Source organism: Shewanella sp. 8A (assembly GCF_023475945.1).
GTDB lineage: Bacteria > Pseudomonadota > Gammaproteobacteria > Enterobacterales > Shewanellaceae > Shewanella > Shewanella xiamenensis.
In genome coordinates, this window is record NZ_JAMDJP010000022.1 from 1 (window position 1) to 57,671 (window position 57,671).

Annotated in this window: 49 protein-coding genes (1 of these 49 running past the window's edge); 19 read left to right on the top strand and 30 right to left on the bottom strand. The window is 45.1% G+C overall.

Annotation, left to right across the window (positions count from 1 at the left end; all coding sequences use genetic code 11):
- Positions 1 to 157 precede the first annotated feature (157 nt).
- Both M0413_RS15985 and M0413_RS15990 read right to left on the bottom strand, forming a co-directional pair.
- The gene (locus M0413_RS15985) at positions 158 to 1,882 is read right to left on the bottom strand and encodes an AMP-binding protein (RefSeq protein ID WP_099457940.1); all 1,725 of its coding nucleotides are present in this window, start codon (positions 1,880 to 1,882) and stop codon (positions 158 to 160) included.
- A 126-nt stretch (positions 1,883 to 2,008) separates the two neighbouring features.
- A complete protein-coding gene (locus tag M0413_RS15990) occupies positions 2,009 to 2,389 on the bottom strand; it encodes a DUF6508 domain-containing protein (RefSeq protein ID WP_055647550.1) in 381 nt (126 codons plus the stop codon).
- 301 nt (positions 2,390 to 2,690) lie between these two features.
- Here M0413_RS15990 and M0413_RS15995 point away from each other — a divergent pair, with 301 nt between their 5' ends.
- The 3 genes from M0413_RS15995 to M0413_RS16005 all read left to right on the top strand — a co-directional run bounded on the left by M0413_RS15995 (position 2,691) and on the right by M0413_RS16005 (position 5,262).
- Positions 2,691 to 3,152: an EVE domain-containing protein gene (locus tag M0413_RS15995; RefSeq protein WP_099457939.1), complete on the top strand. Its 462-nt coding sequence runs from the start codon at positions 2,691 to 2,693 to the stop codon at positions 3,150 to 3,152.
- A 75-nt stretch (positions 3,153 to 3,227) separates the two neighbouring features.
- Positions 3,228 to 3,560, top strand: a complete 333-nt coding sequence (locus M0413_RS16000) for a hypothetical protein (RefSeq protein ID WP_249554875.1) — start codon at positions 3,228 to 3,230, stop codon at positions 3,558 to 3,560.
- Positions 3,561 to 4,002: 442 nt separating this feature from the next.
- Entirely contained in the window at positions 4,003 to 5,262 is a 1,260-nt protein-coding gene (locus M0413_RS16005; RefSeq protein ID WP_249554877.1) for a lipopolysaccharide biosynthesis protein, read from the top strand.
- A 121-nt stretch (positions 5,263 to 5,383) separates the two neighbouring features.
- Here M0413_RS16005 and M0413_RS16010 read toward each other — a convergent pair whose 3' ends face one another.
- Both M0413_RS16010 and M0413_RS16015 read right to left on the bottom strand, forming a co-directional pair.
- A complete protein-coding gene (locus tag M0413_RS16010; protein ID WP_144346315.1) occupies positions 5,384 to 6,178 on the bottom strand; it encodes a TIGR00266 family protein in 795 nt (264 codons plus the stop codon).
- Positions 6,179 to 6,326: 148 nt separating this feature from the next.
- On the bottom strand, positions 6,327 to 7,241 hold the full coding sequence (locus M0413_RS16015) for a LysR family transcriptional regulator (RefSeq protein WP_037417642.1): 915 nt from the start codon (positions 7,239 to 7,241) through the stop codon (positions 6,327 to 6,329).
- A gap of 216 nt (positions 7,242 to 7,457) precedes the next feature.
- On the opposite strand from M0413_RS16015, the gene M0413_RS16020 reads away from it, so the two are divergent.
- Together M0413_RS16020 and hppD are read left to right on the top strand one after the other, a co-directional pair.
- The gene (locus M0413_RS16020; protein ID WP_037417639.1) at positions 7,458 to 8,618 is read left to right on the top strand and encodes a homogentisate 1,2-dioxygenase; all 1,161 of its coding nucleotides are present in this window, start codon (positions 7,458 to 7,460) and stop codon (positions 8,616 to 8,618) included.
- Positions 8,619 to 8,733: 115 nt separating this feature from the next.
- Positions 8,734 to 9,774, top strand: a complete 1,041-nt coding sequence (gene hppD, locus M0413_RS16025; protein ID WP_037417636.1) for a 4-hydroxyphenylpyruvate dioxygenase — start codon at positions 8,734 to 8,736, stop codon at positions 9,772 to 9,774.
- A 94-nt stretch (positions 9,775 to 9,868) separates the two neighbouring features.
- Here the strand turns inward: hppD and M0413_RS16030 are convergent, their stop codons facing one another.
- The 5 genes from M0413_RS16030 to M0413_RS16050 form a co-directional block, all read right to left on the bottom strand.
- Complete coding sequence (locus M0413_RS16030; protein ID WP_037417633.1) at positions 9,869 to 10,363, bottom strand: Atu1372/SO_1960 family protein; 495 nt, start codon at positions 10,361 to 10,363, stop codon at positions 9,869 to 9,871.
- Complete coding sequence (locus tag M0413_RS16035) at positions 10,360 to 11,271, bottom strand: glycine betaine ABC transporter substrate-binding protein (protein WP_099457936.1); 912 nt, start codon at positions 11,269 to 11,271, stop codon at positions 10,360 to 10,362. Before M0413_RS16035 ends, M0413_RS16030 begins: the two co-directional genes overlap by 4 nt.
- 88 nt (positions 11,272 to 11,359) lie before the next feature.
- Complete coding sequence (locus M0413_RS16040; protein WP_037417625.1) at positions 11,360 to 11,821, bottom strand: VOC family protein; 462 nt, start codon at positions 11,819 to 11,821, stop codon at positions 11,360 to 11,362.
- A gap of 24 nt (positions 11,822 to 11,845) precedes the next feature.
- Positions 11,846 to 13,006, bottom strand: coding sequence for an L-dopachrome tautomerase-related protein (locus M0413_RS16045; RefSeq protein WP_051714111.1), 1,161 nt, complete (start codon positions 13,004 to 13,006; stop codon positions 11,846 to 11,848).
- Positions 13,007 to 13,016: 10 nt separating this feature from the next.
- Entirely contained in the window at positions 13,017 to 13,565 is a 549-nt protein-coding gene (locus M0413_RS16050) for a YbhB/YbcL family Raf kinase inhibitor-like protein (RefSeq protein WP_037417716.1), read from the bottom strand.
- A 335-nt stretch (positions 13,566 to 13,900) separates the two neighbouring features.
- Here M0413_RS16050 and M0413_RS16055 point away from each other — a divergent pair, with 335 nt between their 5' ends.
- Both M0413_RS16055 and M0413_RS16060 read left to right on the top strand, forming a co-directional pair.
- Positions 13,901 to 14,341, top strand: coding sequence for a hypothetical protein (locus M0413_RS16055; protein ID WP_069454780.1), 441 nt, complete (start codon positions 13,901 to 13,903; stop codon positions 14,339 to 14,341).
- Between the two features lie 367 nt (positions 14,342 to 14,708).
- Positions 14,709 to 15,332 (top strand): LysE family translocator, encoded by a 624-nt coding sequence (locus tag M0413_RS16060; RefSeq protein ID WP_249554879.1) that lies wholly within the window; start codon positions 14,709 to 14,711, stop codon positions 15,330 to 15,332.
- A gap of 108 nt (positions 15,333 to 15,440) precedes the next feature.
- Here the strand turns inward: M0413_RS16060 and M0413_RS16065 are convergent, their stop codons facing one another.
- Entirely contained in the window at positions 15,441 to 16,715 is a 1,275-nt protein-coding gene (locus M0413_RS16065) for a GNAT family N-acetyltransferase (protein WP_249554881.1), read from the bottom strand.
- 109 nt (positions 16,716 to 16,824) lie between these two features.
- Here M0413_RS16065 and ggt point away from each other — a divergent pair, with 109 nt between their 5' ends.
- On the top strand, positions 16,825 to 18,564 hold the full coding sequence (gene ggt, locus M0413_RS16070) for a gamma-glutamyltransferase (RefSeq protein WP_047536744.1): 1,740 nt from the start codon (positions 16,825 to 16,827) through the stop codon (positions 18,562 to 18,564).
- 253 nt (positions 18,565 to 18,817) lie between these two features.
- On the opposite strand, the gene M0413_RS16075 is transcribed toward ggt, so the two are convergent.
- The gene (locus tag M0413_RS16075) at positions 18,818 to 20,911 is read right to left on the bottom strand and encodes a TonB-dependent siderophore receptor (protein WP_349628467.1); all 2,094 of its coding nucleotides are present in this window, start codon (positions 20,909 to 20,911) and stop codon (positions 18,818 to 18,820) included.
- 355 nt (positions 20,912 to 21,266) lie between these two features.
- Between M0413_RS16075 and M0413_RS16080 the strand changes: the two genes are divergently transcribed.
- Positions 21,267 to 21,482, top strand: a complete 216-nt coding sequence (locus tag M0413_RS16080) for a hypothetical protein (RefSeq protein ID WP_249554885.1) — start codon at positions 21,267 to 21,269, stop codon at positions 21,480 to 21,482.
- A 293-nt stretch (positions 21,483 to 21,775) separates the two neighbouring features.
- Here the strand turns inward: M0413_RS16080 and M0413_RS16085 are convergent, their stop codons facing one another.
- The 3 genes from M0413_RS16085 to M0413_RS16095 all read right to left on the bottom strand — a co-directional run bounded on the left by M0413_RS16085 (position 21,776) and on the right by M0413_RS16095 (position 25,877).
- A complete protein-coding gene (locus M0413_RS16085) occupies positions 21,776 to 22,519 on the bottom strand; it encodes an HNH endonuclease family protein (RefSeq protein ID WP_249554888.1) in 744 nt (247 codons plus the stop codon).
- Complete coding sequence (locus M0413_RS16090) at positions 22,516 to 23,688, bottom strand: AAA family ATPase (RefSeq protein ID WP_249554890.1); 1,173 nt, start codon at positions 23,686 to 23,688, stop codon at positions 22,516 to 22,518. Before M0413_RS16090 ends, M0413_RS16085 begins: the two co-directional genes overlap by 4 nt.
- A 593-nt stretch (positions 23,689 to 24,281) precedes the next feature.
- Positions 24,282 to 25,877, bottom strand: a complete 1,596-nt coding sequence (locus M0413_RS16095) for a dipeptidase (protein WP_249554892.1) — start codon at positions 25,875 to 25,877, stop codon at positions 24,282 to 24,284.
- Between the two features lie 273 nt (positions 25,878 to 26,150).
- Here M0413_RS16095 and M0413_RS16100 point away from each other — a divergent pair, with 273 nt between their 5' ends.
- Complete coding sequence (locus tag M0413_RS16100) at positions 26,151 to 28,379, top strand: M3 family metallopeptidase (protein ID WP_249554894.1); 2,229 nt, start codon at positions 26,151 to 26,153, stop codon at positions 28,377 to 28,379.
- A gap of 104 nt (positions 28,380 to 28,483) precedes the next feature.
- On the opposite strand, the gene M0413_RS16105 is transcribed toward M0413_RS16100, so the two are convergent.
- Positions 28,484 to 30,925 carry an Ig-like domain-containing protein gene (locus M0413_RS16105; RefSeq protein WP_047536594.1) on the bottom strand — a complete coding sequence of 814 codons (2,442 nt, stop codon included), beginning with the start codon at positions 30,923 to 30,925 and terminating at the stop codon, positions 28,484 to 28,486.
- Positions 30,926 to 31,145: 220 nt separating this feature from the next.
- Here M0413_RS16105 and M0413_RS16110 point away from each other — a divergent pair, with 220 nt between their 5' ends.
- The 4 genes from M0413_RS16110 to M0413_RS16125 all read left to right on the top strand — a co-directional run bounded on the left by M0413_RS16110 (position 31,146) and on the right by M0413_RS16125 (position 35,144).
- Complete coding sequence (locus tag M0413_RS16110) at positions 31,146 to 32,459, top strand: dicarboxylate/amino acid:cation symporter (protein WP_249554896.1); 1,314 nt, start codon at positions 31,146 to 31,148, stop codon at positions 32,457 to 32,459.
- Between the two features lie 157 nt (positions 32,460 to 32,616).
- On the top strand, positions 32,617 to 32,943 hold the full coding sequence (locus M0413_RS23040) for a hypothetical protein (protein ID WP_249558936.1): 327 nt from the start codon (positions 32,617 to 32,619) through the stop codon (positions 32,941 to 32,943).
- A gap of 186 nt (positions 32,944 to 33,129) precedes the next feature.
- Entirely contained in the window at positions 33,130 to 33,804 is a 675-nt protein-coding gene (locus M0413_RS16120; protein ID WP_011072043.1) for a response regulator, read from the top strand.
- Positions 33,795 to 35,144, top strand: a complete 1,350-nt coding sequence (locus M0413_RS16125; protein ID WP_240292146.1) for an ATP-binding protein — start codon at positions 33,795 to 33,797, stop codon at positions 35,142 to 35,144. The genes M0413_RS16120 and M0413_RS16125 overlap by 10 nt, the downstream gene beginning before the upstream one ends.
- 5 nt (positions 35,145 to 35,149) lie before the next feature.
- Here M0413_RS16125 and M0413_RS16130 read toward each other — a convergent pair whose 3' ends face one another.
- Positions 35,150 to 35,845, bottom strand: a complete 696-nt coding sequence (locus M0413_RS16130) for a 2OG-Fe(II) oxygenase (RefSeq protein WP_169546774.1) — start codon at positions 35,843 to 35,845, stop codon at positions 35,150 to 35,152.
- Positions 35,846 to 35,961: 116 nt separating this feature from the next.
- On the opposite strand from M0413_RS16130, the gene M0413_RS16135 reads away from it, so the two are divergent.
- On the top strand, positions 35,962 to 37,224 hold the full coding sequence (locus M0413_RS16135) for an HD-GYP domain-containing protein (protein WP_037417439.1): 1,263 nt from the start codon (positions 35,962 to 35,964) through the stop codon (positions 37,222 to 37,224).
- Between the two features lie 68 nt (positions 37,225 to 37,292).
- On the opposite strand, the gene corA is transcribed toward M0413_RS16135, so the two are convergent.
- From corA to cobB, 4 genes are all read right to left on the bottom strand, one after another.
- A complete protein-coding gene (corA, locus tag M0413_RS16140; protein WP_037417441.1) occupies positions 37,293 to 38,240 on the bottom strand; it encodes a magnesium/cobalt transporter CorA in 948 nt (315 codons plus the stop codon).
- Between the two features lie 126 nt (positions 38,241 to 38,366).
- Complete coding sequence (locus M0413_RS16145) at positions 38,367 to 38,729, bottom strand: hypothetical protein (protein ID WP_055648120.1); 363 nt, start codon at positions 38,727 to 38,729, stop codon at positions 38,367 to 38,369.
- Between the two features lie 151 nt (positions 38,730 to 38,880).
- On the bottom strand, positions 38,881 to 39,330 hold the full coding sequence (locus M0413_RS16150) for an ATP-binding protein (RefSeq protein WP_249554902.1): 450 nt from the start codon (positions 39,328 to 39,330) through the stop codon (positions 38,881 to 38,883).
- An 11-nt stretch (positions 39,331 to 39,341) separates the two neighbouring features.
- On the bottom strand, positions 39,342 to 40,088 hold the full coding sequence (gene cobB / locus M0413_RS16155) for a Sir2 family NAD+-dependent deacetylase (protein ID WP_249554898.1): 747 nt from the start codon (positions 40,086 to 40,088) through the stop codon (positions 39,342 to 39,344).
- A gap of 256 nt (positions 40,089 to 40,344) precedes the next feature.
- On the opposite strand from cobB, the gene fur reads away from it, so the two are divergent.
- A complete protein-coding gene (fur, locus tag M0413_RS16160; protein WP_037417447.1) occupies positions 40,345 to 40,776 on the top strand; it encodes a ferric iron uptake transcriptional regulator in 432 nt (143 codons plus the stop codon).
- A gap of 98 nt (positions 40,777 to 40,874) precedes the next feature.
- Here the strand turns inward: fur and M0413_RS16165 are convergent, their stop codons facing one another.
- The 10 genes from M0413_RS16165 to sdhC all read right to left on the bottom strand — a co-directional run bounded on the left by M0413_RS16165 (position 40,875) and on the right by sdhC (position 51,867).
- On the bottom strand, positions 40,875 to 41,372 hold the full coding sequence (locus M0413_RS16165) for a GNAT family N-acetyltransferase (protein WP_037417581.1): 498 nt from the start codon (positions 41,370 to 41,372) through the stop codon (positions 40,875 to 40,877).
- Between the two features lie 53 nt (positions 41,373 to 41,425).
- Entirely contained in the window at positions 41,426 to 41,833 is a 408-nt protein-coding gene (rnk, locus tag M0413_RS16170) for a nucleoside diphosphate kinase regulator (protein WP_099457927.1), read from the bottom strand.
- Positions 41,834 to 42,211: 378 nt separating this feature from the next.
- Positions 42,212 to 43,084, bottom strand: coding sequence for a succinate--CoA ligase subunit alpha (gene sucD, locus M0413_RS16175; RefSeq protein WP_037417452.1), 873 nt, complete (start codon positions 43,082 to 43,084; stop codon positions 42,212 to 42,214).
- Entirely contained in the window at positions 43,084 to 44,250 is a 1,167-nt protein-coding gene (sucC, locus tag M0413_RS16180) for an ADP-forming succinate--CoA ligase subunit beta (RefSeq protein WP_037417455.1), read from the bottom strand. Before sucC ends, sucD begins: the two co-directional genes overlap by 1 nt.
- Before the next feature lie 118 nt (positions 44,251 to 44,368).
- Positions 44,369 to 45,559, bottom strand: coding sequence for a 2-oxoglutarate dehydrogenase complex dihydrolipoyllysine-residue succinyltransferase (gene odhB, locus M0413_RS16185; RefSeq protein WP_099457926.1), 1,191 nt, complete (start codon positions 45,557 to 45,559; stop codon positions 44,369 to 44,371).
- Positions 45,560 to 45,606: 47 nt separating this feature from the next.
- A complete protein-coding gene (gene sucA / locus M0413_RS16190; protein ID WP_037417459.1) occupies positions 45,607 to 48,426 on the bottom strand; it encodes a 2-oxoglutarate dehydrogenase E1 component in 2,820 nt (939 codons plus the stop codon).
- A 215-nt stretch (positions 48,427 to 48,641) separates the two neighbouring features.
- Complete coding sequence (locus M0413_RS16195; protein ID WP_037417461.1) at positions 48,642 to 49,349, bottom strand: succinate dehydrogenase iron-sulfur subunit; 708 nt, start codon at positions 49,347 to 49,349, stop codon at positions 48,642 to 48,644.
- Between the two features lie 14 nt (positions 49,350 to 49,363).
- A complete protein-coding gene (sdhA, locus tag M0413_RS16200) occupies positions 49,364 to 51,130 on the bottom strand; it encodes a succinate dehydrogenase flavoprotein subunit (protein ID WP_047536607.1) in 1,767 nt (588 codons plus the stop codon).
- A complete protein-coding gene (gene sdhD / locus M0413_RS16205; RefSeq protein ID WP_011622411.1) occupies positions 51,131 to 51,478 on the bottom strand; it encodes a succinate dehydrogenase, hydrophobic membrane anchor protein in 348 nt (115 codons plus the stop codon).
- Positions 51,472 to 51,867 carry a succinate dehydrogenase, cytochrome b556 subunit gene (sdhC, locus tag M0413_RS16210; RefSeq protein ID WP_037417467.1) on the bottom strand — a complete coding sequence of 132 codons (396 nt, stop codon included), beginning with the start codon at positions 51,865 to 51,867 and terminating at the stop codon, positions 51,472 to 51,474. Before sdhC ends, sdhD begins: the two co-directional genes overlap by 7 nt.
- 416 nt (positions 51,868 to 52,283) lie before the next feature.
- On the opposite strand from sdhC, the gene M0413_RS16215 reads away from it, so the two are divergent.
- From M0413_RS16215 to M0413_RS16225, 3 genes are all read left to right on the top strand, one after another.
- A complete protein-coding gene (locus M0413_RS16215; protein WP_055648116.1) occupies positions 52,284 to 53,570 on the top strand; it encodes a citrate synthase in 1,287 nt (428 codons plus the stop codon).
- Between the two features lie 305 nt (positions 53,571 to 53,875).
- Positions 53,876 to 54,940, top strand: a complete 1,065-nt coding sequence (locus tag M0413_RS16220) for an efflux RND transporter periplasmic adaptor subunit (RefSeq protein ID WP_037425620.1) — start codon at positions 53,876 to 53,878, stop codon at positions 54,938 to 54,940.
- Positions 54,941 to 54,952: 12 nt separating this feature from the next.
- Positions 54,953 to 57,671: the 5' portion of an efflux RND transporter permease subunit gene (locus M0413_RS16225; RefSeq protein ID WP_249554900.1), read on the top strand. 545 nt of this gene lie beyond the right edge of the window; only the first 2,719 of its 3,264 coding nucleotides appear in the window; the start codon lies at positions 54,953 to 54,955; its stop codon lies off the right edge, out of view.

Here is a 57,671-nt window from a genome sequence, read left to right on the forward strand (position 1 = left end):
CCTCTTTTGACTTCGCTAAAAATCAAAGATGCATTTAACATGAGTAGGTATACAGGCAAAGCCTCATATGATGATAACCACCTACTGAAGTAGGTGGTTTTGGGCTAAAAATAAACCCAAGCGTTCAAGCTTGGGTCGGTTTGAAAGTTTATGCCTTTTAGGCATTAATATCTTCGTACAGCTCTTGATACATCAGCTCGCGCATTTTAAATTTTTGGATTTTACCCGTAACGGTCATCGGGTATTGGTCCACAAATTTGATATAACGTGGCACTTTAAAATAGGCAAACTTTTCGGTAAGGAAATGGCGAATATCCTCCTCAGTAATCGACGCCCCTGAGCGGACTTTAATCCACGCACAGACTTCCTCACCATATTTATCACTGTGGACGCCAAACACCGCGGCATCCTGCACATCTTTGTGGGTATAGAGTTTTTCTTCAATTTCTCGGGGATAGATATTCTCGCCCCCGCGAATAATCATATCCTTAATCCGCCCCACAATTTGCACGTAACCTTGCTCATCCATTTGGCCAATATCGCCCGAATGTAACCAACCTTCACTGTCAATTGTGGCGGCGGTTTTTTCAGGATCATTCCAATAACATTGCATGATGCAATATCCTCGGCTACAGACTTCACCGGGCTGATTAATCGGCAGCACTTCGCCAAACTCATTGACAATTTTCACTTCAGTATGGGGTAACGCCCGACCAACGGTGAGAACACGCTTCTCCACTGGAGAATCGATTTCAGTAATGTGATTTAACGGACTGCACTCGGTTTGGCCATAGCCGATTAACACCTCCTGCATATACATCAACTGCTGTACACGACGCATAACCTCTTCAGGACAAGTCGCCCCCGCCATCACGCCCGTACGCAACGAACTAAGATCAAAACGTTTAAATTCAGGATGTTCTAACTCGGCAATAAACATGGTGGGAACACCATGCAGTGCGGTGCAGCGCTCACGCTCAATCACTTCTAAGGTCGTGAGAGGATCGAAAGAATCTCCCGGAAATATGGCTGCTGCGCCCTTAGCCAAGCAAACGAGATTACCTAACACCATACCAAAACAATGGTATAAAGGTACGGGGATACAGAGCTTATCATCACAGGTAAACCTCATTGCCTCGGCCACTAAATAACCGTTATTCAAGATGTTATGGTGCGATAAGGTCGCCCCCTTTGGGCTACCCGTTGTGCCAGAGGTAAATTGGATATTAATCGCATCATAGGGGCTGAGTTCATTGGCAATACGCGCAAGCATTGCTTTATCATCTTCGCTCACCTCGATTAATAAATCATCGAAGTTCAACATGCCGGGAGACTTTTCAGCTCCCATGCGGATCACAAATTGCAACTCTGGTAATGCCTTAGCCTGCAATTGACCCGCAGCGCACTGCTTAAGTTCAGGCGCAAGCTGGTAGAGCATCTGCAAGTAGTTGCTGGACTTGAATTTATCAGCGCAGATCACCGCGCGACAACCCACATTAGTCAAGGCATATTGTAATTCTTCAGGGCGATAAGCGGGGTTAATACACACCATGATGGCGCCAATTTTCGCAGTAGCAAATTGGGTTAAACACCACTCAATATTATTGGGTGACCAAATACCGACGCGGTTCCCTGGACCTATGCCTAATTTGAGTAAACCTGTGGCAAGCGCGTCGATTTGTGCAAGGTATTGGTGGTAATTCCAGCGAATATTTTGATGATTCACGACAACGGCTAACTGTTCGGGATAGGTGTTAGCAATATCGTTAAGGTATTGTCCTATGGTTTTTTCAACAAGTTTTGGGGCGTTAGCTCCCCGAAACTCACTATATTTAAGTGGACTAGTGGATTGATTTGTTGCTTGAGTCTTTGAAGCAGACATTAAGGCCTCCGTGCTTTTTATTATGGTTAGCGTGGTCCAAACTAACCAATCCACGGAACATGTCACAAGTAAAAAAATCCAGTATTAGACTAAAGAGTAAGGTCGTCCCCTTTTCCTAAAGCCCGATTAACGGCTCATAAATACATCCTGGTTATTGGATGTTGATGCCTCTAGACACTGCAGACGCTCCATAATCGCCAGTAGCACTCCTTGGCGGCGCATATTCTCTAACACCCCTGGGCTAAAAACCTCTAAACGTGTCATTGCGGTCAATAATAGGCGGCATTGGGCCACACTGGCATCACGGATATAAGCGGGCTTATCCACCAAGTAACTGTTATTATACCAATAATCCCAAGTAAAATTAGCAAGTAACCAGCCCTGAGCGGTTAAATCGCTAATAAATTCCAACATGCGATCACGGTGTAAACTCGCATCACCTGCGGTGAAGTCCTTAAGATATTTAGTGTATAAACCACAGTCTGTCATCATTGTTGAAGCTTCCATAGCACACCTCACTGATTTCAACATTACTTTTGTTATAAGTCAGGGATTGAAAAACTCGCTTGGGTTTAACCTAAACTCGTCAACTTTGCTTGTATTGAGTTGTGATATTGCATTGCTGCAATTGCAGCATCAGTCATACCAGACTCGATAGTGATGACAGGGTAAGCGGTGTTAACTGAACACTGACTTAACGGTTCAAAACACGCAGCCATCAATACAGTTAACTGGGAGGTCAGTAAGAACTAAGATAAACTCAAGGAATTAACGCGATAAGACTGTTATTTCAGTAAAAGGACACAAAATGAATTACTGGCTTATGAAATCGGAACCCGACGAATTTAGTATCGAAGATCTTAAAGCAAGGCCTAATCAAACCGAAGCTTGGTTTGGGATCCGTAACTACCAAGCACGTAACTTTATGCGCGATGCCATGCAAGTTGGCGATCAGGTCTTCTTCTATCATTCAAGCTGCAAAGTACCCGGTATTGTCGGCATTGCCGAAGTCGTCACGAACGCCTACCCGGATAGTACGGCCTTTGATCCAGAATCAAAGTATTTTGATCCTAAGTCAGATCCTAGCAACCCAAGATGGCTAAGGGTCGATATTCGCTTTGTGGAACAATTCAAAGAAATCATTCCTCTCAGCTTAATTAAAAGCTTGCCGCAGTTAGCTGATATGTACCTAGTATCGAAAGGCTCACGGCTAAGTATTCAACCCGTTACCGACGAGCAATGGCAAGCCGTACTGATGCTCAGATGTTAATGGCATATATTCAGCTAAAGTTCATTTAAGCTAAGCTAGATTGGCCCTAACAATGCAATACCCAAGGAAGTGAGTATGAATAAATTAACTGCAACACTGATTGGTGGGGTCGTGCTCAATTTACTAGCCCCGTCGGTCACTTTGGCAAAACCTGAACATGACAAGAGAGATACTGGCTTACCTCCTGGCCTACAGAAGAAAGTAGATAAGGGTCAGCCTCTCCCTCCAGGTTGGCAGAAAAAACTGCACCGTGGTGATATCTTAGATTACGATATTTATGACCGCGGACGTATTGTTGTGCCCTTAGATAGAGAGGGAAGGATCAGTATCCAAGTTGAGGGCGCAATTATTAAATTGGATGAAAAGAGTCGCAAGATCCTCGATATCGTCAATATCATTACTGATTAGTGCATATCATTCGTTGGCACGCTCAACTATTTTTGAGTGTGCCAACATTTTAGCCAACGCTTTTATCTCACCTTAAGTTGATTTCGATGACTACATCGATATCGGCACATTAACAACAAGTGTTACATCTAAGCAACATGCTGATATTTATCATATCTTTACGCTCTGCTGTTTGGTCGAAAATCGGTAGGATGTTAGACTCTGCAACTATGAAGCGGCGCATAAATATAAGATGAAACGGCTGCCGTGGCGCGCAATAACTGAAGCCGTATCGATGCTAAACATCTTAAAACCTTCGCGTACAACACAGCTTAAACTCAATAAAACAAGCATCAAAAAAACCATTGTGTCGCCAATCTAATGGGATGATGCGCTTGAAGCATAAGCGAATTGCATGCATTCCATCCACATAATGATCGCAAACTAACGCTGGATTTTGAATATGGAACAAACTTCACTTCAACGGGTTAAGCAAGCGATTGTTGCAGGTTTTTGGGCATCGCTAGCCAGTATTGTCGTGGGTTTTCTATTTAAACTTTGGTTAGCACAATGGGTAGTCAAAGCCGATCTTGCACTCTATCACACTGTTATCGATATCATTTCGTTATCGCTGATCCTGATGACAGGGTTTCGCTCTTCTATGGTAGTAACCTACTCTCAAACCAAGCAAGATGTGGATATCACTAATATATTCCGCTACAGCTTAATCGCAATGGTGCTGCTCGCATGGGGCGTTGTGTTGCCTTATATCAAACACAAACTCCAGCTTAATGTAGAATATTTTCAATTGGTTGGGATTATTTTGAGTATGGGGTTCAAGGTCTATTTTACCAATCAAATTGCCATGTATCGACTATATGCCATCTCCAATCGAGTCACTTGGTTAGAGCCACTCGCGCAAGTCACCAGCTTTTTATTCTGTTTTTATGGGTTACAACAAACTGCTATTGCATCACTCTTTTACAGTATGACACTGTCATCACTCATCGTTGCCTTCTATATGTACTTCAAACGGCGCAAGGATATCGCCACTCCGCCCTTAACTGCGGTGCATTTTGATACGGATTTACGCAAATTTATGAAGAAAAGTCTGACCGCCTCGATGGAAGCGGGTGCCAGTATCTTGATGATTTACATTACAGTACTACTGACTATTGCTTATTTCAGCATAGACGAATTGGGTGATTTCCAAGTGGTAGTGCGGCCGATGATCACATACCTCACCCTGCTTTTTGTCTTCCCCATTTACCGTTTTGTACTACCCGAAGTCGCAGTGTGCGTGCGAGAAAAACGCTTTGAAGAGGTTCAGCAAATTAAATCATGGCTGACAAAGGTTTCGTTGTGGGTCAGCGGAATATTTTTCGTGATGATGTTATTCGCAAGTAAGCCATTGGTGGCTTGGTTATTCCCAGAGCAATACCTTAAAGCCGCTCCAGTGTTAATGCATTTCTCCATGTTCTTTATCTTTATGATGCTTAATGGCTATCAGTTAGCCAATCTCAAAGCCCATGGCTATTTTACCCAAAGCCTACTCATACGCCTTAGTGGTATCGTCGTACTGATTGGCACTTTCTACGCTTATCGATTGTATACAGAAAATGTTGTGGCGGTGATTTTGGCCTTAGGCACAGGTTATTTAATGATGTATTTGATATCAAGACAGGTTGAAAAGCGCATTCAGCAAGGTCTTAAACACAAATAAAACCCGCTTTAGTAAACCAAAAACGACAATAAAAAGGCATCCCATAAGCTAGTTTGGGATGCCTGACCAATAGAAAGCGCGATTACTCGAGTGTGCAGTTTATGTCGATTTGACCGATATCTTAACGGCCATCAATCATACGACCAAGACCGCCGAGGACTGAACCTTCACCGCGGTCGCTACCGCCAGCAGAAGGGGCGTGAGCAATAATACGATCGGCCATCCGCGAGAACGGCAGGCTCTGCAACCATACCGTGCCATGGCCCTTTAAGGTCGCTAAAAATAACCCCTCGCCACCAAAAAACATCGATTTTAATGAGCCTGCACGCTCAATATCATAGTCAATGCCTGGGGTAAAACCGACGAGACAACCGGTATCGACCCTTAAGGTCTCACCTTTTAGTTCCTTTTTAATCAGCGTGCCACCCGCATGGATAAACGCCATGCCATCGCCTTGTAAACTCTGCAAAATAAACCCTTCACCGCCAAAAAAGCCTGTACCTAAGCGGCGGTTAAACTTCATGCTAACGCGAGTTCCGAGTGCGGCGGCAAGAAAACTGTCTTTCTGACAAACCAGCTCGCCACCATATTGGGCGAGATCTATCGCCAAAATCGTACCAGGATAAGGCGCGGCAAAGGCGACTTTGCGTTTTTGATGTCCGAGGTTCGTAAAGTGCGTCATAAAGATGCTCTCCCCGGTCAACGCCCGCTTACCCGCTCCCATTAATTTGCCAAAAAAGCCTGACTCTGGCTCGGAGCCATCGCCCATCTTAGCCTCGAAGCTAATGTCCTGCTCCAGATAATTCATTGCCCCCGCTTCGGCTATTACGGTTTCGTTGGGGTCAAGTTCTACCTCAACCAACTGCATACTGTGGCCGATGATTTCATAATCCACTTCATGACAACGTCTAGACATACGATTCCCCTTTATTCTGTCGGTCCTTATTGACTGGGCGTACTACATCCACATCGCCCACTTCTGTGAGTCACTTTATGACATAAAATGTCAAAAGGCGATTATTTTTATTGTTCTCGTTGTTTCAAATCATTTCGTAATATGAGGTTTATCCTAATCCAACGCCGTTAAACTGCTCTGCTTTAGCAAATTCCTCTAAAATCAACTCAGTAAATAGCTTACCCGCACGCCCTAGGGGCCGCTCAAGCGTCGACACTAATTGGGGGATAAAGGTATAACGACTGCCACCGACAAAGTCGACCTCCACCAACTCACCGCTCAAAAGTTCCTCTTGCACTAAAAAGTCTGGCAGCCAGCCAAAGCCGAGTCCTTTTAATAACGCATTCTTTTTCATAATAAAACCAGAAAGATAAAACACTTTATCACCGCCGAATTGCAGCTCATCTCGATAGGTTTTATTGGGAGAGGAATCTTCGATAGTCAACTCAACGTGCTGCTGTAACTCGGATAAACTGATTTTGTTTAATTGTGCCAACGGATGTGACGCGCTAGTCACCAGCACGCTAGTAATCGCTGGCAGCGGCTGTGGATGATAATAGGGGCCGGTGCGATAGTCTTTAACTAACATCAGATCCGCATTATCACGTTCGAATCTATGCTGTACACCGCCCAAAAACTCCATATTAAGCTGAATTTTTGTCGGGATTTGATGCTCAGCCATTCGTTTCAGCGCCGTCATAATCGGCTCCATCGGCAAGGCGCCATCGATCACTAACTCAAGTTTTGGCTCCCAACCTTCACTAAAACGACTGGCTAGATGTTCAATATTGGCAAGGTGTTGTAACAGTCTTTGTCCCTCGGCCAAGATCACCCGCCCTTCACTTGTCAACTCTGCTCGGTATTGGTCACGGCTAAAAAGCTGCACACCTAAATGTTCCTCTAGCTTTTTAACCTGATAGCTCACCGCCGATTGCGCCTTATGCAAACGCTCGGCAGCCTTAGCAAAACTACCCTCTTCCACCAGCACTTGCAGCACATTAAAAGCATCAATATCGATGCGCATGGGGACTCCTTAGCCGAATAAAAATGTCACGCAATCGCTACGAAGCGTAAAGTAGTTAATACCATCTATTTTTTAGATTGAGATGACAGATTTATTATTCTTTTTTTTGTTCATCTAAGCAACTAAATTGATAAGAAGATCACAGTAATGCAACTTGCAACATAACAATAAGCGCTGTAGGCACAGCTCACAGCGCATAAAACTCAAGGATCCACCATGCCATTTTATGTGAAACAAGGCCAAGTACCCCATAAGCGCCATATCGCATTTGAGAAGGAAAACGGCGAGCTATACCGTGAGGAGCTGTTTTCAACCCATGGTTTTTCCAATATTTACTCGAATAAATATCACCACAATATGCCGACGAAGGCATTGGAAGTCGCGCCCTACCACCTCGGTCACGGTGCCCAATGGGAAGATTCATTAGTCCAAAACTATAAACTGGATTCGCGTACAGCCGATCGTGAAGGCAACTTCTTTAGCGCCCGCAACAAAATCTTCTATAACAATGATGTGGCACTTTACACCGCAAAAGTCACCCAAGACACCGCTGAGTTTTACCGCAATGCCTACGCCGATGAAGTGGTGTTTGTACACGAAGGTGAAGGCACGCTCTACAGTGAATATGGCACCCTAGAGATTAAAAAATGGGACTACTTAGTGATCCCACGCGGCACTACGCATCAGCTCAAATTTAACGATTACAGCAATGTACGTTTATTCGTGATTGAAGCCTTTTCAATGGTGGAAGTGCCTAAGCATTTTCGTAATGAATACGGTCAGTTACTCGAGTCTGCCCCCTATTGTGAACGCGATCTGCGTACGCCCGTTTTACAAGCTGCGGTGGTTGAGCGTGGCGCCTTCCCGCTAGTCTGTAAATTTGGTGATAAGTACCAACTGACCACCTTAGAGTGGCATCCCTTTGACCTTGTGGGTTGGGACGGCTGTGTTTACCCCTGGGCATTTAACATCACAGAATACGCGCCTAAAGTTGGCAAAATTCACTTGCCGCCGTCAGATCACTTAGTGTTTACCGCCCACAACTTTGTGGTATGTAACTTTGTGCCGCGCCCCTATGACTTCCATGAGCGCGCCATTCCCGCGCCTTACTACCATAACAATATCGATAGTGACGAAGTACTGTACTACGTCGATGGCGACTTTATGAGCCGCACCGGGATTGAAGCAGGCTACATTACCCTACACCAAAAAGGCGTAGCGCACGGCCCGCAGCCCGGCCGCACCGAAGCCTCTATTGGCAAAAAAGAAACCTATGAATATGCAGTGATGGTGGACACCTTCGCCCCACTGAAATTAACCGAACATGTGCAAAATTGCATGAGTAAAGACTACAACCGCTCCTGGCTAGAAAACTAAATCTGCTCGGCAGAACTAGTGAAGGGTTTATTAACTAAGCAACTAGCCGTAAGTCACCACCGCAAACAAGGCAAAAAGAGTGACTGCGTGTTGAATTAATCAAGAGGAACAGATCATGGCAAGCGAACTTAATCCATTGGGCCTACTCGGTATCGAATTTACCGAATTCGCCAGCCCCGACAGCGATTTTATGCACAAAGTGTTTATCGACTTTGGTTTTTCACTGCTGAAAAAAGCCAAGAATAAAGACATTTTGTACTACAAACAAAATGATATTAACTTCCTGCTCAATAAGGAGCGCGAAGGGTTTTCGGCAGAATTTGCCAAATCCCACGGTCCTGCAATTTGCTCTATGGGCTGGCGTGTAGAAGATGCAAGCTTTGCTCACCGCGTAGCGGTGGAGCGCGGCGCCAAAGCCGTAGCCGATTCGGCCAAGGATCTGCCCTATCCTGCAATTTATGGTATTGGCGATAGCTTAATTTATTTTATCGACACCTTCGGTGCCGACAACAATATCTATGCCACTGACTTTGAAGACTTAAGTGAACAAGTTATCACCCAAGAGAAAGGCTTTATTGAAGTCGACCACTTAACCAATAACGTCTATAAAGGCACCATGGAACATTGGGCCAACTTCTACAAAAACATCTTTGGTTTTACCGAAGTCCGCTACTTCGACATCAGCGGCGTACAAACCGCACTGGTGTCTTACGCCCTGCGCTCACCCGATGGCAGCTTCTGCATTCCGATTAACGAAGGTAAAGGCAACGATAAGAACCAAATCGATGAATACCTGAAGGAATACAATGGTCCTGGCGTACAACACTTAGCCTTTAGAAGCCGTGATATCGTAAAATCCTTGGATGCGATGGAAGGCAGCTCAATCCAATGCTTGGATATTATTCCCGAATATTACGACACCATTTTCGATAAAGTCCCGCAAGTGACCGAAAATCGTGAACGTATCAAGCATCACCAAATTCTGGTGGACGGTGACGAATCAGGCTATTTATTGCAGATCTTCACTAAGAACCTGTTTGGCCCAATCTTTATCGAAATCATTCAACGTAAGAACAACTTAGGTTTTGGTGAAGGTAACTTTACTGCCCTGTTCCAATCGATTGAGCGCGATCAAATGCGCCGCGGCGTACTGTAACAACAGTGAGCGAGATAGATTGAATGGTGCCGCTCGCTTTACTGCGAGCGGCATTTTTATCGCTAAGCTTTTTAACCGCAAACATGGGTTAGGTTTATGCCGTCTGCTGCGCGAGTTGAGAATCCTCATGTAACTCGGCAAATAAATAGACCAAACATAAACTGTTTAACGGCATGACGGGGTTAGTCCAAATCATTCGGCTGTGACGCCCAGCGTCGCCGAAAATCTCGAGCAATAAATCCGAAGCGCCATCGAGTGCTTTGGGATGTTCAAAGCAAGATTGATGAACATTTAGCACCCCTTCTAAGCGGTAAATTTGTTTTATTCGCGACAGCTCACCACAAGCCTGTTTCAATTGCGCGATGGCATTTAGGGTAGCAAGACGACAGGCCGCGTAACCTTCAGCAACAGTATGATCTGCGCCCAATTGTCCTTGATACTTAAGCTTTCCCTGTAAATAGGGAAACTGACCCGAAGTCATTAATTGGCTACCAACAATTGAATAAGGTTCGTAATTTCCAAGCGCCGCTGCAACTTCAGGTAATTCAAGCCCAGCAGCCACTAACCGTGATTCCGGAGTGTTCATCATAATGTCACCTCCTGAGATGTGACATTCGAAGGATTAAGCAGCGGAGCTAACCACGTCGTCAAATGCGAAGGATTGGCTTCTAGCCAGTTCACAGCAGCCTCATCTTCCGTCATTCCTTGTCGATTAACCGCATAATCGAGTTCTGCAACAATTTGATTCGATAACACTATGCTATCAAGCACTTGAATTTGTGCAGGCGAGAAATTAATCGCTAACTCGCGTTCACGGGCGAGCAAAACCGCTTTATCTTTTCCCCCGAGTAACCCTTTTGAGTCCTGAAGATCACGAATACCATATTGATGGTGTAAAAATTGCGGATGCCACAATGGCACAATGACCCAGTCCCGTACTGACACTGCCGATTCAAATGCCGCCACACAATCGGCCTGAGTACCCGTTCTAAACTGATAACCTGCCGCAGCTAATCCATATTGCGCCATGATATTTTTAGAAAAACGGGTAATACCTGCACCTTCACCAATGCCTTGAATAATCGGCCGCATCCGTTGTTTTACCTCAGATTTAAGCAAGTCTTCGATGCGTGAAACCGCATCTTCAGGCACATAATCGGGTACACCCCAAAGTGCGTAAGGCTCATAATGTAGCCCTAATTCACGCGTTGCAGCTTGAATCTCAACCTCCTGCCGATACACGCCATGACTGTGAGGTAACCAAGCCGAGCAAAGCAAATCTATCTGCCCAAGCTTGAGCCGATTAAAATTGGCCTCATGCAGGGCATAACTTAGCTCAACTTGTTTGCCCATCCGTCGCATTATCTGGGCAACAACTGCCGCCGTTACCCGATGAAAGCTTAAATCCGTAACACCTAAACGAATTGGCATTGTGTGATGATGGGCATGTTGGTCATTACATAATTGTTTTTGTTGAAGATCATCGATTAAGTTCATTGCTATCGCTCCAAGGGAAAACAAGCTAGATGAGGCAACACGCCCACGGTTATCAATTGTGCTATCGTGCGAGATCGCCTAGCGACATTTAGGCTGATCCCTCAGGCAAAATTGCCAGTCTTTCCATCGCGACACCCACGATGGCGTTATCTCTTGCATAGGGAAAAATCATTTCCACCGTAATGCCATTGGGATCTTCAATAAATAATTGATGCTCTCCAATCTCTGGGACAATTCGCTCCCTAAATGGGCATTGTTGTCGACATAGATGCTGCTGCATTTGGGCCAAATTCGTCCCCCGAAAAGAAAGGTGATCAACCCGACCCGAACCAAACAGTGCACTGCTCTCGCCCAAATAAGCATCTAACGCTCGACTGCCAACTTCCACTAAATGCAAAATAGGTTTCTCTTGCGCATAAAGCCAATGACCAGGAAAACCAAACCGTGGCCGCCAACCTTGCGTTAACCCAAGGATGACTTGATAAAACTGAACCGTTTCAGCCAATATCGGGGTACGGATCGTAAAGTGGTCTAATCCAACAATATTCATGTGATTTACTCCTGGTTTTAACAGTTAGTTACCCGGAACGCCGGCAGCTAATGGCTTAAAGCGGAAGATATAATAAGGTGGACGATTTTCTGCTTTACCATTGTTTAATGCAGCTGACAGCGGCAGTTGGGCAGCGCCAGTATACAGGTAGCCCTCTTTGCCAAAGCTCACACCATCAGGCCACACCATGCGCTCGTCATGCACATAGGTTTGATATTGGCGCCCCGTGGCAGGGATAATGCCGATAGCGCGCTCACCCACATCGGTTAGATAAAGATTATCTGCTGAATCAATGCTTAACCCGCCGTTATTTGGCTTATCCGCGTATTCTTCAACCTTGGCGGACAGCGCCTTCGGGCTGAGATCTGGGTTAAGTAGATCTGCCATCGCGACACGATAGACTTTGTCCTTATTCATCGGCGCAAAATAAAGCCAATGTTGGGCATTGTCTAAGGCAATACCATCGGCGCCAACAAACACGTCAATACGCTTTGGATTGGCACTGGTACTATCAATAATCAGCGGTCGCTTCAGATCAGGCATCACGCTAGTATCCCCCTGTAATACACGCCGACTCTTACCCGTGGTTAAATCCACGACAACTAAGGCAGCCTTATCACCAACAGGACCCGTTGCAATACCTTCATCAGCAATCACAATCGCTTGATGACGGTTTGAAATAACAAAGTCATTGTGCTGCGATTCAGGAATAGACACAGGGAATGGCAACGGAATAATCCGGTCTAATTGATTTTTACGGGTATCCCATGCCACCAACTTAGGCTCAATTCGGGGTTCAGCTTGGCCAGAATCGAGCAACCATACTCGGTCCCGATCGTCGGTTCGCAAACCTAAAACCCAATTTAAACAAGTATTAGGATCTTTCGGTTTTCCTTGAGGATCATGACATTGTTGCCAATCTGAATTAGGAAATGGGTTTACTTTGCCATCTGCCAACAATTCACCCACCTTGACTTTAGGTTGATAAAAAGGGTGATAACTAAAGATAAGCCTATCGGTTGAGGTAAAACTAATGCCGCCAACAGCACCATCAAGCGTGGCATAAACCTCAGGTTGCGCCTGTGGTATTGCAGCTTGCTGAGCCATCAGGTTAGGTGAGATAAATGCTTGGCCTGTTAACATGACGAGCGAAGCGATGAGGGGGTGATAAGAATTAAATTTCATAAGCTTGCTCCTATTTTGAACCCGCTAATACAGTCAAGTTTGCTTCAGCTAGGCGATGTTGCCATAGATAAAAACCCACTAAGGCGGGACTAGCATTGGCGTCAATCGGTAACTTCGCAACATCCAAGGCATGCACTGTCCATACATATCGGTGTTCACGTCCCTTAGGGGGGCAAGGGCCAAAAAATCCTGGCTTACCTAAATCCGTATTGGCCTCAATCGCCTCAGCGGGTAATGTTCCTCCATTTACCCCACCTTCCAATTGATTGATTTGTGATGGAATGTTGTAAACCACTCGATGCCAGAAACCACTACCAGTGGGGGCATCTTTATCATAAAAAGTGACCGCAAAACTTTGAGTACCTTTTGGGGCGTGTTCCCAGGTTAACTTTGGAGCCAGATTGGCACCCGAACAACCAAATTGATTCCAATAATAATCGGCCGGAATAGAGGCATTAGGTGTTAAATTACTCTGCAAGCTAAACGTTGTAGCGCTATCTAATGAAGTCGTTTTAATGGGTTTATCTTGCGCACTCATGCTTGCCGGACTTAATAACATAGCACTGGTTATAAGAGACAATTGAAACAAATAAGCAGTAGAAAATCCTTGTATCATCGTATTCACTCACTATAGAAATAAAATTATGAACAAGCATAACCTGAGTTCTTAGTTTGATAAGTCACGCTTTATTGATATTAGTTTCAAAAATTATTAGATAATCTCTTAAGGTATTTTTTAATTGAATAAGTTATGCTGCATATTAATCACTAAATCACATCAACATAATTTACCGTATCTCGCGGCCATAAAACTGCAATGCCACTTAATATGACCTTTATGCTTAGACTGCTTTCTATTCCGCTGCTTTCTATTCAAAAAATGAGGAAAAATCCATGTCTAATGCCTGCTATCAGCCTTGGTTTCCACTTAAGACTCCGCTAAAGCCCTATCCATTAGTACATTGCCAACTAGATAATCTTTCATTAACACTTAGTTGGCAGCAAGACTCTGTGACCATGACAATCCATTTCGATACCATTGCGGGATTACAGGTAGTTGATGAATCAAGCTATCAGACTTATTTGAGTAACGTTGGTAATCGTAATATTACCTTTCCGTTAGATGAAGACCTAAACATCAGCGCAAAAAGCAGTGAATATTTTAGGTTGCCATGGCCGATATGGAAGTCGGTAAAAAATACCCGGCTTGATTGTTATGGTGAGCTAGGCAAACACATTTACACTCAGTTATACAGTTATTATATTGTTAGCCAAGAATGCGTATATTTAATTGATACCGAATGCGAACCTGAAGTTACACAATTGCTCATTTAAACATAATTGATTATTTAAAAAGCACTGTTTTAAGAATCTTATATCAATATCAGCCTAATTGGGTTCACGGTTAATCGCATGTAAAAACGCGAGCATAGCCTGCTCATCTTTAAACGATACGATTACAAGAGACTTGTTTACAGGAAATCATATTTAAACAAGCCATAACCGTTCTTTTTGTAAATTGGACAACTAGCTCTTGGTAATCATCCTGATGGTTTACTCCTCCCTCATTCGAAACAGAGAGTTAGCGGTAAGTAACCCCATTCAGCCATAGAAAAAGAAACATCATCCTGTCTACGTTGGCTAACTTAAGCATTTTCATTACACTAGCGTTCCAGTTAATTTAATATAGACCGCTTAGACCATGCCAGACTTTGCCTTACTCGCTGTTTTTATTCCGACGTTCTTTTTTGTTTCTATCACCCCGGGTATGTGTATGACACTCGCCATGACACTCGGGATGAGCATTGGTGTACGCCGCACCCTGTGGATGATGCTCGGCGAGCTTGTGGGAGTTGCCTTGGTAGCTACAGCGGCAGTCATGGGCGTAGCTAGCATCATGCTTAATTATCCTGAGGTTTTTCAGGTGTTTAAATGGGTTGGCGGCATTTACTTAGGCTATATCGGTGTGCAGATGTGGCGTGCTCGAGGCAAGATGGCGATGCTCAGAGATGATGACACTAATCCAAGAGCCAGTAACTTTACCTTAATTTCACAGGGCTTTATTACCGCCATTGCCAACCCTAAGGGTTGGGCGTTTATGGTGTCACTCCTACCGCCCTTTATTAATGCAGAACGGGAAGTCGCGCCGCAACTCCTTGCTCTACTGAGTATTATTATGGTGACAGAGTTTACTTCTATGTTGGCCTACGCGAGTGGTGGCAAAAGTTTGCGGATCTTTTTAAGTCGCGGCGATAACATTCGTTGGCTAAATCGTATCGCCGGCAGCCTAATGATTGGTGTTGGGATCTGGTTAGCAATGAGCTAATCAAACATGCCGTCTTGAGTCATATGTGCTTAGCACATCACTTTTTGTATAGCATCATTCGCGTCGCGCCAACGGATTTGTTGACACGACGCTTTAGGTTTATGGTGGCTATTGGCCCTTTTTATAGGGCAATACCTCACGCATCTGCTGCATATACACTTCCATTTGCGCAGCTTCCTCCTCGGTAAAATGCGCAATCGCCCGCTTAAATTCAGGATGGGCAATATTGTGGTAGGAATAGAGCGCCACAGGCTCGAACCCACGCAGTACTTTATGTTCGCCCTGCGCGCCTGCATCAAATAGATCAATGCCATGGGCGATGCAATATTCGATGCCCTGATAATAACAGGCCTCAAAGTGCAATCCCTCAAGCTCGACAATACTGCCCCAGTAACGGCCAAACAGGCACGTCTGCCCTTGCTCGTTGCGGCCCGTAAAATACAGCGCGACCGCAACCATCTGCCCTTTGGCATCACTCACCACCAACAGCACAATCTGCTCGGCCAAACGCTCGGCGATCATGTTAAAAAATGTCGGGGTTAAGTAGCCGCGATGGCCGGATCGTTTAAGGTAGGTTAGTTGATAACATTCAATAAAATGCTGCCATTGCTGACTGCTAATCTCCGCTCCCGCAACAAACTCATATTGCAAACCATAGGGCTGTAATTGGGCGCGCTCCTTAAGGATATTTTTGCGCTTACGGGAGGTGAGCGCCGCTAAAAAGGCTGCAAAATCTGCATAGCCACGGTTATGCCAATGAAACTGAGTGCTTAGACGCCGAAGGGCGGTGTGATTCGATGCCTCAGTAAATAGTGCTTGCTGCGAAGACGAGACAAATAAACTATGCCAAGAGGACATAGGCGTATCCGCATCCGCATTCGCTAATTGCCCATTTAAACAAGACAATACGGCAAGACTTAGCTGCTGCGCCTCCTCTGCCAAAAGCGTAGGCGACAGCCCCATCCGCCGCCCTTGCACTGGGGTAAACGGTATGGCATTTAATAATTTAGGATAATATTCAAGACCATGACGCTCATAGGCCTGCGCCCATGCCCAATCAAACACATATTCGCCATAGGAGTGGGATTTTTGATAAAGCGGCATCAATACCAGCAGCGGTAAAGCCATAAAATCTGCGGCATCTTTTGGACTAATGATTACAGTATCAGGCGCTAATTCTTGTGCAAATTCACTGCCGGTGGCGTCGAAAACACACAGATGATGTGGACGCCACCCCGTGGCGGCGCAGGCCGATAAACTTTGCTCTAAGCTCAGTAAATAGGCATGTCGGACAAAGGGATTATCCCTCCCCATCAAGCTATCCCAATTATCGGCGTCAATACTCTGCACCGCGCTGGCAAAGGCCAAAATCAGTTGTCTCATGAGTTGAATTCTTATCCGTTAAACACACTAAGCCAAGATCCAAGGTTGCAATTAAGCCTAATTCTCGGCACATTGCATAGTCATAATGAAAATAAATTCAGGATTGAATATGCGCCGCGCAGTACCTTTTAGACCTCTAATTCTCGCCATCGCCATGGCACTGCCTTTATTGTCTTCGCCCACTCTCCATGCTGAAGAGCCTTCGATTTTCAGCCAAATGGCCACGGCACAACCCGTATGGGCAAAACATGGCATGGTCGCCAGCCAAGAAACCTTGGCCAGTCGCACAGGGGTTGAAATCTTGAAACAAGGCGGTAATGCCGTCGATGCTGCGGTGGCGGTGGCATTCAGTTTAGCGGTTACCTTACCCCGTGCTGGCAATATTGGCGGCGGTGGCTTTATGCTCGTTCATCTGGCCAAAGAAAATAAAACTATCGCTATCGATTATCGGGAAATGGCGCCATCAAAGGCGAAAAAAGACATTTTCCTCGATGAGAATGGCGATGCGGTGACTAAATTAAGCCGTGAACATGGCCTTGCTGTCGGTGTACCTGGCACCGTAATGGGCATGAGTTTAGCCCTTGAAAAATATGGCACGATGACCATGGCACAGGTCACAGCGCCCGCCATCAAAATGGCACAGGAAGGGATTAGCGTTAGCCCAGATTTGGCGGTATCCCTTGCAGGCTTAAAGCGCCGCATGAGTCAATGGCCAAGCACAGCAGCCATCTTCTATAAGGCCGACGGTAGCGACTTCCAAGTGGATGATATTTTAAAGCAGCCAGAACTCGCCCACTCCCTGCAACTCATCGCCGAGAAAGGCACCAAAGGGTTCTACGAAGGTGAAACCGCAGAAAAGCTGGTTAAGGCCGTGCAAGAAGCTGGCGGTATCATGACCTTAGAAGATCTAAAACACTACAAAGCTGTTGAGCGTGAACCCGTTCGTGGTCAATACCGAGGATATGAGGTGGTTTCGATGCCACCGCCATCTTCAGGTGGTGTGCATATTATTGAAATGCTTAATGTGTTGCAGCAATTCCCTATCGATAAATTCGGTCACAATACGGCGCAAACTATCCATGTGATGGCTGAAACCATGAAGCATGCCTACGCCGATCGCAGCGAATACTTAGGCGATCCCGATTTTTATAAAGTGCCCGTCAAACAACTAACGGATAAGGACTACGCCCAAAAAATTGCCAGCCAAATTGCCCTGAACAAAACAACGCCAAGCGAAGAAATCAAACCCGGTAATCTAGCGCCCTATGAGAGTGACCAAACCACGCACTTCTCGGTGGTCGATAAATGGGGTAATGCGGTGTCCAACACTTACACCTTAAACTTCAGCTACGGCTCGGGCTTAGTCGCCAAAGGCACGGGGATTTTACTCAATAACGAAATGGATGATTTTTCCGCAAAACCAGGCACCCCTAACGGTTATGGCTTAGTGGGTGGCGATGCCAACGCGGTGGAAGGTAATAAACGTCCATTAAGTTCAATGAGCCCCACCATAGTGATGAAAGACGGCAAACCCTTCTTAGTAACGGGCAGCCCAGGCGGTTCACGCATCATTACCACCACGCTGCAAATCATTATGAACGTAATTGACCACGGCTTAAACATTGCCGAAGCCAGCAATGCTGCGCGGGTACATCACCAGTGGCTCCCCGATGAACTGCGGGTCGAAACCAGCCTGAACCGCGATACCATTTCATTACTCGAAGCCAAAGGCCATAAGGTGAAAGTGCAATCAGCCATGGGTAGCACTCAATCCATTATGGTGACAGACCAAGGGATATTTGGCGCCACCGATCCCCGTCATTCAGGTAGCGAAGCCGTCGGTTACTAATCGCTGATTGGCATACAAGTGATATGTAATAAAGGCATGGAAGCAATGAATTGGAGATAAGGCCAAGCGCCCGGTTTGATTAAGAACATTTAAACTAAGTCGCGGATATCGATTATCTCTGCAAGGATCGGGCAAACCAACAAAGCAAAGTGGTTATTTTCAGCGAATGTTGAACCTTACGACCACCTAGTTATGTGAATGCCGTGTCGTAATAGACACGGCATTTACAGCTCTAACTTACAGGAATGATTATTTAAAAGTTATAGCTTAGGTTTAACTCAATATTCCGTGGTTCACCGAAGAAACCTTGGTTGTAAAAATCAATGCTGGAGTAATATTTTTTATCAAATAAGTTATTGATATTTAGTTGAACTTTAGCATCGTCTGTCAGTTGATAGCTTGTCATCAGATTGACTAGATAATAGCTATCTTGCTCGGAACGCTCGCCATTGGGACCTGCGTCATCTTTGTAAATTTTACTCTGCCAGCTTAAGTTACCACCGACTGTCAGATCCGCGAGTGCACCATCAAAGTGATAAAGCGAGGATAAACGAATCAGATCCTTCGGTAGATGAGTGCTAAAGGCTGCCCCGTCTTGATCTTCCGATGTACTATGGGTATAGCTGAAAAACAGATCCCAATCTTCTACTGGTCTACCGTTTAACTCAACTTCATAACCTTGGTTACTGGTTCCGTCCACTCCACGCATTGGATAGCTACCATCTGGTAGAGGTGTGGGATAATTTGGGTCACGTTCTGCCACATTTTCCTTTTGCACTTTAAATACGGCAATACTGGCGGTCAGTTTCTCATCGAAGAAATCCCCTTTCGCACCCAGTTCTATATTATTTCCGGTCATGGGATCTAATCGCTTATTGTTCGCGTCTTTTGCATCCTGTGGCTGGAAAATTTCGGTATAACTGGTGTAAATCGAGATGCTATCGTTCAGGTTGTATATAAGGCCCGCGTAGGGCGTAAAAACATCGCTATTGTTGTAGTCAGCCGCCGCGTTTGATTCAAACTTATATTGGCTAATGCGGCCACCCAGTAACAACATCCATTGATCATGTAAATTAATTTGGGTCGCGAGATAGGCCCCTTTTTGAATTTCCTCACCTTCTTGATAGATTGGCGTCGACGGATAATTAGGTTCGGCAACTGAGCCATCCCATTCGAAGAAGTTACCAATACTTATGCTATTCAATGGGTAATAGGAATCTGCGGTTGTGTCTTGCTTAGAATACAATAAACCCGCAGTCAATTTATGCTCGCGGCCAAAGAGCTCAAATGGCCCTGAGGCAAATAGTCGTGCTGCATCTTGTTTACGGGTCGATTGATAGATCATCGCCGATGCCCCCATTCCTAACCCTGTCGTTTTATCCGGCGCGCCATAGAGATACAGCAAGTGTCCATCCATCTCATCTTCACGATGTTCGACGTCAAATTTAAGGTCCCAATTATTATCAAAATCATGTTCAAGCGTGGCAAAGACATTCGCGCCATTACGTTGCCAACTCGACCAAGAGGCAGCGGTTGTGGTCGAGCGAGGTAGATCATTGGCCAAACTGCCATCAGCATAAAATAGAGGAAGACCACCCCAAGTTGAGCCTTTTGGATCACGGTCACTGTAATCAGCACCTAGGGTAAATAAGGTACTGTCACTGAGTTTTGCTGTGAGCACGCCATAAACTTGAAGGTTTTCATCTTTGGCAAGATCAATATAACTATCTGATTTCTCATAGGCAGCGGCAAAACGAGCCTGCACAGCACCACTATCCGTCACATCAACAGAGGCATCGCCTTCAACGCGGTAGCTATCCCATGAACCGACTTTTGCGCTGACATAGCCGCCAGGTGTCGCTTTAGGACGTTTGCGGATAAGGTTAATTGCCGCCGATGGTTCGCCCGCTCCTGTTAAGAGTCCTGTTGCTCCACGGACCACTTCGACGCGGTCAAATAATATAGTGTCAGTTGAGGCGTCATTAAAGAAACTCGAATAGTTAACGGGCACACCATCAAACTGGAAATTAGTAATGGGATTACCGCGAGAGCTAAAGAAATAGCGGTTGGTCTCAGCTTTTTGAGCATAAATGCCAGGGGTTAAAAACATTAAGTCCGCGACACTATTGAGTGAAAAACTTTGAATAAACTCTTGATCGATAATGGTAACGGATTGTGGCGTTTCCCGCAGAGTTAAAGGTAACCCGGTTGCCGTTGCGGCCTTATCTAAACGACTTCCCTTGATACTAATGACCTCAATATTAGTCGCGGACTTGTCTTCACTTGCGTAGGTGCTTGGTGCGAATAAAAAACTCGCAATGAGTGTAGCTAACAGCGTTTTTTGCATCATGATTCCCCATCATTGTTGTTTGAGAGATGCATTTTAATTGAAAATAATTATCAATACACACCAATTGATAACAATTCTCACTACATTTACACTCTAAAATTCGTAAAATGCTGGGAACATCACATGCTGAAGGCGGGCCTCAATGTTGGTTTATGTAGCATGGCTAGCTAGATCGCCATCTAGATCTTATTCGATACCCTCTGTTTTACGGGCGTTTAGGATTCGCTCAGCAATAGATGAAACTCACCTATTGCTTACCGCCATGCGTTCAATCCTTATGAATAAGATTGACTTAGCATTAACTCACTCTATATTATCCAGCTCTAACATATGAATTAAAAAGGAATTTATTGTGTCAATGTTCTTGCTGATTTTGCTGTTGCTCTTCGCTAGCATGATGTTTTTCGGCATATTGAGTTATTCACTCGGTCGCAAAAAAACGACAAATCCTAAGCTCACAGGGATGCTTGGCGCGGTACTGGGATTATTCCCGTTATTGGGCGTTATTTTCTTGATTGTCTTAGTGCTAAAAGCTGATATCACAACCCCGAGCATCCCCCTGGAATAGTCACAAGCTCTAGTTAATACAGTTAACTGTTTAGGATTTATTCCAACAGTTAATTTAGAGCGAAAATATTATCGTAATGAGTTGTTTCGCCAGAAGAACTCTTCAAGAGACAGTTGAATTTGTGTTGGTTTCAACTGTCATTTCGGATGTCGATTTTAAAAAAGAGACTGGCTCGCTTTGGGACAAAAACGTTTTAGGTCGTTGGTGTATCAGGTGCATTTCGCATAAAAATTTCTATGGGCTAACGCCTCAAACACCGGCGCAGCTTCGCTGCGTCCGTGTGCTTTGAATTGTTAAACGCATTTAAGAACTAGATCCTTTGAGTTTTCCAAAAGCGTATCTAAAGTATCATTCCACAGGTCATTTCTTTTCATCTCATGAACAAGCTCATTGAAGCTTGTGTCACTGAGCACTAAAGTTGATGTGGTAGCTGCATAGATTGCTTTTGGCTGGCACTCCGAAAGAATACCCTCAACAAGGTTAATCAACCTGTTTTTTGATTGAGTTCTGCCGTTTTCTTTGTAAATGGAATACCGCTCCCAGGCCATTTCAATGGAGTCAGCTATCTGACTCCCGATTTCAAATCTTTTCAATACAAGTCGTTCTTGGTTGTTCAGACCGACTACGTCAATACTATTTCTTCCTAGCGGGGTTAGGCCTCGCATCCGATAAAACCTCATAGCCAAATGGTCTCTAGGATCTTGGACGTAAGGATTCAATATGGGCTCGGAAATCACGTCATGTGTACTCTTTGAGCCATTACACTTTTTGCATGAAGGCAGTAGGTTTTCCCATGTCACAACCTTATCTGGGTTATGTTTTTTGTCTTCGTAATGTTCAACTTCCATATATTTGCTCTCTTCCGTTAGATCACACTCACAATACGAGCATTTACCAAAGCTGGAGTTAAGCAAAGGTATCTTTATTTGATCTACATTCCATACTGAAGATCCACTTTTCTTAAATTCATCTACAAGTTCACTAACTTTCTGATCGGTAAGGAAGCTAGGCTTTGGAAATCTATCTAACTTAATCATGCCTCACCTTTTACCGAAGCCAGTTGAAATTTTAATAGCTTCCTTAAGTGGTTTTCAGGATGAAGTAATAATTCTAATTCTTGGTATACTATTTTAGCTCTGTTGTAGTTATCTGAATCGATTGCTGCTTCGAACTCTGACATCAATTGATGGTAAGTTTCAGTCCGAGTGTCAGACATCCCCATTACGTCTGTAAGAACTTCCTCTACAGTCCACCCCTGAAAACCATAAGAGCCACCATTTAACTGCCTTCTATACACATCACCTTCATTTAGGGCTAAAGCAATAATTTCATTTGGTTTTGCATTTTGTATAATATGGGGGCTATGGGTTGATGCAATAAACTGAATCTTTGGGAAAACATCGACCAATATACTAGCTATTTTTGCTTGCCACTCAGGGTGCAAATGAAGCTCAAGTTCATCAATCAGAATAACCCCATCAAACTCATCAGCTTTAATACAAGGAGATTTAAAGCGAAGCTCTATATCCTTAATTATGCCGAAGATGATTGACAAGCATGACTTAAATCCAGATGACAAATACTCGTAATAGATTTCGCCACTTGGCGAATCGATCATTATCTCATTGGAAGCAGCAATAACTTTTTTGAAGCTAAAACCTTCATTAAGTAATGAAAAAGCTTTTTTTGCTATTTCAAAATTGTGTAGCTGTTCATCCGTTAGTGCATCTTTATGCACTGAATAAAGATAGCGATTTACAAACCAATTCTTAACCTCATGAATATTGACACCAAATTTTGCCTCTTCAAATGATGTACTGGTACTTTTATCAGCATCTTTTGAAACCGCATGCAGCTGCTGGTATTGAAATGTTCTAGTAACTTTTAGCGAAAGTAATTTTCCTGCATAATGATGCAGGCCACTAATATTTGAAAGTTTGTCTGGATCAAAATCTCCAATTTTGACGTTTGAATTCAGAATCTCGTTATCTATCTCAACAGTCGCTCTAAAGTTACCGTGTTCGGTCAAAACGTTTCTCTTTAGAATATTTGTTGAGTTGGCGGAAAACGAATGCGCTACACATTCAAGTACTGTAGTTTTTCCAATTCCATTTGGGCCACAGATAAAATTCATATGGTCATCAAAATCTATATGTAGACTTTTTATACCACCAATTCCTTCAATATCTATCGACTTTATCTTCATATTCTTTCCAATAGTCGGAGCATTTATCGCTTAACATTTTATTAGTGCGCATGCGCGTTTACCTCGTTGGATCAGTGAAAACGTGCACAGTTAACTATCTGTATGCAAAGAACTTATCAGCATTCTGTTAAATATACCATCTGGAAAAATACGCATGCGCGTTTCCCAAACCTATTATCTAACCTATAGGTTTTATAATTGCATGATTTTAATCATATTTATTTATGTTGGAATGTGAATACGCGCACGAAGTTGGGATAAAAATCGTCATAATTTCAATATGACTGTATGCCTGTCCAGCTTTTAGGCATTTCAAAGAATTGCAAAATTTGAGTGAATTGGATGAGAATTTCTAGGCGAGAAAGTCTGCGTTTGACTGCGCCACAGACAACGAGTCAACTCGTTTTGGGGCAAAAGCTTTTAGCCGGATAAACAGTTGTTATCTTGTTTTAACGGTTAAATGCAATGGCGGCTATTTCGGATTAGCCGCCATTATCTTATAAACCGATGAGTTTTGGCGTGAAATCAGCGCCTTTCACCCTATGTTGTATTTTACCCATCGCTTTAATTAATCAAGCCCATTAAAAAGCACACTATTTTGCGGCGGTTAACTCAATAAAAGCGGCGGTGTACATTTTCAGATTCAGCATAAACTGTTTATGGGTAATAAATTCTTTCTCGGTGTGGCCAGTGTATTCCACGCCCGGCATGGCGGGGCCAAAACTTAAAGCGTTGGGGAATAATTTACTGTTGGTTGAGCCGCCAATGGCCACGGGTTTGGGTGATGCTATGCCAGTAAAGTGAGCAAATACATCGAGTAAGGTTTGCTGATGCGGTGCATCTTTCATCACCATAGGCTCGCCCCAATAACTTTCCACGTCGATGAGTGTCACTTGATGCTCAGTTTGCCATTTGTTCAGCGCGTCCTTGGCTTGGGCTGAGAGTAACTCAGGCGTTTTGCCCACTGGTCGACGTAAATTAATGGTGACTTCAGTCCCTTTACTCGTTTGCGCAACGACAGTGGGGGCCAGCGTTAAAGCGCCCATAAAATCATCTTTATAGGCCAGCTCGCCAAACTGCTCGGCATAAATCCCCAACCCCACTAACTCATTCATGGCGGCGACAGTGAGTGCCGCCGTGGTTTTAGGCCAAGTGTATGGCTTCAGTAACGCGGCCAAATGCGTCACAGCATTCACCCCATCTTCTGGTGTAGAGGAATGGGCCGCCTTACCGTCGGCAAGAATATGCAAGTCGCACACGGCCTGCTCGCAAGTACGCTCGAATCGATACTTCATCCCCTGCTGCTTTGCGGCGCTCGCCTGTAATTGTTCAAACAAGCTTGGGGTAATGGCATGAATTTTCGCCTCGGCTTGCTGTGGCACTTGGCTAGCAAAATAGCCGCCTGAGAATGTCGTTATGCTAGGAACTTTTGCAACGCCCTGCTCCTGTGTTGACTCAAGATTCGGTACAGTAAAGCCAATCTTACTCCAACCCTTTTCGGCGGTGACGACTGGATACTCGGCATCAATGGTGATATTCATCTGCGCTGGAGTGTAATGGGCTAAAAAGGCTTTTAGTGGATCCCAATCGGACTCTTCGGCTAAATACACCAACAGCTCAATGCGTTTTTCCCGTTCGAGTTGTTTATCTTTGATGGCCTTCATCGCATACATGGCGGTGACAATCGCGCCTTTATCATCTTCGGTACCGCGACCTATCAGCTTGCCAGGTTCAGACTCGGTATCCAGCACATAGGGGCTCTTAGTCCAGAGCGCGGGATTGGCGGGCTGCACGTCGCCGTGGGTAACGATTCCTAATTTCTCAACCTGTGAGCGTTGGGCATCGACAACATTGGCATCGAGGCCAATCAATACAACATAACCGTGGTCGGCATAATCGAGCCCGAGTTCTTGGCTCAAGCTTTTTAAACTCGACTTAAAACCAATAAAAGCGGGGTTGGTATCGGGTGTTTGCCCCTCCACTGCTTGGGTATTAAAACTGATTAAATGCGCCAAACTCTTAACCATCTGCGTGTCATAGGTGCTCACCGCATAATCGGCCACCTTAAGCGCATCTTGGCTAAGGCTAGTGGATGACGCTGCTGCTTGCGATGTCCACAACGCAGTGGCTAATAGGGAATAAGAAAAACGACGACAAAGGCTCGTACAGTCAAACTGAGGCAATTCCATAGAGGTCCTATTTATTATTTGTATGATGAGGGACTTACATTCAAACGCACCAAAGTAATGGCTTTATCCTTTGCCGAATATTGCCTTAGTGCGGGGCTCAGTTTGCCATAGTTCTTCCGTTAAAAACCGCAGGCTAACCATTTGTTACAAACAAAACACAAAATCGATGGAACCCTTAGGCGAATACATGCTAAACAGTCAGCTTAAAATAAGCTTAATGGTTGTTAACACCATTAATCCAACAGAATAATAATCACCTAACGGGGAATTGACATGAAGGGACTAAGCCTAAAATCACAGGCCCTTAACGCGCGAACACTCAAACCACGTGCAATCACACTAACCTTTAGCGCCATCACGCTCGCCCTCGCCTTAAGTGGCTGTAATGCACAAAACAGCGATACTGCGGCGCAGGCGGCAGTCGCACCGAATGCCATGTCGGCACAGATCATCAGCCAAAATGCCAGCAACCCATTCTTTAAACCCTATGATACTTTTATGGAAATTCCGGCCTTCGATAAGATTAAGCCCGAGCACTTCCTCCCAGCCTTTAAGGCGGGTATCGCCCAGCAACACGAAGAAATTCAAGCGATTGTCGATAATAAAGACAAGCCGACCTTCGCCAACACCATTGAAGCGATGGAGTTTTCGGGCGATCTCGTGACCCGCGTATCCAACGTCTTCTTTAACTTAACTGGCGCGGATACCACTCCAGAGCTGCAAGCGATTTCCAAAGAAGTCTCGCCAATGTTATCGTCGGCCGAAGACGATATCTTATTGAATGATAAGCTGTTTCAACGCGTCAAAGCCGTTTATAACAGCAAAGACAGCCTAAAGCTCAACACGGCTCAGGCCAAATTACTGGAAGACACCTATAAATCGTTCACCCGTGGCGGTGCTAACCTCAGCGAGCAGGATAAAACCAAGCTGCGCGCCCTGAATGAAGAAATCGGCAAACTTAACTTAGCCTTTGGTGACAATCTGTTAGCCGAAACCAATGCCTTCGAGCTAGTGATTGATAAGCAAGCTGACTTGTCTGGTTTACCCGCCGATGTGATTGCCACCGCCGCCGAAACCGCGAAAAAACGTGGACATGAAGGCAAATGGGTATTTACCACGTCACGCCCGTCTATCACGCCATTTTTAACGTATGCCGATAATCGCGAACTACGCGAAAAACTCTATAAGGGTTATATCGAGCGTGGTAATAACAATAATGCCAATGATAACAAAGTCATTCTGGCAAAAATTGCCGCGCTACGTGCCGAACGTGCGCAGCTCATGGGCTATAAAACCCATGCGGATTTTGTGTTAGAAGATCGCACCGCCAAGACGCCTGAAAATGTCTATGGCTTACTCAACAAAGTCTGGCCAGCAGCCCTTGCCCAAGCCAAGGCTGAGGTTGCGGATATGCAGGCGTTAATCGACAGCCAAGGCGGCAAGTTTAAGCTGCAAGCTTGGGATTGGGATTACTACGCAGACAAAATCCGTGTTGCGAAGTACAGCTTTAACGAGCAGCAGACTCGCCCTTACTTCTCCCTCGACAGCACCCTAAAAGGCGTGTTCTACACGGCCAACCGCCTCTATGGTTTAACCTTTAAAGAACGTACCGACTTACCCAAATACAACCCAGAAGTGCGTACTTGGGAAGTGTACGATAAAGACGGCAAGATCATGGCCATCTTTATGGGCGACTATTTTACCCGTGATAGCAAACGCGGCGGCGCTTGGATGAACTCGTTCCGTAAGCAATACCATATGAACGGTGTCGATTCGAAACCCATTATTGTCAACGTGTTGAACTACCCTCGCCCAGCGGGTAATGAGCCTGCGTTGCTCACCTTCGATGAAGCCAGCACCCTGTTCCATGAGTTTGGCCATGCGCTGCACGGCATGTTATCCAATGTCGAATATCGCTCACAAGGTGGAACGGCAGTTCCTCGCGACTATGTGGAGTTCCCTTCACAGGTCAACGAAAACTGGATGACTCAGCCCGAAGTGCTCGCGCAATTTGCTAAGCACTACAAAACCGGTGAAGTGATCCCGCAGGAACTGGTGAAAAAAATCCAAGCCGCCAGCAAGTTCAACCAAGGCTTTGCGACCGTTGAATATATGGCCGCCACTAAGCTCGATTTAGATTGGCACACCCTAACCGATACCTCGCCTAAGGATGCCGCCAAGTTTGAGGCCGACTCGTTAGCTGCCATGGGATTGATTAATGAGATCAGCCCACGTTACCGCAGCACTTACTTCTCGCATATCTTTGCGGGCGGTTATTCTGCTGGTTACTACAGCTACCTCTGGTCAGATATTTTAGGTGCCGATGCCTTCGAAGCCTTTAAAGAAAATGGCATTTTCGATAAAGCGACCGCCGATGCCTTCCGCAACAACATCTTGTCTAAGGGTGGCAGTGACGACCCTATGTTGATGTATAAAAAATTTCGTGGAAAAGAGGCAGGAATCGAACCGTTGTTGCGTAGCCGCGGTTTACTTGCTGAGTAATCAACCTCCAGCACGGTAAATGCCATGCTGGCGTTTTACCAAGTATCTAATCAAAAACAAACGGGGAGCATATAGCTCCCCGTTTTAATTACAAATTTTAATGACTAATTAATTCTTATCGGCAAAGACAGAACTTGAGTTGCCACACCACTTGGGGTTTCAACTTCGACAATGAAGGTACCCGCGTTAGGTTTTTCCTCACCCTTGATCGACACACTAAACTCACGCCCAGCATTATAATTGCTACTTGGCCATGTATATTCTGCACCACTAGCTATTGAACCTGCACTTGCTTTAAATCGAACGATGGTGCCAGCAGGCATTTGTTGGTTGTGTAAATCAGAGATGGTGAAGTAAACCGTTGCGGCATCCTTACCAATAATATCAATACTCTGGTCTTTACTTAGGCTATAGCTATCGTCAATAAGTACATCTGCTCTAGGTGTTGCATAAGCTGTACTTCCTGACATCACTATCACTAAACTGCCTCGAACATAGAGTGATTTGGGTTCAGATATTCCATCTGCACAACCAGCATGAGCAGGTACAGAACAAAGCACACCATTGTATTTACTGTCTTTGAGATCAAAAACACCGTTAGAGTTAAAATCGATTAACTCTTCTAGCTCTCCCCCCGCTTGGCCTCCAGACTGTTGAGGGTTGAAAAAACCGTCCTCATTATAGTCGTTAAAAGCATCATCTAAATCGAAAGGTTTACCACTCACATCTTTTTGAGTTAAAAAGGCGCTAAATTCGGATGCATCAAAGCGGCCATTACCATTTAGGTCAGGGAAAGATTCCTCGCCAATCGCGGTAGCCGTTATGGTTGCTCTACCGCCGTATTTTTGGCCGTAAACGTTGCCTAAATTAGCTGCAAGTGTAGCAACAGGTGGACGAACTAATGCGCCAGTAGCGTCTATCAACGTTTGGCCTTCAGGTCTGGCAAGTTGACTGGTCCATACCACACTACAAGTCCCTTTTACCGTTTGACAAGCATCCTCAATCGCACCACCTTCAGTAGTGAATGAAACTGTAGTTCCATCTGGTACAGGGTTGTTAAATGCATCCGCTAAGCGAGCAGTCACTGTTACTTTAGTACCATCAACATCCCAACCTTCAGCATTCAAAGTCGATGCAGATAGTGAAAAACTATCTTGGTCAGGAATGCCTGTAGATACTATTAATTGACTAGATTGACTAGAGATAACTGGGGACGAACCTGCGACAACACCTGTAACACGAACAGAAGTAGCCACTGTACCGGTTTTAACGACAGTTTGGACAATCCCTTGGTTGTTAGTCGTTGCACTTACGGGATCTAGCTCGATACCACCAGTTGTAGTGTTAAGACTAAAGTTGACCAGCTGATTGCTTACAGGATTACTGTTAGTATCCAACACCTTGAACTTAACTTCAGAAGACTCTGCACCACCCGTACCTAAAATGGCAATGTTTTGTGGTGTTGCGGAAAGAAATACGATACTGCCAACATTGGCTGGTAACACATTGATTGAAGCAGTAGCAGAAAGGTTTAAACCACCAGCATTGGCCGTAACATTAATGGGATCGGGACCCAAACACCCCTTAGCTAAATAAGTGGTAGTAGCAACTCCATTCACAGAAGGAACAGGAGAACTAATCTCTGCTTCTGGAGAAGATTTAGTGGAACATGAAGAAGAGAATTTTACATCGACAGCTTGAGTAAAAGGCTTACCTTGGTCATCCTGAATCACTACAGAAATTGTGGCTGTGCCACCTGCGGTTAAGTCAGTCACGCTGACACTTGCTTTACCTGCAACAAATGGATTGCCACTGCCCATTACAACATTAGTTGCACCCACCACGACCACAGCCGTACCTTTTTCACCACTGGCAAGCGAAGCAGTAATGGTTCCGGCACCTAAGGTATTACCAGCATAAATATCAACACTCGCTTTTCCTTGAGCATTGGTTACTGCAGTTTTTATAGGTAAATCACCAATATCATTATCAAAAGTCACAATCGTAGGTTTATTAATACCTGTCACTGTTGCGGTGAGTTTTCCAGGATTTAATGAGGTAATAGTTTGAATTGCGTTTCCGTTCGTGTCAGTGAGAGCAAGATTAACTTGCGCACCACCGCCAGCCTCACCACCATCGCCTTTCATAACAAAGCCAATTTTGCCAGATTCGCCTGTATCAATTTTTGCAGTCACTGTACCTGCACCTGCGATAGTTGCAGTATTTAATATAATGGTCGCAATACCTTCGCCATTAGTTAATGCTGTCGCTGTAGAAGGGTCAAATGATCCGATATTGGCGCTACTTAAACTAAATGTCACCAATTCACCAACTAACGCACCGGCTTTGGAGTCAACAACTTTCGCAGTTACTGTTGCGGGAGCTAAAGCGGAAATATCGGTATTGGAAATACCCATAGTGACAGTGATAACACCTGGGGTTGGGGGGGTGCCGGAGCCATCATCGGAGATACTGCCTCCGCCTCCACATGCAACCAAAAAAAGTGAACATAGTCCTGCGAGAAAAACCTTATACGCTGACTTCATTGTCAGGCTCCCTGTTATTCTAATGATAATACTAAGATTGACGCTTATAACTTATAGGCTAACATTACACAATTTTCACGTAACTTTTCCATTACTCTCTTATTTTATTTTGCATATTTTGAACTTAGTTTAACATTAGAACTCATTTAAACTTCTGCATTTTCTTGCTAGTCTTGTCGTCGCCAATATTAGAACGTATAAAAAACACACAGGAACCCCCATGGCAACCTCATCACAACATAAACTCGGCCTTACCAGTAAAATTTTAATCGGCATGGTTACGGGTATTGCAATTGGACTATTTCTACGTAATTACTTTCCGGATAGTGCATTTATTAAGGACTATATTACCAACGGCTTTTTACATGTTATCGGTACGATTTTCATCTCAAGTTTAAAAATGTTAGTCGTTCCACTGGTATTTATTTCCTTAGTCTGTGGGACATGTTCCTTAAGTGAACCCTCAAAATTAGGGCGATTGGGTGGCAAAACATTAGCCTTTTATTTATTCACAACCGCTATAGCCTTAGTACTAGCTATTATCAGTGCAGTGATAGTCCACCCGGGTAATGCTTCACTCGCGTCAGAGAAAATGCATTACGTTGCAAAAGAAGCGCCGAGTCTCGCTGATGTATTAATCAGCATAGTGCCGACCAATCCAATGCAAGCCATGAGCGAAGGCAATATGCTGCAAATCATTATTTTTGCAGTGATTTTCGGGTTTTCTATCGCTCATATTGGCGAGCGTGGTAAACGTATTGCTGTATTGTTTGAAGATTTAAATGAAGTGATTATGCGCGTAGTGACCCTGATTATGCAGCTTGCGCCTTACGGTGTTTTTGCTCTAATGGCTAAACTTGCCTTAACTCTCGGCGTAGAAACTTTCAGCAGCGTGGTTCAGTATTTCTTTGTCGTACTCGTCGTATTGCTTATTCACGCTTTTATTGTATATCCCATTTTACTTAAGGTGTTTTCAGGTTTAAGTCCGTTGATCTTTATTCGCAAAATGCGCGATGTACAGTTATTTGCCTTTTCCACCGCCAGCTCTAACGCTACCTTACCTATTACCATAGAAGCTTCAGAACACCGACTTGGTGTAGATAATAAAATCGCCTCTTTTACCCTGCCATTAGGTGCCACCATTAACATGGATGGCACGGCTATTATGCAAGGTGTCGCAACTGTATTTATCGCTCAAGTATTTGGCATTGAGTTAACCCTTACTGATTATGCTGCGGTGGTTGTAACCGCGACTCTGGCCTCAATTGGTACTGCTGGCGTTCCTGGTGTTGGCCTTATAATGCTCGCGATGGTGCTTAACCAAGTTGGCCTCCCCGTTGAAGGTATTGCGTTAATTATTGGTGTCGACCGACTACTGGATATGGTTCGTACCGCAGTAAACGTCACTGGCGATTGTGTGGCCACAGTCGTGATCGCTAAATCAGAAGGCGAATTTAATGAAACCGTCTTTAATAATACTCAAGCCGGCAAAGTTGCACCAAGCTTCGATGAGCAAGTCCATAAAATAGATTAAAAATATCTCTATAATTTATCGTTTATGTGATCATTCCAAGCCCAACATTGTTGGGCTTGTTTATTCTGCAATATCACCATTCTGTGAACAAGCAAATAGAATAGTCCTTTAATCATCGCTATATTAGCCTGCATCAATATTGGCGTTGGAGAAGATTATGTGGTGGAGAGTGAGTTGGATGATTGTCGCCTTTTGGCTGTTAAGCGCACATTTTTTACGGTATGACCAGCTTGTATTCACAAGCCTTTTTGCTATAACACCTTGTTTCCTGCTTATTAAACAACCACTTGTGATTCGAATAGTTCAAGCCGCTTTGTTTATCAGTGTCATCACCGTTTGGGGAACCACTGCAATCGATGCTGTACAGATACGGCTCGCCCATGGAGAGCCTTGGTTAAGACTGGCGATCATCATGGGTAGCGTAATGCTATTTAGTTTAGGTGCAGTGTGGAGCGGCAACGGCATCTGGAGTAAAGCGAAATAAAGGCAATAGCCATTAAAAATGCATTAAAGATAATGACTTTAAAGACAATGGATTAGTACTTATTTTCGCCACTAACGAACCTTGGTCAGCCGAGGTTAAGTTCCTTGTGGGTAAGATAAGACAATATTTGGCTCCCGCGTATAATTTGCGTACACTGAGTCCAGTCGACGTTAAGGCATGAGTATTATGAGAATTTTGGTTGTTGAAGATGATCTTATTTTATCCCATCATCTAAAAGTACAGTTAAGCGATTTGGGCAACCAAGTTCAAGTGGCCCTCACTGCCAAAGAAGGTTTTTTCCAAGCAACCAATTACCCCATTGATGTTGCCATTGTCGATTTAGGTTTACCCGATCAAGATGGTATTAGTCTTATCCAACAATTACGTGAAGAAGGCGTTAAAGCCCCCATTCTTATCCTCACAGCGAGGGTGAATTGGCAAGATAAAGTTGAAGGCCTCAATGCGGGCGCTGACGATTATTTAGTTAAACCCTTCCAAAAAGAAGAACTTGTCGCAAGACTTGACGCCTTAGTCAGACGTAGCGCCGGCTTTGTCAAACCAGTCATTACCAGTGGTGAGTTAAAACTTGATCTTGCCGCTAAACAAGTAACGCTCGGCAATGACATTATGGAAGTCACCGCCTTCGAGTACCTTATCCTCGAATATTTAATGCGCCATTGTCATGAAGTCGTCGCAAAACAGCGGCTATTAGATGTCATTTATGGCGACAAAGAAGGCGATCCTAATACTATCGAAGTGATGGTGAGTCGCTTACGTAAAAAACTCACCCGCGATGGCATTGATAATCCGATAGCCACAATCCGTGGCCAAGGATATAAATTTAATCTGCCATGCAACTAAGGCTCAAATTCAAGAAACGTCTGCTGACCCGGATGTTTCTCACCTCGTTATCTATCATCACCTTAGTAGGGTTTGGCCTCGCTTGGATGGTCAACATTCTGCATGCGCAAAATAGCTATAACGAAGAAACCGCCCAGCTTATCGCCGAAATTCCCCAAGTTGCCGCCGAGCTTAGAGAACATGATCTTATTCCTGATACCAGTGCTTGGTTAGAGGAAAACAACAAGCAAGAGCGGTATGTAATCGCAAGTTGTGATGAGAAGTTTAAACAAGTATGGACCTCATCCCTCGCTGTTGACCGTGGCCTCTTCGATACCTGCGAACGTTTCAACGAAATCCGTAACGACTCTCCGCCCTATTACCTCACCATGGCCGATGACAGAGGTTACTTTGTGTATTTGCTCGCGGTAGAAATCGCTGGCGTACATTACAACCTGCTTGTAATGAAAGATGCAGCCAAGCTCGAGCAGGAATACAGCAAATTCAGTAAACGCACCTATATCCGTCTGGCCATGGTGCTCGCTCTCGCACTGATTCTGCTGGTCAGTGCGGCATATTGGGGGATGCGTCCACTCGTAAGGATGCAAAACGAGTTGCAGTCGATAAACCAAGGTAAGACTAAGTCACTTTCAGAAGGTTACCCCGTTGAGCTTGAAGGCGTAACTCAAGCGCTTAACCAACTATTACAGCAATCGAGCGCCCAACAACAACGCTATCAAAACGCGATGAACGATCTGGCGCACAGCTTAAAAACTCGTCTTGCAGCCGTTCACGCCATTACCGATGATACAAGTCTGACAAAGCAATCTGCCAATGAAAAAATCATGGAGCAGATCAGCCAAATGGATCAGCTGGTTAAATATCAACTAAAACGCGCCATGTTAGGTCGCCAAGGATTAAAGCAGGAACACACCGCTATTGCCCCACTTGTTGAGCAACTCGCACAAATGCTATTTAAAATTTACCGTGACAAACAGGTGAAATTTAAGGCCAACATCCCGACTAATTTATTGTTTCCCGGTAATAAAGGCGATTTAATGGAACTCTGCGGTAACTTAATGGAAAACGCCTTCAGGCTATGTATTAGCCAAGTACAGGTAACAGCACATTTTAATCAGCAGGGTGATTTTGAATTGATCGTCGAAGATGATGGCCCAGGCGTAGAAGAACAACTTAGGCAAAAAATTATTCAGCGCGGCGTAAGAGCCGACAGCCAATCGCCAGGACAAGGGATTGGCTTAGCCGTATGTGATGAAATTGTCAGTAGCTATGGCGGAAGTCTAAGTATTGAAGAAAGCAATCTTGAAGGCGCGCGATTCAGAATTACCATCCCAACCTAACTATCCTATGCATAAACAGCATAAAGCTGCTCGGCGCGATTAAACATCACCCAAGAGGTGGCAATGTACTTATCATTACTGATAGGCATATTGCCACGATGGGAATGAGTAAAACCTGCTGGCGCAATCACCATTGTGCCTTTTTTAGGTGCGATTTTACGCTGCTGATAATAAAACTCGGTCTCGCCGCCCTCTTCTACATCATTTAAATAAAACATGTAAAGCACCACACGGTGTAAGGCCTCGTTGTGGTTAAGCTGAGGAAATTGCTCTGAATGCCAGTGGGGATATCCACCTTTATTCTTTTGATATTTCTGAATATTAATACTACCACTGCGGTATAAATATTTGACCAATGCTTCGGCTCTCGGCTTACCAAGACGCTCAAAATTCGTTGGCGTTAGAGTCACAGCTTGACCTTGTTCATCACTAACAGAAACCGCCACCGCCCCCATCAACGCCATCGAATATTGAGTAAAATAATCAGCGATCCCCTTAAGGGTATAAGATAACAACTCATTCTTAAGTGGCTGTAAATCTATGAAATTATCTAGTGTAAGATCTCGACTGATCTTTTTTTCAAGATCTACCCCATTACCGGTTTGCCCATCAACCACACCTGAGTGGTTTTCGAACGCAAGAATGAGACGATCACATAAGTCTTCAGGTATCGCATTAGGGTATACTTCGATAAAATCCATATAGGCTCAATGCTTCGGTTATTTTCCAATCTTACTATGCTGACATGTTAGTTAAGTAATTGTAAAGCTGCACCATTGATATAAAATAACGCCATTGGCTTCACGATAACAAAAATATGAAAAAAAGCTGTAAAGTATCAATTCATCAATTACAAGTGGGTAATTTTGTGCGGTTACCCGTTGCTTGGAAAGATCATCCTTTTTTATTCAGTAGCTTTCACATAAAACAGGCTGCGCAAATTGAATTAATTAAAAATCTCGGTATTGAACATGTAATTGTCGATTTAGAGCGCAGTGAAACCGCACCGTTAAATCCTGAGGCCATTAACCCTATCAAGCTGCCACCGAGTCCAGAACTGCACGATCTTAAAAATGATATGGATGTCTATAAGGCTGAGCAAATCGAAGTCCAGAAAAAACTACGCCGAGATATTCATAAAACGGAACAAAACTTCACCCGTTCAGTGGCCATGATGCGCAGTATGATTTCTAAACTACGCAATCGGCCATTGAATGCCGTTGATGATGCTAAGGTGTTAGTCCACAGTATGGTGGAACAGCTGTTAACTTCCGATAATCTAGTACTGCACTTAATGAGTGACGCCAAACAGGATGAGAGTATTTACTACCATTCGTTAAACGTTGCCATACTGGCCATGCTGATTGCCAAAGAGATGGAATGGGATCGAAGTGAAATTGAATTAATCGGTTTAAGTGCGCTATTTCATGATGTGGGTAAACTCAAAGTGCCACCGCAGATTTTGAAAAAGACCACACCTTGGTCGGCGCCTGAGCTTAATTTTATTAAGCAACATCCCCTTCTTGGGATTGATTTACTCAAACTGGCTGAGAATTTCCCTGAGGCAGCCTTCCCTGCTATCACCAATCACCATGAGTTTCTTGATGGCACAGGTTACCCCAAGGGATTGCAGGAAACGGATCTTGATAAGATGTCCCAGCTATTAGCAGTAGTGAATGAATATGACTCCCTGTGTTATCCAGGTAATCAGGGTAAAGCTCGTATGCCATACGCCGCGTTGGGGCACTTGTATAAACAATATAAAACGAAATTAAATCAGGAATATATTGGCAAAATGATCAAGATGCTTGGCATTTATCCCCCCGGAAGTGTGGTGGAATTGTCAAGCGGCCAATATGCGATGGTGATGTCGGTCAATCTGCAAAAGCTACTTTGCCCTAAAATCCTCGTTTACGATGCATTAGTGCCAAAAGATCAAGCGCCTATCGTTGATCTTGAAATCGAAGGGATCAGTATTGTCCGCTGCCTTCCTCCCGCGGCACTACCTGAAAAAGTTCACGAATATCTCAACCCTCGAGAACGCGTCAGTTATTACTTTGGTGGCGATAGCCGCAAATAATCCCCATAAAAAAGCCGGAGAAACTCCGGCTTTTTGCTAATACTTTGCGATTAAATCAAATTGGCCAATTACAGCCAATGCTTACGCTTAAAGAAAAAGTAAGTCCCCGCAGCGCTCGCAAGCATCATTAGAATCGCCATCGGATAACCATATTGCCATTCTAGCTCGGGCATTCCATTAAAGTTCATTCCGTAGCTACTCGCGATCAGTGTCGGAGGCAGAAAGACAACGGCAGCGACCGAGAAAATTTTGATGATCTTATTCTGCTGTAATCCACTAAAACCCATCGCAGCATCCAGCAAGAAGTTTAACTTGTCGAAGATAAACTGGCTGTGAGGCATTAAAGACTCAATGTCCGAGAGCATTTCACGTAAGTCTTTTAAGTGTTCATCGGATAATTGCCCGCGGTAATATCGCTGCATATAACGTAGTGAGCGCTGGGTATCGAGCAAACTTAAGCGAATCTTACCATTGGAGTCTTCTTGCAACGTGATCAGCTTAAACACATCATCAAGCTCTTCACTGTCAAAAACCTGCTCACCGACATTTTCAAGCACGGTATACACGTCTTCGATCAAGTCAGAGAGATAATCCACTTTTAAATTAAATAGTTCGAGAAACAATTCCTGAGGGGTTGATACTTCAAGCCGACCTAACCGCAGATAGTTTCGTAATAGGCGGATAAGTCCGACATCCTCTTCGCGGATAGTCAGTAGAAAATTAGTACGCAGGTTAAAGGAAACGTTCACCCCACGCACATCTTGCCCCACCCGTTGTGGGAATAAGGAATTGATATGCAGCCCGTCGCTGTTTTGATAAAAACGTGCCGACGCCTCAATCTCGTTGATATCTTCTTCGTCTGGCACTTCTTCAACTGAAAAATGACTTAACCACTCTCGCTCTGCATCATCAGGTTTATAAAGATCCAACCATATGGTCGACGCCGGAATACTGTCCTGAGTGTTAATCTCTGTCACCGTCAACTGACGGTTTTTATAGACGTAGGCAGTAATCATGTGTCCTCCTGAAAAAAACTTAAGCTAAAAAGTCCACTTAAGTGCAGGCTAAAAAATTGTCGCTAGTTTAACGCATAACTTCGCAATGAAAAGGCGGGAGAGATAAATTCGTAAAATAAATATGCCTTAGTCTTCGAGGATCTCTAGTCGCTCAGCATTTGAAAAACGAATATGTACCCCCTCAACCGTGACCATCTTTGCTTCTGAGATATCGCCTTTACGGGCATGATAAACACCGAAACTGTCACCCGATGGGGATACAATTGTCACGGTCACCACTTTATGCTGATCGTGCCAATACCACACACTGTAGCTTAAAACACAAAGCCCAAGCAGTAAAAATACCCCACTCATAGCGTAGCGCCGCAATAGACTCGGTAACACAGGCGTATTTTGTAATGACGCTTGAACCACACCAGGCTTACGTTTAGCGAGCAGCAAAATCGCCATAATGATGACGGCGAGGGTGAGCAGCAGTTTTGTTAACAAGGTACACTCCAGAGGAACTAACTCGCAGTAGTATAATCGACAAATAAAAGGGAAACTGTCATTAAGATCAAGCTTATGAAACTCTTACTCAGGGGCTTGGACATTAATTTTGAATCGAAGATAACACCAAAAGATGACAAACAAAGCAAAGTTAACAATCCTCAAATTGTTTTGCCATCCTGCGAATTTGAGTTAACGGCACACCGTGACGATTACGTTCAGCACACAGTTTTTGATGAACAGGATCTGATGGATCACCAACAAGTATAATTCGCACTTGATAGCCAAGGGCTTTGGCTGCGGCCTCGTAAGCCATGTACTCCCAGCGGCAGAGATTAGTATTATCACAAATCACCACAGGCTGGGCATTGCTGAGTGCTTGAATAAATGCAGTTAAATTACGTTGATGGTATTCGGAAAGTTTTTTCGCATCGAATCGATACACCTCTCCCTCGTAGAAAAAACTGTCGGTCGAGAAAATACCGCCTTGACGGACGCGCTGCGCATATTCTAACGGCAGATTAGCGACAAACTGTTCAACCCAATAGGATTTACCGCAGCCCGGCAAGCCACGCATGATAATCGCCAGTTTTTGCGCCATGGGTTCGTTGCTCATTCTTTTAAATCAGACTCGGCTAAATCGGAGCCAATCACTTTGCCTGCGAGTATAGTATCGACTAATTTAGGCACCAACTCCCCTGCCTTACCGGTTAAATGATATTGAAACTGGCTGTGTCTATCGGGCGATTGTAAATTAACCTCGACAGTTTGCGCCCCATGATGATTGGCCGTGTCAACAAAACCCGCTGCGGGATATACCGTGCCCGAGGTACCAATGGCGATAAATAAATCACAATTATCGAGCGCATCGTGAATTCTATCCATGCCTAACGGCATTTCACCAAACCACACCACATGGGGACGTAACCTTTGTGCAGGAATACAACACGTACAACAGTTGTTTACCCCAAAGGGTTCTCTTAATAAAAAGGTCTGACGGGAGCGAGGACAGCGGCCTTTAGATAATTCCCCATGCATATGCAGTAAGCGACGCGATCCAGCCCGCTCATGTAAATTATCAATATTTTGGGTGACAACCAATAACTGTCCAGAAAACTCAGCCTCTAACTTGGCTAACGCTTCATGAGCCGCATTAGGCATCACAGTACCACTGTGTAACTGCTCCCAACGGCTGTTATAGAAACGATCAACAAGCTCGGCATCTCGGGCATAACCTTCGGGGGTGGCTACATCTTCAATATGATGCTCCTCCCACAATCCATCTTGATCGCGAAAGGTTCGTAATCCCGACTCGGCAGAAATACCCGCGCCAGTTAATACCACAATATGTTTGTACATACTGTTTCCTTTTATTGTAATTATTCTATTTATTGTCCCGAATTTTTCGCATCCTGAACATTATTCCTTGGTATAACCTTACAAAAACTATGCTTGAATTGCCGCAATTTATTGCGATTTCACGCTCAGTAACACAATTTATCTGCATATAGCCCCATAAAGCTAGAACAAAGGTTTAAGTTTTTAATTTGAGCCTCTATAATGGCAATCACTATCCACGGATGAACCTATTGGTTCTGCAATCAAGAGATTAGCAATGACAGATGGAAATCAAGCGCTAAAAAAAGCCGGTTTGAAAATCACCCTGCCACGAGTCAAGATCCTAGAACTGATGCAAGGACCTGAAAACCAACATATCAGTGCAGAAGACTTATATAAGAAACTGCTCGATTTAGGCGAAGAAATTGGTCTAGCGACAGTCTACCGTGTATTAAACCAGTTTGATGATGCCGGCATAGTCAGTCGTCACCACTTTGAAAGTGGTAAAGCCGTGTTCGAGTTATCGACTCAGCATCACCACGATCACTTAGTTTGCCTGTCTTGCGGTAAAGTAATTGAATTTTCAGATGAAGTGATCGAACGTCGTCAAGAAGAATTGGCCAGTAAGCATAATATTAAGCTGACAAACCACAGTTTATATTTGTACGGCCATTGCACAAACGATACCTGTGATCATAACGACGAATAAGTTCGCTCGAAGGCATATTTCAATAGTGTCTTAGCTGTAAGCTATATCATAAAAAAACCAGCCATCGGCTGGTTTTTTATTAAAATACAAATGGTTAGTTATAAAGTTTTGGCGTAGACGTTGACTTTATACCCCATAAACTCGCTAGGTTCACGCCAATGCATTCCTATGCGTTTAGCCACTGCTTCAGAACCTAAATTCCCCTCTAAGATCAAAGCGATGATTTGCGTAATGCCAAACTGCGGGAACACGCTGATTGCTGCTTGAGCAGCTTCGGTACCGATGCCTTTGCCCCAATATTCAGGAAAATAACGATAGCCAATTTCGACTTCGTTAAACTCAGGAATAAATTTTGGCCCACAAAAACCAATCACCTTGCTATCAGCCTTATGCTCAACAGCCCAGCGGCCAAATCCCCGTTGTTGATAATCCTGAAGGATCACATTGTGGAACAGTTCACGAGCTTGCTCACGCTCAGTAAAAGGCTCGGTTGGAATGTATTTCAACATCGCAGAGTTACTGTTCATCAAATAGAGGGCATCGATATCCTGCTCGGTAAAGGGTCTAAGAATTAAACGCTCTGTCTGTATAATCATATTGGCTTCCTTCATATTGCCCTCTATATACTCACTCATGTCCAGCTTAGCGACTAACGATGAAAATCACCGCTACGCTCTGGCTGATAAACAATTTCTTCAATACGGACTTTTACCATTGAGCCCCCTGGGCCAGGCCACTCGATTTCATCACCTTGTGATAAGCCCAATAAGGCGCTGCCTACGGGAGCGAGGATGGAAATGGTGCCCTCACCCGTCGCATCCTTAGGATAAACTAAACGCAAACAAAAAGTGTCGTTACTGGATGACACACTAAATTTCACTTCAGAATTCATGGTCACCACATTAGCGGGCATCTGCGCTACGGGCACAATGTCTGCTCGGTCGAGTTCCGCCTCCAATGCTGCACGTCCCGGAAATGCATTCGCAGGTAATGACTCCAGCAGACGCTCGAGTCTTTCTAAATCGATTTCTGAAATAATAATCTTTGGCGTTTTCACAGTCTTTCCCTCATGTAAATAGATGCCCCTTAGGGTTAGCCATCTGCTCTGGGCTTATCCTCCCCCAATGGGATAAGCCAATAAAAAATACGCTCGCAGCTTAATGCCGCAATCGTGTGATAATTAAGTACAAGATTTATAGCTGAACAGCCATGGTGCCATAAGCGTAAGGCTTAGGGTTGTGGCTCTACGGATACATTTGCACGTCAATCAGATTATGACGCCCAGTAGAGACCCCCAATCTAACCCTTTGCCAACTAAAATGCTAGCCTGCATGGTGTTAGCTTTGTCCATTCTCACACTTCCACCAGAGTACTGGCTAACAGATGCACAATAAAAAAGGCGCCTTAGGCGCCTTTTCGTGTGTTAACGGTTAGATTACCAACCGGTTTTAGCACGCAGCGCTTTGCCGATATCCGCTAACGAGCGGACAGTGGTCACGCCCGCTGCTTCTAATGCAGCAAATTTGTCAGCAGCAGTACCTTTACCGCCGGCAATAATCGCACCCGCGTGACCCATACGCTTACCCGCAGGAGCAGTAACACCCGCGATGTAAGAAACAACTGGTTTAGTCACGTTAGCTTTGATGTATGCCGCAGCTTCTTCTTCAGCAGTACCACCGATTTCACCAATCATCACGATGGCTTCAGTCTGTGGATCGTTTTGGAACATTTCCAATACGTCGATGAAGTTAGTGCCTGGGATTGGGTCACCACCAATACCTACGCAAGTAGATTGGCCGAAACCTTCGTCAGTGGTTTGCTTAACCGCTTCATAGGTCAGCGTACCAGAACGAGAAACGATACCCACTTTACCTTTTAAGTGGATGTGACCTGGCATAATACCAATCTTACATTCACCTGGGGTGATAACACCTGGGCAGTTTGGACCGATCATGCGAACGCCAGTTTCTTCTAGCTTCACTTTCACTTCCAGCATATCCAGTGTTGGGATACCTTCAGTGATACAAACGATAAGCTCAATACCACCGTCGATAGCTTCGAGGATAGCGTCTTTACAGAAAGGCGCTGGAACGTAGATAACAGAAGCCGTTGCGCCGGTCGCAGCCACAGCGTCTTTCACAGTGTTGAACACTGGCAGACCTAAGTGCTCGCTGCCGCCTTTACCTGGAGATACACCACCGACCATTTGCGTACCGTAATCGATAGCTTGTTGAGAGTGGAAAGTACCTTGACCACCGGTAAAGCCTTGGCAAATTACCTTGGTATCTTTGTTAATTAATACAGACATTATTTGCCCTCCGCAGCTTTAACTACTTGCTCAGCCGCATCAGTCAGACTGTTAGCTGCAATGATATCAAGACCTGATTTAGCTAATACTTCACGGCCTAATTCAGCGTTAGTACCTTCTAAACGCACGACAACTGGAACTTTAACGCCAACTTCTTTAACCGCGCCAATGATACCTTCTGCGATCATGTCACAACGTACGATACCACCGAAGATGTTAACCAGAACGGCTTTCACATTGCTATCAGACAGAATGATCTTGAATGCTTCAGCAACACGTTCTTTCGTCGCGCCACCACCTACGTCGAGGAAGTTAGCTGGCTTGCCACCGTGCAGGTTAACGATGTCCATCGTACCCATCGCCAGACCAGCACCGTTCACCATACAACCTACGTTTCCGTCCAACGCAACATAGTTCAGTTCGAACATTGCAGCGTGAGCTTCACGGGCGTCATCCTGTGATGGATCGTGCATTGCTTTGATTTTTGGTTGACGGAACAGTGCGTTGCCATCAATACCAATTTTGCCGTCTAAGCAGTGCAGGTTACCTTCAGTGGTGATAACCAGTGGGTTGATTTCCAGCAGTGCGAAATCGTGATCAACGAACATCGTTGCCAGACCCATGAAAATCTTGGTGAATTGCTTCATTTGAGTTGGGTTTAAGCCCAGTTTGAAGCCAAGATCACGCGCTTGGTATGGCTGAGGACCCGTCAGGGGATCGATGATCGCTTTGTGAATGAGTTCTGGCGTTTCTTCGGCCACTTTCTCAATCTCAACACCACCTTCAGTTGATGCCATAAACACCACACGACGGGTGCTACGGTCAACTACTGCACCTAAGTACAGTTCGTTAGCGATGTCGGTGCAGCTTTCTACTAAAATTTTAGCAACTGGCTGACCTTTCTCATCTGTTTGATAAGTCACCAGATTTTTGCCTAACCAGTGTTCGGCAAAGGCTCTGATTTCTTCTTTATCGCCAGTGACTTTAACGCCACCCGCTTTACCGCGGCCGCCTGCGTGTACTTGACACTTAACAACCCATAAATTTCCGCCAATACGGCCAGCTGCTTCTACAGCTTCTTGGGCTGTATCACAAGCAAAACCTTCTGACACTGGTAAACCATATTCGGCAAATAGGGATTTTGCCTGATACTCATGCAAATTCATGATGATCTATCCGTATACTTCTAATCAAATCCAACTGGCCCGTTTGGACCAGTCACGAGGGTATGTCTTACTTTTGTCTTTAATAAACTCTTTAAACTAAATCGTTTATTGAGTTGGATTACAGATCAAGCAGCAGACGAGTTGGGTCTTCCAAGAAGTCTTTAATGGCGACTAAGAAGCCAACTGACTCACGGCCATCGACAATACGATGGTCATATGAGAGAGCTAGGTACATCATGGGCAGGATTTCAACCTGACCATTCACTGCCATTGGGCGGTCTTTAATGGCGTGCATGCCTAAAATCGCGCTTTGTGGCAGGTTTAAAATTGGGGTAGACATTAACGAGCCGAATACACCACCGTTAGTCACAGTGAAGTTACCGCCCGTCATATCAGCCACAGTCAGCTTGCCATCACGGCCTTTGATCGCCAGATCGCGTACTGCTTTTTCGATATCAGCCAAGCTCATGGTATCGGTGTCACGCAGCACTGGAGTTACCAGACCGCGCGGCGTAGATACTGCGATGCTCACATCAAAATAGTTGTGATAAACGATATCGTCACCGTCGATTGACGCGTTCACTTCTGGGAAACGTTTCAGGGCTTCAGTCACCGCTTTCACGTAGAAAGACATGAAACCTAAACGGATACCGTGGCGCTTTTCAAAGATATCTTGGTATTGCTTACGGATATCCATGATGGGCTTCATGTTCACTTCGTTGAAGGTCGTGAGCATTGCGGTAGAGTTTTTCGCTTCTAATAAACGGTTAGCGATAGTCTTACGTAAACGTGTCATTGGTACACGTTTCTCGCTGCGACCCGCCGCTAAAGGTTGTACCGCAGGAGCCGCAGGTGCTACAGCCGCTTTAGGTGCAGACTTGATAAAGGCTTCAACGTCTTCTTTAGTGATACGTCCACCCACACCAGTGCCCTTCACTTTGCTCGCATCAACATTGTGTTCAGCCAGTAAACGGCGTACTGATGGGCTTAACGCATCGTTAGACTCTTCTGTCGCAGCAGCAGGTGCAGCAGCTTCAGCTTGCGCTTTAGTCACTTCTTGTCCAGAAACCGCGCCAGCAATGAACTTAGCAATCACTTGCTCGCCCAGAACGGTGTCACCTTCGTGGAATAGAAATTCACCAATATGACCATCTTCTGGTGCAACCACTTCCAGCACCACTTTGTCAGTTTCAATATCAACCAGATTTTGATCACGAGAAACTTGTTCACCCACTTTTACGTGCCAAGTGGCGATAGTTGCGTCGGCAACAGATTCTGGCAGTACGGGTACCTTGATTTCGATACTCATGAAAAACGATCCTTTTTATAAAATGTCTATGACTACAGTCTTATCAATTAGAGCTTTAACGCACTGTTCACTAAAGATTCTTGTTGGTGAGCATGCAGCTCTGGGTAACCACAAGCTGGTGCAGCAGACGCTTCACGGCCAGCATAGGTCAGTTTTGCACCCGCAGGGATAGCAGCCCAGAAGTGATGTTGGCTAGAGTACCAAGCACCTTGGTTTTGCGGCTCTTCCTGACACCATACAAAATCCTTCACATGTTGGTAATCAGCTAAGGCTGCAACCATTTCTTCATGCGGGAACGGATATAACTGTTCGACACGGATTATTGCGACGTTATTGATATTTTCTTTACGGCGTTTTTCCAGCAGCTCGAAGTATACCTTACCGCTACAGAACACCACGCGATCGACCTTGCTCGCCTCTAACGTATCGATTTCACCGATCACGTTTTGGAAGCTGCCATTAGCCAATTCTTCCATGCTAGAAACCGCTAATGGGTGACGTAGCAATGACTTAGGTGACATAACCACCAGTGGACGACGCATTGGGCGCACCACTTGGCGACGCAGCATATGGTAAACCTGAGCTGGCGTTGATGGCACACACACTTGCATATTGTGGTTAGCACATAGCTGCAAGAAACGCTCTAAACGGGCGCTTGAGTGTTCTGGACCTTGGCCTTCATAGCCATGTGGTAACAGCATGGTCAGACCGCATAAACGGCCCCACTTCTGCTCACCAGAGGACAAGAACTGGTCGATAACCACTTGCGCACAGTTGGCAAAGTCACCGAATTGTGCTTCCCAAATCGCCAGACCGCCGGGTTCTGCGGTTGCATAACCGTATTCGAAGGCAAGTACTGACGCTTCAGACAATACTGAGTCAGTGATGTCGATTGGGCCTTGGTTTTCGGCAATATTACGCAGTGGTAAATACGTAGTCGCATCGTTTTGGTTGTGCAGAACCGCATGACGGTGGAAGAAGGTTCCACGACCAGAGTCTTGACCAGTAATACGAACACGTTGTTTATCTTCAAGAATCGTTGCGTAAGCTAAGGTTTCAGCAAAGCCCCAGTCGAGTAACTTCTCACCTTTTGCCATCGCGACGCGGTCACTATAAATCTTAGCAACACGGGATTGCAGTGAATGGCTTTCAGGCACGTAGCTCAACTTATCGGCTAGTTTCTGCAAACGTTCGATAGGCAGTGAAGCGTCATAGGCTTCATCCCATTCGCGACCAATGTAAGGAGTCCAATCCACGGTGTGCAGTGTCATTGGACGCCATTCTTTCACTACGCAATCACCTTGATCTAAGGCATCACGATAAGTGTTGATCATGCTGGTCACATCATCGGCAGCAATGGTGTTTTCTGCGATCAGTTTGTCAGCGTAAATCTTACGTGGCGTTGGGTGTTTCTTGATCTTGGCATACATCAGTGGCTGAGTTGCACTTGGCTCATCAGCTTCGTTGTGGCCATGACGGCGGTAACACACTAAATCAATCACCACATCACGTTTAAATTCGTTACGGTAATCAACGGCCAACTGCGCAACAAAGGCAACCGCTTCTGGATCGTCTGAATTTACGTGGAAAATCGGCGCCTGTACCATCTTAGCGATGTCAGTACAGTATTCAGTTGAACGCACATCGTGGTGATTTGAAGTGGTAAAGCCCACTTGATTGTTGACAACGATGCGGATACTACCACCCACTTTAAAGCCACGGGTCTGAGACATGTTGAATGTCTCTTGTACGATACCTTGACCAGTAATGGCAGAGTCACCGTGGATTGTGATTGGCATCACCTGTAAACCATCTTTACAACCGCGGCGGTCTTGACGAGCACGTACAGACCCCATAACCACAGGGTTAACGATTTCAAGGTGAGACGGGTTAAAGGCCAGCGCTAAATGCACATTGCCACCCGGTGTTTCAAAGTCAGATGAAAAACCTTGGTGGTATTTCACGTCACCAGAACCATGAGTATCAGCATGCTTACCCGCAAACTCATCAAACAGTTCAGCAGGACGCTTACCTAATACGTTCACAAGGACGTTCAAACGACCGCGGTGAGCCATACCGACGACGATTTCTTTAGTGCCCGCTTCACCTGCACGATAAATAATTTCGCGCATCATAGGTACTAGTGCATCACCGCCTTCTAACGAGAAACGTTTCGCACCAGGGAATTTAGCACCTAAGTATTTTTCAATGCCTTCAGCAGCATTTAGGCCTTCAAGAATGCGGGTCTTAACGTTTTTATCGTAGTTGGCTTTACCTAAGGATGGTTCGAGACGTTGTTGGATCCAACGCTTTTCATCGGTGTCGGTAATATGCATGTATTCGGCGCCGATAGAACCACAGTAAGTGGCTTTTAGCGCTTTGACTAAATCAGCCAACTTCATGGTTTCGCCGCCATGGGCGAATGAGCCAGTGTTGAACTCACGCTCCATGTCTTCTTTGGTTAGACCGTGGAATGCGGGATCTAAATCGGCAACAGGTTCACGTTTCCACAAACCTAACGGGTCAAGGTTAGCACCTTGGTGACCACGGAAACGGTGGGCGTTGATTAGCTGTAGCACTTTAACTTGCTTAGCATCCAACTCAGGATCGGTCACACGAGCGGCGCTCTTATGACGTCCTTCCATCGCTAAACTGCGAAAATAATCACGTACTTTTGAGTGGGCCGCTTCTGGCGCGTCTTTAGAGGCACCGTTCACCGGAGGGAGATTATCAAAAACCGCACGCCAATCGTCAGAAACTGACTGAGGGTCTTCTTGATAGGCTTCATACATCTCTTCTACGTAGGTCGAATTTGCACCACTTAAGTGAGATGATTCGAGCCAGGCTTTCATGATGCCTTGGTGCATTTCTATTCCTTTCAAACTTTATACACGTGCTTAGCCATAGTTTTTTTATGTGATCTCAGGTCAGTACCTTTGATACATAATTTCTGCCGCCCCTAGAATATCCAGATTTCACGGCGCGTTGTCTTCCATTACATACACAAAAGAGCCACCTTCTATGCCCAGAAAGTGACTCTTTGAGAGCTATATTATTATTGATTTCAGCTCAGGTTCTCGCATTACACCGCTCGCTTAAGCAGCATTGACTTAATATGACCGATTGCTTTGGTCGGATTAAGTCCTTTTGGACAAACGTCAACGCAGTTCATGATGCCGTGGCAACGGAACACGCTGTAGGCGTCGTCCAGCTCAGAAAGACGTTCTTCTGTTGCTGTATCGCGACTGTCGATCAAGAAACGGTAAGCATGCAGCAGACCGCTAGGACCGATAAACTTATCAGGATTCCACCAGAATGATGGACAAGCCGTTGAACAACAGGCACACATGATACATTCATAAAGACCATCTAAATGGGCACGTTGTTCAGGTGACTGTAAATGTTCACGAGCAGGCTGCTTATCATCGTTGATAAGGAAGGGTTTAATCTTCTCGTATTGCTTGTAGAACTGAGTTAAATCAACCACTAAATCACGTACAACTGGCATACCTGGCAGTGGACGGATTTCCAACTTCTTACCTTTAAAAGTAGAGATTGGGGTAATACAAGCCAGACCGTTTTTACCGTTCATGTTCAGGCCATCGCTGCCACAAACACCTTCGCGGCAAGAGCGACGGAACACTAAGGTTGGGTCTTGTTCTTTTAACTTGATCAGTGCATCGAGCACCATCATGTCAGTGCCAGCAGCCACTTCAAGGCTGTAATCCTGCATGTAAGGTTTTGTATCTACATCAGGATTGTAGCGATAAACTGCAAATTCCAATTTCATCTTTGCAACTCCTACTAGTAGGTACGTTTCTTCGGCGGGAAAGCTTCACGCAACTTAGGCGCCATATTCACAGCACGACGGTCCATGGTTTCAGTCACAGGGTCAAACAAACTGTGGCATAGCCAGTTTTCATCGTCACGCTCTAAATAGTCTTCACGTGAGTGAGCACCACGGCTCTCTGTACGGAAGTTAGCAGCATAAGCGGTAGCAATCGCCGTCGCCATCAAGTTGTCTAATTCTAAACACTCAATACGTTGGGTGTTAAACTCACGAGAGTTATCAGACAATTTAGCATTTTCTAAACGCTTACGGATGGCTTTTAACTGCTCTAAACCTTCAGCCATGGCATCGCCACGACGGAATACAGAGAAGTTTAATTGCATGCAAAGTTGTAAATCCTTACGGATTTGCACAGGATCTTCGCCATCTTTATTGTTTTCCCAGCGTTGTAAACGTGCCAGAGAAGCTTGAATATCAGCATCAGTCGCATCCTTAGGATCGGCAGTCTCATCGAGCGCTTTGCCTAAGTGTTGACCTGCTGCACGGCCAAAGACCACTAAATCTAGCAATGAGTTACCGCCTAAGCGGTTCGCGCCATGTACAGACACACAGGCAATCTCACCTACAGCAAACAGACCCACTACGTCTTGCTCAGTGCCATCAGCATTCTTACGAATAACCTGACCACTCACCTTAGTTGGCAGACCACCCATCATATAATGACAAGTTGGCAGAACAGGGATCGGACCATCAGCCGGATCGATATGAGCGAAGGTACGAGATAATTCACACACGCCTGGTAGACGGGCTTCTAAAGTCTCTTTACCTAAGTGATCGAGTTTCAGTAAGCAGTGTGGGCCTAATGGACCATCTAAACCACGGCCTTCACGGATTTCGGTCATCATAGAACGTGCAACTACGTCACGAGATGCCAAATCCTTCGCGTTTGGTGCATAACGCTCCATAAAACGCTCACCGTCTTTGTTTAGCAGGTAACCACCTTCACCACGACAACCTTCAGTCACAAGTACACCCGCACCAGCGATACCGGTTGGGTGGAATTGCCACATTTCCATATCTTGCATCTGAACGCCAGCACGCATTGCCATACCGACACCGTCACCAGTGTTAATGTGAGCGTTAGTGGTAGAAGCGTAGATACGACCAGCACCGCCTGTAGCTAATACAGTGGCTTTGGCTTTGAAGTAAACGATTTCACCAGTTTCGATTTCAATCGCAGTACAACCTACGATGGCACCGTCTTGGTTCTTCACTAAATCGAGGGCATACCATTCAGAGAACACTTGGGTTTTGTGTTTTACGTTCTGTTGGTATAAGCAGTGAAGCAGTGCGTGACCGGTACGGTCTGCCGCTGCTGCGGTACGTGCAGCTTGTTCACCACCGAAGTTTTTAGATTGACCACCAAAAGGACGTTGGTAAATCTTACCATTTTCGAAACGAGAGAATGGTAAGCCCATGTGCTCAAGTTCAATAATGGCTTCTGGTCCGGTTTGACACATAAATTCGATAGCGTCTTGGTCACCGATAAAGTCGGAACCTTTTACGGTATCGTACATGTGTTGTTCCCAATGATCTTCATGGGCGTTACCCAGCGCAACGGTGATACCACCCTGCGCAGACACAGTATGAGAACGGGTTGGGAATACTTTAGATAAAAGCGCACAGCTCTTACCTTCTTTAGAAATCTGTAGTGCTGCACGCATACCTGCGCCACCGGCGCCGATCACAACAGCATCAAATTCGCGTACTGGAATACTCACTTAGACACCCCACACAATAACAATGCCGGCCGCTAAATAGCAGAAAACGGTAACGACAAAGGTGAACTGTAAAACACCGCGTAACGATGTGCACTTGACGTAATCCGTCAATACTTGCCATACACCAATCCAAGCGTGAACAAGCAATGCAACTAACGCGAGCAGTGTAAACACTTTCATTGGCAGAGCACTGAAGAGGCCATGCCACACGTCATAGGTGAGAGGGGAACTACATGCAATAAAGCCAACCATGAAAATGGTGTAACAGGCGAGGATTACTGCACTAGCGCGTAGTAGAATAAAGTCATGAACACCACTGCGTCCAAAACTTGCTGCATTGGTTACCATACCCATAACCCCGCTAAAATTGAAAAGGCTACCGTTAACACAAATACAGCTTTCGCTGAGGCGGTGCCCGAAGCCAACTCTTCCCAACGACCGGTATCCATCACTAAGTGGCGCAGGCCACCGAATAAATGGAAGGTCAAAGCAGTCAAAATGCCCCAAATGATGAACTTCACAACAAAGTTATCAAATAGAGATTGTACGCCTGCGAAACTTTCAGCGGAGGCTAAAGATGAATTTAGCAACCAAATAAGAATGCCAACAGCGAACAGCATGATGACACCGGATACACGGTGAAGAATTGACACAATCGCTGTTGCAGGAAAGCGAATGGTCTGCAGATCTAAATGGACAGGTCTTTGCTTTTTCACGTTCTGCTCACTCAGCTCCATTGAGCATTTTTTTTGTTATGTGAACCGCTTTTGTACAAACTTTAAACTGAGTGATTAATCACAGCAAAAGTAAACACAAAAGCAAAGTTTAAACAAACAGATAACTATTTGAACACTCACTCATTTAACATGTAAACAAAGGGTGCTTTAACATCATCGTTTGCAGCCATTATTAGGCGGAGGCAAGTATACTCGCGGGAAATGTCAAATACAAACATCACAGAATGCAAATTTTGTTTTTTTAGGAAAATTTTCGCGTAAGTGCCAGCTGTAGCAAGGAAAGTAAAGCGTTTTATACCATGGTCTAACAAATTTAAACGCTTATTTAAATTGAAATGTGATCTACAATGGCTGTAAAGTAATGGCGGTTTGACATGCCGCACTCACAGATAAGAACGAAGTAAGGAGAACGGGGTATGGCTGATTTAAAAGCCAAATTAGAATTACCAGGGAATGACTCGATAGAGTTGCCAGTAAAGCAAGGATCCGCTGGTTTTGACGTAATCGACATCAGTAAACTTGGCAGCAAAGGTTACTTCACCTTTGATCCGGGTTTTCTTGCGACAGCCTCCTGCGAATCTGCAATTACCTATATTGATGGTGATCTAGGTATATTGTTACACCGCGGCTATCCAATCGAGCAACTTGCCGTTGACTCCGATTACCTAGACCTGTGTTATCTGCTGCTTTACGGTGAACTGCCGACAAAAGAGCAATATGCTGAGTTTGTACACACAGTCAAAACCCACACTATGGTGCATGAGCAAATCGCCTTCTTCTTTAGAGGCTTCCGTCGTGATGCTCATCCTATGGCGATGTTGTGTGGTGTTACTGGTGCATTGTCTGCATTTTATCAAGACTCACTCGATGTCAACGATCCTCGCCACCGCGAAATCGCCGCTTATCGCCTAGTCTCCAAAATGCCAACGATTGCTGCTATGTGCTACAAGTACTCTTCAGGCCAGCCATTCGTTTATCCACGTAATGACTTAAGCTATGCAGGCAACTTCTTAAGCATGATGTTTGCCGTTCCTTGTGAAGAGTACAAGGTAAACCCAATTGTTGAACGTGCTATGGACCGTATCTTCATTCTTCATGCGGATCACGAACAAAACGCGTCAACGTCAACCGTACGTTTAGCCGGTTCTTCAGGCGCGAATCCATTCGCGTGTATCGCTGCGGGTATTGCTTCTCTATGGGGCCCTGCACACGGCGGCGCGAACGAAGCTTGTCTACAAATGTTAGAGGAAATCGGTTCAGTAGACCGTATTCCTGAATTCATTGCCCGTGCGAAAGACAAGAACGACCCATTCCGTCTGATGGGCTTTGGTCACCGTGTTTACAAAAACTTTGACCCACGTGCCAAAGTGATGCGTGAAACCTGTCACGAAGTGTTAAAAGAGCTAAAAGTACAAGATCCATTATTAGATGTCGCCATGGAACTTGAGCGTATTGCGCTGGAAGATGAGTACTTCATTTCGAAGAAACTCTATCCAAACGTCGACTTCTACTCAGGCATCATCATGAAAGCCATTGGTATTCCTACCAGCATGTTCACTGTACTGTTCGCATTAGCGCGTACTGTGGGTTGGATTGCTCACTGGAAAGAAATGTTGGATCAACCTGGTCACAAGATCAGCCGTCCACGTCAGCTTTATACTGGCGAGACTGCGCGTGACTTCGTCGACCTAGATAAACGCTAAGCACTGCGGTTTATTGATTCAAAGCGCCCTCAAGGGCGCTTTTTTATTGCCATTTATCTCACTCTAACTCTAGGCATGTTCTACTAAGACAGTAGCCCCTCACCCGATGACATGCTTCTTGCCCCACGATGAAAACTTATTTAGCATTTTTCATCACTTTTTAAACTTTTTAGCTACATCTGGCGTATTCATCTTAGCGCAAAATCGTCAAAAATAATAATTAACAAGTAAAAACAGCAACTTAACAAGTGGCACGTTTTATGCTGTTTAGCATCATTATATTCAAACAATAGGTAACAGTTCTTATGGAAAAGTCTAAAATGATTAAGTTCGCCCTACCCGTTTTATTAGTGTCAATGTTGGCGGCTTGTGGTGAAGAGGAAGTAGCTAAAAAAGAAGAAAAATATGCTATTCCCGTTGAAACGACGACCGTGATTCAGGGTAATGTCTCTTCTTTTTACAGTACTACGGCCACCCTTGAAGCCCCACAGGAGGCGAATGTTGTCAGTCGAATCGCTGGCCTAATCGAAGCCATTAATGTGGAAGAAGGCGACCGCGTTAAGAAAGGACAAATACTAGCGGTTATTGATGCCAAACGTCAGCAATATGATTTAGATCGTTCCGAAGCGGAAGTTAAAATCATTGAGCAAGAGTTAAACCGCTTAAAGAAAATGAATAATAAAGAATTTGTTAGCGCTGACTCTATGGCCAAGCTTGAATACAACTTGCAAGCAGCTATTGCTAGACGGGATCTTGCCGAACTACAAGTGAAGGAAAGCCATGTGGTTTCGCCTATTGATGGCATTATTGCCAAGCGGTATGTAAAAGCGGGCAATATGGCTAAAGAGTATGGCGAATTGTTTTATATCGTTAACCAAGATGAATTGCACGGCATTGTGCATCTACCAGAGCAGCAATTAACCAGTTTGCGTTTAGGCCAAGAAGCTCAAGTATTTAGCAATCAACAGAGTAAAAATGCTATCCATGCAACTGTGCTACGTATCAGCCCTGTCGTGGATCCACAAAGCGGCACATTTAAAGTCACTTTGGCCGTACCAAATCAAGACGCCCGCCTAAAAGCGGGGATGTTCACTCGGGTCGAATTAAAATATGACACCCATGAAAATGTGATTACCGTGCCCTACAGCGCCTTAATCAATCAAGATAATAAGCAAGCCTTGTACGTCATTGACGGTACCAATGCTAACCGTCGCGAAGTTCAAATCGGATACCGCGAAGGTGATTTAATTGAAATTGTTTCTGGTATCAAGCCTGGCGAGCTCGTCGTTACCCGTGGTCAGCAAAATTTGAAAGACCAGTCCTTAGTTGAAGTCATTACCCCACTCGATTTGGCCTCAACGAAGAACTGATAGGAGTCTTTCATGTCAATCATTAGCACCTCAGTTAAACGGCCAGTCACGGTATGGATGTTCATGCTGGCCATTATGTTATTTGGTATGGTCGGATTTTCGCGCTTAGCGGTAAAACTCCTGCCCGATTTAAGCTACCCCACCTTAACCATTCGAACCATGTACGACGGTGCTGCGCCCGTTGAAGTGGAGCAACTGGTCTCAAAACCCATTGAAGAAGCCGTCGGTGTGGTGAAAGGCTTACGTAAGATCAGCTCTATTTCTCGCTCAGGCATGTCCGATGTGGTACTTGAGTTTGAATGGGGCACCACTATGGATATGGCAAGTCTCGATGTGCGTGAAAAACTCGACACTATCGCCCTGCCGCTCGATGTTAAAAAGCCATTACTACTTCGCTTTAACCCCAACCTTGATCCTATCATGCGCCTAGCGCTGTCTGTACCAAATGCCACTGAGACAGAGCTCAAACAGATGCGTACCTACGCAGAAGAAGAGCTTAAGCGCCGCCTAGAGGCTCTTTCTGGGGTTGCCGCTGTGCGTTTATCCGGCGGTTTAGAACAGGAAGTGCATATTCAGCTCAATCAGGAAAAATTATCCCAACTCAATTTGAATGCCGATGACATTAAGCGTCGCATCAATGAGGAAAACATCAACTTATCTGCGGGCAAAGTGATCCAAGGCGACCGCGAATATCTGGTACGAACCCTTAACCAATTCAATTCATTGGAAGAACTAGGGCAAGTGATCGTCTATCGCGACGCACAAACCTTAGTACGTCTATTTGAAGTCGCTACGATTACCGATGCCTTTAAAGAGCGCAGCGATATCACCCGTATCGGTAGCCAAGAATCGATAGAACTGGCTATTTATAAGGAAGGTGATGCAAACACGGTCGCCGTTGCCAAAAAATTGCGCGATGAGCTATTGAAGATCAACAAAGATCCTCAGCAAAACAAACTGGAAGTGATTTACGATCAATCCGAGTTTATCGAAAGTGCCGTCAGTGAAGTGACCTCTTCAGCGTTAATAGGCAGTATTTTGTCCATGCTGGTGATTTATCTGTTCCTGCGCAATATTATCCCGACGCTGATTATCTCTATCTCAATCCCCTTCTCGGTGATCGCTACCTTTAACATGATGTACTTTGCCGATATCAGCTTAAATATTATGTCATTAGGAGGTATTGCGCTGGCAATTGGTCTGTTGGTTGACAACGCAATTGTGGTACTCGAAAACATCGATCGTTGCCGCAGTGAAGGCATGAGTAAATTGGATGCTGCGGTAACGGGCACGAAGGAGGTTGCTGGCGCGATTTTCGCCTCGACAATGACGACGCTCGCGGTGTTTGTTCCCTTAGTTTTTGTCGATGGTATTGCTGGCGCCCTCTTTTCAGATCAAGCCTTAACGGTGACCTTTGCGCTCTTGGCCTCCTTGCTGGTTGCCTTAACCTCGATTCCTATGCTGGCCTCACGGGAAGGATTTAAAGCTTTGCCGGAGCTCATGAATAAAACGCCGAAGGAAAAACCGACCACTAAACTTGGCAAATTAAAACACTATAGTGCGACAGTGTTCTCCTTCCCGATTGTGTTGCTATTTAGTTACTTGCCGAGTGCCTTACTCACCTTAGTGTTGATTATTGGCCGCTTCTTTTCTTGGTTGTTTGGCTTAGTGATGCGCCCGCTGAGCAATGGCTTTAATGTTGTGTACCACAGTATAGAGTCTATTTACCATAAGCTACTGGCTTTGGCGCTGCGTAAGCAAATCATGACGTTACTACTGACGATTGGGATCACTGGTGCCTGTATTAGCTTGCTTCCCCGCTTAGGAATGGAATTAATTCCACCGATGAACCAAGGGGAATTCTATGTTGAAATACTGCTACCACCTGGCACTGCTGTAGGTGAAACCGATAGGGTCTTGCAACAACTGGCGATGTCGATTAAAGACAGACCAGAAGTGAAACATGCCTACAGCCAAGCGGGTAGCGGAGGGTTAATGACCTCAGATACCGCTCGTGGTGGCGAAAACTGGGGCAGATTACAGGTCGTACTTGGAGATCACAATGCCTATCATCAGGTGACGCAAGTGCTACGAGACACGGCGCGCCGCATCCCCGAGCTTGAGGCAAAAATCGAGCAACCTGAACTCTTTAGCTTTAAGACGCCATTGGAGATTGAGCTAACAGGCTACGATTTAACCTTACTAAAACGCAGTGCAGATAACCTTGTTAAGGCGTTGTCAGCATCTGATCGCTTTGCCGATGTAAATACTAGCCTGCGTGATGGTCAGCCAGAATTGAGCATCCGTTTCGATCATGCTCGTTTAGCCGCATTAGGAATGGATGCCCCTACGGTTGCCAATCGCATTGCCCAACGTGTTGGTGGCACTGTCGCCAGTCAATATACGGTTCGTGATCGCAAGATTGATATTCTCGTTCGGAGTCAACTGGATGAGCGGGATCAAATTAGCGACATCGATACCTTAATTATCAACCCTGACAGCTCGCAACCCATAGCCCTTAGTGCTGTAGCAGAAGTATCACTGCAATTAGGCCCATCGGCGATTAACCGTATCAGTCAACAACGGGTGGCCTTGGTATCGGCAAACCTTGCCTACGGCGACTTAAGTGATGCCGTAGCACAGGCGCAGCAGATCCTGTCTACACAGGTATTGCCGGCATCGGTGCAAGCCCGTTTCGGTGGCCAGAATGAGGAAATGGAGCATTCATTCC

What these genes read in the sequence shown, in the direction of transcription:
- M0413_RS15985 (WP_099457940.1), bottom strand. Translation starts at nt 1,882, where the DNA reads ATGTCTGCTTCAAAGACTCAAGCAACAAATCAATCCACTAGTCCACTT.
- M0413_RS15990 (WP_055647550.1), bottom strand. Translation starts at nt 2,389, where the DNA reads ATGGAAGCTTCAACAATGATGACAGACTGTGGTTTATACACTAAATAT.
- M0413_RS15995 (WP_099457939.1), top strand. Translation starts at nt 2,691, where the DNA reads ATGAATTACTGGCTTATGAAATCGGAACCCGACGAATTTAGTATCGAA.
- M0413_RS16000 (WP_249554875.1), top strand. Translation starts at nt 3,228, where the DNA reads ATGAATAAATTAACTGCAACACTGATTGGTGGGGTCGTGCTCAATTTA.
- M0413_RS16005 (WP_249554877.1), top strand. Translation starts at nt 4,003, where the DNA reads ATGGAACAAACTTCACTTCAACGGGTTAAGCAAGCGATTGTTGCAGGT.
- M0413_RS16010 (WP_144346315.1), bottom strand. Translation starts at nt 6,178, where the DNA reads ATGTCTAGACGTTGTCATGAAGTGGATTATGAAATCATCGGCCACAGT.
- M0413_RS16015 (WP_037417642.1), bottom strand. Translation starts at nt 7,241, where the DNA reads ATGCGCATCGATATTGATGCTTTTAATGTGCTGCAAGTGCTGGTGGAA.
- M0413_RS16020 (WP_037417639.1), top strand. Translation starts at nt 7,458, where the DNA reads ATGCCATTTTATGTGAAACAAGGCCAAGTACCCCATAAGCGCCATATC.
- hppD (WP_037417636.1), top strand. Translation starts at nt 8,734, where the DNA reads ATGGCAAGCGAACTTAATCCATTGGGCCTACTCGGTATCGAATTTACC.
- M0413_RS16030 (WP_037417633.1), bottom strand. Translation starts at nt 10,363, where the DNA reads ATGATGAACACTCCGGAATCACGGTTAGTGGCTGCTGGGCTTGAATTA.
- M0413_RS16035 (WP_099457936.1), bottom strand. Translation starts at nt 11,271, where the DNA reads ATGAACTTAATCGATGATCTTCAACAAAAACAATTATGTAATGACCAA.
- M0413_RS16040 (WP_037417625.1), bottom strand. Translation starts at nt 11,821, where the DNA reads ATGAATATTGTTGGATTAGACCACTTTACGATCCGTACCCCGATATTG.
- M0413_RS16045 (WP_051714111.1), bottom strand. Translation starts at nt 13,006, where the DNA reads ATGAAATTTAATTCTTATCACCCCCTCATCGCTTCGCTCGTCATGTTA.
- M0413_RS16050 (WP_037417716.1), bottom strand. Translation starts at nt 13,565, where the DNA reads ATGTTATTAAGTCCGGCAAGCATGAGTGCGCAAGATAAACCCATTAAA.
- M0413_RS16055 (WP_069454780.1), top strand. Translation starts at nt 13,901, where the DNA reads ATGTCTAATGCCTGCTATCAGCCTTGGTTTCCACTTAAGACTCCGCTA.
- M0413_RS16060 (WP_249554879.1), top strand. Translation starts at nt 14,709, where the DNA reads ATGCCAGACTTTGCCTTACTCGCTGTTTTTATTCCGACGTTCTTTTTT.
- M0413_RS16065 (WP_249554881.1), bottom strand. Translation starts at nt 16,715, where the DNA reads ATGAGACAACTGATTTTGGCCTTTGCCAGCGCGGTGCAGAGTATTGAC.
- ggt (WP_047536744.1), top strand. Translation starts at nt 16,825, where the DNA reads ATGCGCCGCGCAGTACCTTTTAGACCTCTAATTCTCGCCATCGCCATG.
- M0413_RS16075 (WP_349628467.1), bottom strand. Translation starts at nt 20,911, where the DNA reads ATGCAAAAAACGCTGTTAGCTACACTCATTGCGAGTTTTTTATTCGCA.
- M0413_RS16085 (WP_249554888.1), bottom strand. Translation starts at nt 22,519, where the DNA reads ATGATTAAGTTAGATAGATTTCCAAAGCCTAGCTTCCTTACCGATCAG.
- M0413_RS16090 (WP_249554890.1), bottom strand. Translation starts at nt 23,688, where the DNA reads ATGAAGATAAAGTCGATAGATATTGAAGGAATTGGTGGTATAAAAAGT.
- M0413_RS16095 (WP_249554892.1), bottom strand. Translation starts at nt 25,877, where the DNA reads ATGGAATTGCCTCAGTTTGACTGTACGAGCCTTTGTCGTCGTTTTTCT.
- M0413_RS16100 (WP_249554894.1), top strand. Translation starts at nt 26,151, where the DNA reads ATGAAGGGACTAAGCCTAAAATCACAGGCCCTTAACGCGCGAACACTC.
- M0413_RS16105 (WP_047536594.1), bottom strand. Translation starts at nt 30,925, where the DNA reads ATGAAGTCAGCGTATAAGGTTTTTCTCGCAGGACTATGTTCACTTTTT.
- M0413_RS16110 (WP_249554896.1), top strand. Translation starts at nt 31,146, where the DNA reads ATGGCAACCTCATCACAACATAAACTCGGCCTTACCAGTAAAATTTTA.
- M0413_RS23040 (WP_249558936.1), top strand. Translation starts at nt 32,617, where the DNA reads ATGTGGTGGAGAGTGAGTTGGATGATTGTCGCCTTTTGGCTGTTAAGC.
- M0413_RS16120 (WP_011072043.1), top strand. Translation starts at nt 33,130, where the DNA reads ATGAGAATTTTGGTTGTTGAAGATGATCTTATTTTATCCCATCATCTA.
- M0413_RS16125 (WP_240292146.1), top strand. Translation starts at nt 33,795, where the DNA reads ATGCAACTAAGGCTCAAATTCAAGAAACGTCTGCTGACCCGGATGTTT.
- M0413_RS16130 (WP_169546774.1), bottom strand. Translation starts at nt 35,845, where the DNA reads ATGGATTTTATCGAAGTATACCCTAATGCGATACCTGAAGACTTATGT.
- M0413_RS16135 (WP_037417439.1), top strand. Translation starts at nt 35,962, where the DNA reads ATGAAAAAAAGCTGTAAAGTATCAATTCATCAATTACAAGTGGGTAAT.
- corA (WP_037417441.1), bottom strand. Translation starts at nt 38,240, where the DNA reads ATGATTACTGCCTACGTCTATAAAAACCGTCAGTTGACGGTGACAGAG.
- M0413_RS16150 (WP_249554902.1), bottom strand. Translation starts at nt 39,330, where the DNA reads ATGGCGCAAAAACTGGCGATTATCATGCGTGGCTTGCCGGGCTGCGGT.
- cobB (WP_249554898.1), bottom strand. Translation starts at nt 40,088, where the DNA reads ATGTACAAACATATTGTGGTATTAACTGGCGCGGGTATTTCTGCCGAG.
- fur (WP_037417447.1), top strand. Translation starts at nt 40,345, where the DNA reads ATGACAGATGGAAATCAAGCGCTAAAAAAAGCCGGTTTGAAAATCACC.
- M0413_RS16165 (WP_037417581.1), bottom strand. Translation starts at nt 41,372, where the DNA reads ATGATTATACAGACAGAGCGTTTAATTCTTAGACCCTTTACCGAGCAG.
- sucD (WP_037417452.1), bottom strand. Translation starts at nt 43,084, where the DNA reads ATGTCTGTATTAATTAACAAAGATACCAAGGTAATTTGCCAAGGCTTT.
- sucC (WP_037417455.1), bottom strand. Translation starts at nt 44,250, where the DNA reads ATGAATTTGCATGAGTATCAGGCAAAATCCCTATTTGCCGAATATGGT.
- odhB (WP_099457926.1), bottom strand. Translation starts at nt 45,559, where the DNA reads ATGAGTATCGAAATCAAGGTACCCGTACTGCCAGAATCTGTTGCCGAC.
- sucA (WP_037417459.1), bottom strand. Translation starts at nt 48,426, where the DNA reads ATGCACCAAGGCATCATGAAAGCCTGGCTCGAATCATCTCACTTAAGT.
- M0413_RS16195 (WP_037417461.1), bottom strand. Translation starts at nt 49,349, where the DNA reads ATGAAATTGGAATTTGCAGTTTATCGCTACAATCCTGATGTAGATACA.
- sdhD (WP_011622411.1), bottom strand. Translation starts at nt 51,478, where the DNA reads ATGGTAACCAATGCAGCAAGTTTTGGACGCAGTGGTGTTCATGACTTT.
- sdhC (WP_037417467.1), bottom strand. Translation starts at nt 51,867, where the DNA reads ATGGAGCTGAGTGAGCAGAACGTGAAAAAGCAAAGACCTGTCCATTTA.
- M0413_RS16215 (WP_055648116.1), top strand. Translation starts at nt 52,284, where the DNA reads ATGGCTGATTTAAAAGCCAAATTAGAATTACCAGGGAATGACTCGATA.
- M0413_RS16220 (WP_037425620.1), top strand. Translation starts at nt 53,876, where the DNA reads ATGGAAAAGTCTAAAATGATTAAGTTCGCCCTACCCGTTTTATTAGTG.